We start from the raw sequence: 46988 nt of genomic DNA, 5'->3' as shown, positions 1-46988 counted from the left end.
CCCCCGCCATCAGCCGCCCCCCACAAAGCGGACGACCTCGAGCGCATCCTCGGCCGTCAGCCGGCGGGCGTCGAACTCGGCACGGGGAAGGATCTCCCCGTTGAGCTCGCACGCCACGCGGGCGCGCTCGTATCCCATCTGCTCGAGCAGCTCGGCGACGGTCCGGCCGTCGGCCTCGGGCGCGGTCCTGCCGTTTATCTGTGCCATGGCAGTCCCCTATTCCAGGTCGAGGTCGATCGTGGTGCCCTCGAAGACCTTGTTCACCGTGCGGACGGCGCACATCTTGCCGCACATGGTGCAGGTCCCCTCCGTCGAGGCCGGCGAGGCCTCGTAGCGCGCGCGGGCCGTGTCCGGGTCGAGCGCGTAGGCCCACATCTCGTCCCAGGCCAGGCGGCGACGGGCGTCTGCCATGCGGTCGTCCGCCTCGCGCGCGCCGGGCACGCCCTTGGCGATGTCGGCCGCATGCGCCGCGATCCTGGTGGCGATGAGGCCGTCGCGCACGTCCTTGGCGTCCGGCAGGCACAGGTGCTCGGCCGGCGTCACGTAGCAGAGGAAGTCCGCCCCGGCGCTCGCCGAGATGGCCCCGCCGATGGCCGCCGTGATGTGGTCGTAGCCCACGCCCACGTCCGTCACGAGCGGCCCCAGCACGTAGTAGGGCGCGCCGTGGCAGAGGCGCTTCTCCATCACCACGTTGGCCGCGATCTCGCCCATGGCCATGTGGCCCGGGCCCTCGATCATCACCTGCACGCCCGCGTCCCAGGCGCGGCGGGCAAGCTTGCCGAGCTCGATCATCTCTGCCGTCTCCGCCGCGTCGTTGGCGTCGAAGAGGCAGCCCGAGCGGCACGAGTCGCCCAGAGAGATGGTCACGTCGTACTCGTGGCAGATCTTGAGCACCTCGTCGTAGTGCTCAAAGAAGGGGTTCTCGTTGCCCGTGACCTCCATCCAGCCAAAGAGGAGGCTCCCGCCGCGGGAGACGATGTTCATGAGGCGGCCGGTCTCCTTGAAGGTCTCGATCACGCGGCGGTTGATGCCGCAGTGGATGGTGAGGAAGTCCACGCCGTCCTCCGCGTGGGCGCACACCGTGGCGAGAAGGTCCTCGGCGGTGAGCTCCACGAGCGGCTTCTCCATGTAGCCGATGGCGTCGTACATGGGGACGGTGCCCACCATGAGCGGCGTGCGCGCGACGAGCTCCTGGCGGAAGAAGCGCGTCTTGCCGGAGTTGGAGAGGTCCATGATGGCGTCCGCGCCGTACTTCTCGGCCGTGCGGACCTTCTCCCACTCCATGCCGGCGTCCGCCACGTCCCCGGAGATGCCCAGGTTGACGTTGACCTTGGTGGAGAGGCCCTCGCCCACGCCACGCGGCACGAGGCCGCGCTCGAGGTGGCGGACGTTGGCCGGGATGGCGATGCGCCCCGCCGCCACGCCCGCGCGGATGAGATCCGGGTCGCGCCGCTCGGCCTCGGCCACGGCGCGCATCTCGGGCGTAACCTGCCCGGCGCGGGCGTAGTCGATCTGCGTGACGAGGTCCTTCTCGCCGCGCGGTGCCTGCCCGCTCGATTTCTCTACAGCTGTGCTCATGCGCAAGACTCCCTCCGTTGGCATTACCCATGTCAGGTTCCTCGGGTCGGGGCGGGCGCGCCCCCTCTCAGCCTGCCGTCCTGCAAGCTCCCCGCGCTATGCGATTGTCCGGCGGCAAATCGTCCGCCTGCGGGCAGTATAGCGCGCCGGGCGTGGGCGCGCGGCGACAATTCTCGGCGGCCGGGCGCGGGCGGGCGGCGCGGCGGCGCTCCTCTCGTGGCCCCCTATGCTCCTTTCGTCGTCTCCGCAGCTCCTGATGGTCAAATCCGCTTGTGGCGCCGCCCCGTGCGGGAGAGGATGGGGCCGTCAGCCAGGCACCCGGCGTCCGGCCGCGCACGCCGGGAGAGACGAAAGGACGCGCCATGACCGAACAGCAGATCGCCGAGCTCGTCACCAAGGCCCTGGGGCCCAACGCCCCGCTCACGCTGGAGCAGCTCTCCGTGCTCCTCATGGTCCTCGCCATCGCCACGGTGCTTCTCGCCATGGGCATGGGCTACCAGATCGCCCGCGTCGAGCGGCGCATCAGCGCCCTCGAGGCCGCGCTCGGCCGCGACGGCGCCGCAAAGGGGGCGATGTAGGTGGAGCCCGCGCTCTTCGGCGCGATCGTCATCGCGTGCTGCTTTGTCGCCGGCGTCTTTGAGACCGGCAGGCGCAAGAGGGGGAAGGGCGAGAAGGACGGGAGCGCGAAGGCTCCCCGGAAGGAGGGCGACGATGGCCGCGACGCATAGCCCCGTGCTCACGATGGAGGGCGTCTGCCTCTCCTTCGGCGCCAGGCGCGTGCTCGACGGGCTCACCTTCGCCGTGGCCCGCGGCGAGTGCTTCGGCTTTCTCGGCCCCTCGGGCGCCGGCAAGACCACCACGATCAAGCTCCTCACGCGCCAGCTCGCCGCGGACACCGGGCGCATCACGCTGTTTGGCAGGCCCATCGAGAACGCATCGGGCGCGGACTACGACCGCATCGGCATCCTCTCGGACACGAGCGCGCTCTACGAGCGGCTCTCCATAGAGGAGAACCTCAGGCTCTACGCGCGCCTGCGCGGCCGGGGCGAGCGCGGCATCCCGGCGCTCCTCGAGCGCGTGGGGCTCGCGCGGGACCGCGCGACGCTCGTGAAGAACTGCTCCAAGGGCATGCGCCAGCGGGCGGCCCTTCTCGCCGCGCTCGTCCACAGCCCGGAGCTCGTCTTCCTGGACGAGCCGACGAGCGGCCTGGACCCGGCGGCCCGCGCCGAGGTGCACCGAATGCTCGCGGAGCTTCGCCGCGCCGGGACCACGGTCTTTCTCACCACGCACGACATGGCGGAGGCCGAGGCCTGCTGCGACCGCCTGGCAATCCTCAACGAGGGGCGCATCGTGGCAACGGGCGCCCCAGCATCGCTTACCATGGAGCACGCGCGCAACCGCGTCGTGGTGGTCACGCGCACGCGCGGCACCGTCGAGCTCACGAAGGACGCCGCCGCGACCGACGCCGTGCGCGACCTCTTCGCCGCCGGCGAGGTGGCCTCCATCCACTCCGACGAGCCCGACCTCGAGGAGGTCTTCCTCGAGCTGACCGGAAGGGAGCTCTAGATGAACGCGACGCTTCGCAAGGTGGGCGCCCTTGCCGGCAAGGACCTCGCCGACCTCTTCAAGAACCCCACGATGCTCGTGGTGCTGCTCATGCCCATCGGCTTCATGCTGCTGTTCCGCCTCGTCATCGGGGACACCGCCGCCGACGCGGGGCTCACGGGCGCCGAGCTCGCCCTCGCCGAGGGACAGATCGGGACGTTCCTGCTGGGCTCCGGGCTCTGCATGAGCGTGGGCATGGTCGCCTCGATGACGCTCATCTACGGCATCGCCGAGGAGAAGGAGCGGCACACCCTGCGCACCCTCATGCTCGCCAACGTGAGCGCGGGCGAGGTCGCGGCCTCCAAGGGCGGCGTGGCGCTGGCGGCGGTGGTGGCCGTGGGCGCGGCATGCTTCGCCGTGGCGGGAGGCGAGCCGGGGCTCCTGCCGGCGTACCTCGCGCTCACCGCGCTGGGAGCCGTGCCCGTGGTGCTGGTCTCGCTCGTGCTGGGGCTGGCCTCGCGCGACCAGATGACGGCCGGCTTCTACAGCGTGCCCGTGCTGCTTCTGGCCCTCGTGCCCACCTTCGGGATGGTGAGCGAGGCCGTCGAGGCCGCGGCCGCGCTGAGCCCGCTCGGGGGCGTCTGGGACCTGCTCGGCCTCGCCGCGGGCGGGCGCCTCCTCACGGCGGACGCGCTCGCGCCGCTGGCCGTGACGCTCGCGTGGGTCGTCGCCGGGGCGGCGGTCTTCGCCGCGCTCTACCGCAGGCTCGCGCGGGACAACTAGGGGCGCCCGGCGCCGGGGCGCGCTGGTGCCCACGGCCCCGCGCGGCGGCCACTTCCTCGTTCCGGCGCCCCGCGCCTCGCCGGTATCCCACCGGCACGGGCGAATATCAAATCTGGCCGCGGCCTTTTGGCAGTTTCGGGCCTCCTGGAGTACCCCAAATGGCCAAAAGGCCGCGGCCAGATTTGATGCGAGAAGTGCGGGCGAGAAGGACCTCGGCCCAGCTCACGCCTCCCAGCCGGGGGCCGGGAGCCCCCGCCGTGCGACGGCGCGGAGCAGCGCCAGGCCCGCCGCGGCCACGGCGATCGGGACCGCAAGGTTCACCGCCACGGAAGCCCACGCGCCACACGCCCCGCACGCCGTCACGGAGAGAAAGCCGCAGACCAGCGCGACGGCGATGCCGCCGAAGACGCCCGCCGTCATGGGCAGGCCGCGCTTGACGACCTCGGCCGGCGCGGTCCAGGCGAGGTTGGGGCGCGCCGCGTCGAGGGAGAGCGCGACCGCAGCGAGGCCCGTGAGCAGGCCGAGCGCGGCCACGGCGCACTGAAGCACCAGCAGCGGCGCCATGCCGCCCACAAGCAGCGCCACGGCGGAGACCGCCACGGCCGCCCCGCCCAGAACGAGGTTGGCGAGCAGCTTGGACGCCAGCACGGTCCCCGCGCCCACCGGCGCCGTGAGCATGAGCCAGGACGCGCGGCCCTCGAGCGAAACCGAGGGCCCCGCCGTGAGCGACATGGCGCCGCAGAGCCCGAAGGCCCAGGGCAGCGCCGCGTCGATCTGCCCGCGCATCGCCGCGAGCGTCTGCGCGTCGAGCCGCACCCCGTTGACCACGCCGGACGCGAGCAGCGCGTCCACCCCGAGGGCCGCCACCGCGACCGCGGCCACGACCATGAGGATCATCCCCACGCAGCAGTTCATCGCGTAGAAGGGCATGGAGCCGATGCGCCGCAGCTCCTTGGCCGTGAGGGCGGCAAGCGGGGTCGCGGCGGACCCGGCCTCGACGGCCCGGCGAGCGGGGCGGCGCGGCCCGGACGTGGCCACGGCGTTCGCGGACGGGTAGCAGGCCGCAAGCCCCGCGGTCACGACGGCCGGCAGCGCGAGCGAGAGCGCCGCGAAGGCGGCGAGCCCCGCGACCGAGCCCTCCCCCACCGCCGCCGCGACCCAGGCGGCCGGCGGGTACGTGGACGCCACGGCGGCAGAGAGCGCGGCCGCAACGTCACCCATCGCCATGAGGGCAGCCGCGTCGTCCTTCTCGCCAAACGCCCCGCCGAGCGCAAGAGAGCCCGCCACCACGCCCGCCACCAGCAGCACCGAGAGCACGAGCTGCACCACCCCCGCATGCCGGAACCGCACGGACAGCGCCGTGAGGGCGAGCGAGGCCAGCGTGGCCACGGCCGCCGGCGCAAGAGGCGCCAGCAGCGCGCAGAGCAGCGCGGCGGCAGCGGCCGCCGGCGTCGGCGTGACCGCCGAGAAGTACGCCGCGTAGAGGGGCGCCGCCAGCAGCGCGGAGAGCGCGACGCCAAACCCGTAGAGCGGCGCCGTCCGCGCGAGCACCACCGTGCGCACGCTCACCGGCAGCGCCGCCACGAGGTCGTAGTCACGGCAGCCGAAGACCGTGCCGGGCGCCTTCACAAAGACGAGCGCCACCGAGGCGAGCGAGCCCGCGAGCGCCGCGAGCGCGGGAATGGCCCCCGCGGCGCCGGCGGCGACCATGCCAAAGCCGAGCGCCCCCAGGTAGAGCACGGCCACCCCGGCGATGAGGGCAACGAGCGTCGCCGCGAGGGCGGCGCGCGCCCAGCCCGAGCCGCGCCGGACGCCAAGGCCGTAGAGCAGGGCGCGCACCTGCAGGGAGAGCAGCGGGCCGAGCGAGCGGCCGGCGGAGGAGGAGGTCCTGGGCGTCACGGCGCTCACCTCGTCCTTCTCGTCGGCGTGGCCACGGCAGCGCTCTGGCCGTCCACGAGCTCGAGGAACACGTCTTCGAGCGAGTCCGAGCCGCGCACCTCGTCGGTGGGGCCCGAGGCCACGAGCTCGCCCGCGCGGATCACGGCCACGGTGTCGCAGAGCCGCTCCACCACCTCGAGCACGTGGGACGAGAAGAACACCGCGCCCCCGGCGTCCGCGCGCTCGCGCAGGATGGCCTTGAGCTCGTGGGAGGCCGAGGGGTCCAGGCCCACGAAGGGCTCGTCCAGCACGAGGAGCGCGGGGTCGTGCAGGAGCGCCCCTGTGAGCACGAGCTTCTGGCGCATGCCGTGGGAGTAGGCGGAGACCGGGTCGCCGAGGGCGCCCTCGAGCTCCAGGCGCCCCGCGAGCTCGCCCACGCGCCGGCGGCGCTCGGGGCCCGAGACGCCAAAGACGTCCGCGATCAGGTCCAGGTGCTGCATGCCGGTGAGGAAGTCGTAGACGTCCGGGTTGTCCGGCACGTAGGCCATCTGGCGCTTGGCGGCCACGGGATCGGCCCAGACGTCCATGCCGCAGACGCGCACGGTGCCTGACGTGGGCGGCTGCGCGCCCACGACCGAGCGGATGAGCGTGGTCTTGCCGGCTCCGTTGTGGCCGATGAAGCCGCAGATCTCGCCGGGCGCCACCGCGAGCGAGAGGTCGCGCACGGCGACCTTGCCCCGGTACTCCTTCCGGAAGTGGCTGACCTCGAGCACGCGTTCCATGTCTCCTCCTTCGCACCGTTGCCTAAAAGGGGGCAGTCCCCTTTTAGGCAATTTCTGCTATATCTGATCTATAACAGATGGCGGGTACTATACCCCTTTGGCGCGCGCTCTGCTATAGTTCGGATAGAACACAATTCCTTCACGTGAAAGGCGGGCGCCCACGGTCATCACGGTCGACAAGCTCTCCGAGACGCCGCTCTACCTGCAGCTGCGCGATGCCGTCATAGCCGGCATCGCCGCCGGTGAGCTTCGCCCCGGCGACGCCCTGCCCTCCGTGCGCTCGCTCGCCGAGGATCTGGGCATCAACCTGCACACCGTCAACAAGGCCTACGCGACGCTGCGCGACGAGGGCTACGTCATCATGCTCGGCCGCCGCGGCGCCTACGTGGCGGACGCCCCCGCCGACCCGGCCGCCGGCCTCGACGCCACCGCGCTGACGGCCGCGCTCGCCAAGCTCGCCACCGAGTTCAAGGCCTCCGGCGGCACGCGCGGCGCGTTCCTCGCCGCCGCGACCCGCGCCGCGGCAGGCCTGCCGGAGGGAGAGAGCCATGCCCGCTGACGCTGCCTTCGGCATGTCCGCCGAGCTCACCGCCCAGGTCACGGGCATCGCGATGGCGCTTCTCACCCTGCTCGCGGGGGCACTCCTGGCCGCCGTCCCCTGGCTCGGACGCCGACGCGAGGCCTTTGCCGTGACCGTGCCCGAGACCGCGCAGAAAGACCCGCGCATCGCACGCATGCGGCGCATCTACCTCGTGGTTCTTCTCGCCGTTTCGGTGGCCTCGGCGGTGGCCGCCTATCTGCTCGTCCGCTCCGCCGACCCGCTCGTCTTCTCCGCCGTGGTCTGCGCGCCCGTGCTCGCGGGCTTTCTCCTCATGCTCTTCTTCCGCTCCCGCGTGCAGGCCATCAAGCGTACCGAGGGCTGGGAGGCCCGCGGCATGCGCGCCGCCGCCGTGGCGGGCGCGGCCGAGAAGAACGCGCCCCGGCCGCTCCCCCTCACCTGGGACCTCCTCTACCTGCCCGTCATCCTGGCCACGCTGGCCATGACCGTGGCGCTCTACCCCGGCATGCCGGACCCGGTGCCCGTGCACTTTGACGCGGCGGGCGTGGCGGACGACTATATGGCCAAGGGCTGGCAGGTCATCGCCATGCCGCTGGCCGTGCAGGCGTTTCTCGCCCTCTCGCTCACCGCGGCCCACTGGCAGGTGCTCCGCAGCCGCCGGCCCGCCGCGCCGGAGAACCCGACGGCCTCCGCGCTGGCCTATGGGATGTTCGCCCGCGCGCAGAGCGTTGCGCTGCTGGTCACAGGCCTTGTGATCGTGGCGTCCATCGCCCTCATGCCGCTCTCCTTTGCGGGCGTGGTGACGTCCGCGCAGTCCCTGGTGGCGCTGCTCGTGGTCTGCGTGGCGGCGATTGTCCCCAACGTGGGCATCTCGCTCGTCTACGGGCAGGCGGGCTCCAGGCTCCTACGCCGCATGAGCGCCGCCGGCGAGCTGGACTTCGACGACGACGCGCACTGGCGCCTCGGCGTCTTCTACGTCAACCGCGAGGACCCCTCCCTCGTGGTGCCCCGGCGCTTTGGCGTGGGCTGGGCCATGAACTGGGGCAACCCGCGCACGTGGGGGCTCGTCGCGCTCTTCGTGGCGGCGGTCGCGGCGTTTGTGGTGGGGCTGGAGGCCCTTCTCGCCTAGTGCCCGCTGCCTCATAATGGCCCCGAGCAGATGCAAGCCGGCCGGAGGAGGCACCATGGCGCGCAGGTCAATCGCCGAGCTCTCGTTCTCGCAGGTCTACCCGCTGCTGGTGCAGAAGGCCGAGCGCAAGGGCCGCACGCGCGCGGAGGTGGACGCCGTCTGCTGCTGGCTCACGGGCTATGACGAGGCGGGGCTCGCCCGGCAGCTCGGGCGCGAGCTCACGTACCGGGAGTTCTTCGACGAGGCGCCGGCCATGAACCCCCGCCGCACGCTCATCACCGGCAAGGTCTGCGGCGTGGACGTGGCCACCATCGAGGACCCGGTGGAGCAGAACGCGCGCTACCTGGACAAGCTCGTGGACGAGCTCGCCCGCGGCAAGGCGCTGGAAAAGGTGCTGCGCGGCTAGGGAAGCCGGTCGCGGGCCTTCCCCCACACCGGCGTCGCAGGCTGCCCGGCTCGTCGTGACGCGCCCGCAGGGACGGCGGCGGCGTGCGGCCCTTTCCGGACCTTTTTCCAAATCCCTCTTGCACTGTGTATATGTGAGTATATACTGTATTTATCGGGTATACACGGTATATCCGGAGGGGAGAAGCGAAGACGTCCGCGGCTCCCCGGCCGCCGAGGGGGGCGCCCCGGAGCGGCAGACCCCCGAGGGGACGCCCGCGGGGCGAGAAGGAAGGACACGACTTGGACATCATCATCTCAAACTCGAGCGGCAAGCCCATCTACGAGCAGATCACGGACCAGATCAAGGCCGCGATCGTGACGGGCCAGCTCAAGGAGGGCGAGCAGCTCCCCAGCATCCGGGCCCTCGCCAACAGCCTGCGCGTGAGCGCGATCACCACCAAGCGCGCCTACGCGGACCTGGAGGCCACAGGGCTCATCGAGACCGTGCAGGGCAAGGGGAGCTTCGTCGCCGGCGGCAACGCCGAGCTCATCCGCGAGGAGCAGCTGCGGGAGGTCGAGGAGCTTCTCGCCCGCGCCGTGGAGCGGGGGCGCGCGATGGGCCTCACGAACGACGAGCTCTCCGAGATGCTCACCCTGGTACTGGAGTAGCGCGAGAAGAACCTCGCGCAGAAAGGACGTCAGCATGAGCGCAGACATCGCCGGCGGCACCCTCATCGAGGCCCGCGGGCTCACCAAGCACTACGACGGCTTCTCCCTCGAGGGCGTGGACCTCACCGTGGGCGAGGGCGAGGTCGTGGGGTTCGTCGGCCAGAACGGCGCCGGCAAGTCCACCACCATCAAGGCCCTTCTCGGCCTCTTCCCCGTGGACGGCGGCGAGGCGCAGGTGCTCGGCACCCCGAGCGCCGAGCTCTCCCGTCCCTCCGGTGCCGCCACCAAGGAGCAGGTCGGCGTGGTCTTTGACGCCATCTCGCTCCCAGAGCACCTGCGCGTGGCCGACGTGGGCCGCATCTACGCTCGTGCCTTTGCCACCTGGGACGCTCACCGCTTCTCTCGCCTGACCGCCGAGCTCGGCCTGGACGCGAAGAAGACCGTCAAGGAGCTCTCACGCGGCATGGGCATGAAGCTCAGCCTGGCCTGCGCGTTTGCCCACGACGCGCGCCTGCTCATCCTGGACGAGGCCACGGCGGGCCTCGACCCGATGGCGCGCGACGAGGTGCTCGACCGCCTGCGCGACTTCGTGGCCGAGCCGGGCCGCGCCGTCCTCATGAGCAGCCACATCACGAGCGACCTCGAGCGCATCGCGGACCGGATCGTGTGCATCGACGCCGGGCGCATCGTCTTTGACCTGCCCAAGGACGCCATAACCGACGAGATGGGCATCGCGCGCTGCCGCGTGACCGACCTCGAGCGCGTGGCGGCGAGCGGCGTCATCCCGGAGCGCGACCTGCGCTACCTGCGGCACGACTACGGCATCGACCTGCTCGTTCCCGACCGCTTTGCCTTTGCCGAGAGCTTCCCGGAGATTCCGGTGGACCGCATGACCATAGACGACTACCTCACGCTCACCCTGAAGGGCGGTGTCCGATAATGAAGCGCGCATACCTCATTGAGATGACCATCTTTCGCGACTACGCAAAGCAGCTCGTAGGACTGGGTTTTTTCGTGAGCCTGTGCATCGGGCTGGGCATGCAGACGCCGCTTGCGATGCCGGCCACCCTCACCTGCATGTTCTTCATGATGGGCTCGATGGGCCTGGCTGCCTACGACGAGCTCAACCACTGGGGGCTCTTCCGCCTGACGCTCCCGCTCTCCCGGCGCGACGTGGTGCTCGGCCGCTACGGCGCCATCGTGACGCTGGGGCTCATGGGCATGGTCGTGGGCGTCGCAGGCGCGCTGGTCTCCATGGGCGTGATGAGCGCACTGGGAATCGGTGGGGAGGTAGGCGAGGCGTTTTCGTTTGACGCGGAGCTCATGGGGCCGATGCTCTTCGTGACGAGCTTCACCCTGCTCATCGGCTCCGTGGTGGCAAGCGTCGTGACGCCGCTCTACTTCCGCCTGGGCCAGACGCGCGCCACGCAGATCCTGCCCACGGTGATCGTGCTGCTCTTCGTGGTGCCGGTGGCGGTGCTGGGCAACAGCGGCATGCTCGACGGCGGAATCCCGGGGCAGGACCTGCTCTCCGACCTGCTCACCGCGCTGGAGACGCCGGAGGGCATGGTCTGCGGCGTGGCGGCGTGCGTGGCGCTGGCCGCGGCGGCGCTGGCAATCTCTGCCGCGGCCTCCCTGAAGCTCTACGAGAAGCGCGAGCTGTAAAGAGGGGACGGGTCATTTCTCTCAGAGAATTTGGGACAGGTCTCGGGGGCGCCCCGGGGCCTGTCCCTTTTTCTCTGAGGGAAATAACCCGTCCCCACTCGCAGCCCCCAAGGTACGGGCTTTGTAAGGGCCATGCCGGCAACCCTTCAGATAATGGAGGGGGGACATAGACTGGGGGCATCTCAGGCCCGTCAGAAAGGAGTCGGACCACATGCCGCCCTCGCTTTCCCAGCTGCTCATGGCCTGGGGCGTCCCCGTGGGATACCTCGCCCTGTGCATCATCACGAAGCTCATAAGCGCACGACGGGCGCAGCACGTCCCCGACGACCTTGCACCGACGGCCAAGGTGCCCGACCTCCACCCCGTGCTACTCGGCGCGCTTCGGTATCACCGAGAGATGGACATCAGAAGCGAGCGAAGGGCCTGCCAGGTCGCGCTCGCAGGGCTCGTCAGCCTGATGGGACGCGGTAGCGTCACGTTCGAGGAGAGAGCGGCCGCGGATAACAAGGCGGACGAGGAGGACGGGCCGGTCGCCACGGGCGGTCGGTCTCGCCGGGAGCGCACGCGCCGCTCGACCGACCAGCAGTCCAGCGCCTTCGGGGCGGGTCTCTGGGTTGACGTGCGCACGCGGGAGCTGGCCCCCTACGACCGCGAGGCGGTCGAGCTCATGATGCCGGAGGGCGCCAGGAGCGCGAGCATCGCGGAGCTGTGCGGCCGCATCGACTCCGGGGACAGCTATCGCCCGCTCCAGAGGTTCCTCGGACGGTTCTCTGGCGACCTGTTTGCCGCGGGGCTTGCGCGAAGCCCCAGCATACTCAGCCAGATCGTGTTCAGCGGCCCCGTCACCGTCCTCTCGGTCCTCTGGTGCCTCTTCGGGTCGGCGGCGGCGGGCCTGCAGCCGTCGCCCGCGTTTGCCCCCACCGCCTGCGCCCTCATGCTTGCCATCATGGTCTGCCGCGCCGTCCTCGTCGACCTGGGTCCCCGGCTCACGCCGACCGGCGCCCAGTTCCTCGGCCAGGCAAACGCCAACGTGCGCTGGGCGGAGGGCGCGGCTCGCGGGGACTTCGATCCTGCCCGTGACCTCGCGCCCACCGACACGGCGGGGCTTCTCGCCGTACTTCTCGCCATGGGATGCCCCGCGGCTGCCTCCGACCTGGCCGACCAACTCGCTCGGGACGGGTACGAGAGGCGTGACGATGCACCCGGCGCGGCGTCGGCGGTGCGGTTCTGCGCCCGGCGCACCTACATCGAGACGTCGTCGATGCGCGAGGACCTCTCCCCCGCATGGCTTCTCATCAAGAAGGTGGGGGACCTCGCCAGAAGCATGTCGTGAGGCAACCAGATGGGGACGGGTTATTTGTCTCAGAGACAAATAACCCGTCCCCATCTGTCATCATGTCCTCCAGGACACTCATGGGAGGGCGGCATGCTGTTCATTCTCACCGGCGGCATCCGGACGGGCAAGACCACGTGGCTTGCGGCGCGCGTGCGCGAGCTCGAGGCGGCGGGCGTGCCCGTGCGCGGCGTGCTCGCGCCCGGCGTGTGGCGCGGCGGCGAGAAGCTCGGGATAGAGAACGTGCTTCTGCCCTCGCGCGAGCGGGTCCTTCTCGCCACGCCGACCGAGGCGGGACCGTCCTCCCTCGGCCTGGGCTGGGACTTCGACCCGGCGGCGCTCGCGCGCGTGAACGCGCACCTCGCCAGGCTGGCCGTCGCGGGAGGCGAGAAGGACGCGCGCGCCGGGCTCCTCGTCATTGACGAGGTCGGCCCGCTCGAGCTGCGCCGCGGCGCAGGGCTCACCGCGGCGCTCGAGCTGCTCGCCGCCGGCCCCGGGCCCGCCTGGCCGCATGCGCTCGTGGTCGTGCGCGCGGCGCTGGCCGACGAGGTGGCCGCGCGCCTCAGCCCCGTCTGGGGCGAGCCCGCGCTTCTCAGCCCCAACGAGGCCGACGCGCGGCGGCTGCGCGAGCCCCTCCTTGCGATGTCTCGGCAGCCGCGCCAAAATTAATCCGCCCCCTGGCGCTCTCTGCGAGCGTTTTCCCAGTTGAACTTTTCCAAAGGGACTCAGAGGGCGGATTAATTTTGTGCCGCGCCCAGACGCCCGCTACTTCCGCACGGCACCCTCCGTCAGCGTGTCGTACTCCTCGTCCGTGAGGTCGTGGCCGTAGAAGAGCCGGTAGTACTCCCCCACCACGTCGCGCAGGTCGTCGTCGAAGCGGCCCGGGTAGCACAGGCGCGCGTACCACTGGACCCCGAGGACCTGGTTCACCCCGACCGGGGAGGACACCCAGTTGTACGGCACGCTCGGCACCCGGTAGTAGTTGCCGGACTTGATCGCCGCGAGCTCCGCCCAGGCGGGGTCGTCGCCCACGGTGTCATAGATTGAGTCGGCGGAGAAGACGATGAGCTCGGGGTCCCAGAGCGCGATCTGCTCGAGGCTGACCTCGCTGCCCTTGCCGCTGGAGGACGGGTTGTCCACCACGGCCACGTTCTCGGAGCACAGGTCGATGACGCCGGACTGGAACCCGCCGTTCGGCATGGCGTTGGTGCCCGTCTCGCCGAGCAGGTACGCGGCCGTGGGGCGCTCGTCCGCGGGGACCTCCGCCAGGACGCCCTCGACCTCGGCCACGGCGCTGCGGCAGTAGTCCGCGAGCTCGGCGGCGCGCTCCGAGCCCAGGATGTCCGCGAGCTGCTCGTAGAGGGGGGCGTAGGAGTCGAGCGTGGTGGAGTCGAGGTGCACGCACGGGATGCCGATCTGCTCCTGCAGCGCGTCCAGCTCCTCGGCGAGCGCGTCCTTGGGCTCCCCGACGTCGACGATCAGCTGCGGCGCGGCGGCGGCCACGGCCTCCTTGTTGAAGTCGCCCTTGCCGCCGTAGATCTGGCCGAACACGGGCAGGTCGGCGAGGTCCTCGCCGAGATAGGCGAGCTGCTCGGGCGTGAGCTCGGTGGCAAGGCCGACCATCCTCTCGGGCGCCACGCTCAGGAGCACCTGCTGCGCCACGGGACCGGACGCCGCGATGCGCTCGACCTCGGCCGGGATCTCCACCTCGCGCCCGAGCGAGTCCGTGACCGTGCGCGTGGCGGCCTGCTCCGCCGCAGGCTGCTGACCGTCGGGCTGCTGACCGGAATCCTCCGCAGGCGCACCGGCGCATGCCCCAAGCGACACCGCCACCGCAAGCGCCGCAACTGCCGATAGGAACGTCCTTCTCTTCACTTCTTCTCCCTTCCCGATGCCTAAAAGGTGCCTAAAAGGGGACAGGCCCCTTTTGATCACTTCGTCATGTCCAGGGGCACGCAGGCGCGCGCCCGGTCTCCGTGGAGCGAGCTCACCTCCACGGGCAGGCCGTAGAGCTCGCTCAGGAGCGGCCCGGTGATGACCTCGGCCGGCGGCCCGCACGCGCGGACGCGCCCGCCGTCGAGCGCGAGCACCGTGTCCGCGTAGAGATAGGCCAGGTCGGGTGCGTGCGTGGACGCGATCACCGAGAGTCCCTCGCGCGCGAGCCTACGCACCACCGCCATCACGCGCGCCGTGTTGCCAAAGTCGAGCGCGCTCGTGGGCTCGTCCATCACAATCGAGCGCGCGTCCTGTGCGATGGCGCGGGCGATAAGGACGAGCTGTCGCTCACCCCCTGAGACCTGCATGAAGCTCCGGTGCGCGAGGTGCGCCATGCCCACGCGCTCGAGCGCCTCCTCGGCGCGGGCGCGCTCGGCCGCGCCCGGCGCGCGCAGCGGCCCCAGGCGCGATGCCGCGCTCATGAGCACCACGTCGATGACCTCGTAGTCAAAGACCTGCGCGTGGCTCTGCGGGACAAAGGCCATCTCGCGGGCGCGCTCGGCAACGGAGAGCTCGTCGAGCGGCCGGCCGTTCACGAGGATGGTCCCCGCGCGCGGGCGCTCGAGGCCCAGGATGCAGCGGAAGAGCGTGGTCTTGCCCACGCCGTTGGGCCCGAGCACGCACGCGAGCTCGCCGTCCGCGACGGAGAGGTCCACGCCCTCGAGGACCGCGTGGTCGCCGTAGGAGAAGCTGAGGCCGGAGATCTCAAAGCTCATGTCAGCCGCGCCCCCTCTCGCCCGCCGCGGAGCCGGGGCGCCAGGTTCTTCTCGCCCGCATCAGCCGCGCCCCCGCTTCACGATGAGCCACAGGAAGAACGGCGCGCCCACCACGGACGTGAGGATGCCAATGGGGATCTCCGACGTGAGCGCAAGGCGCGCGATGTCATCCACCACCAGGAGAAACGTGGCGCCCGCGAGCATGCTGGCCGGCAGGAGGCGCCGGTAGTCGCTGCCCACGAGGCCGCGCGCGAGGTGCGGCACCACGAGCCCCACCCAGCCGATGAGCCCGGAGACCGCCACGCTCGCCGCGGTCACGAGCGCCGAGAAGAGCACGGCCACGGCGCGCACGCGCGGGGCGTTCACGCCCATGGAGAGCGCCTCGTCGTCGGACATCGTGAGGACGTTGAGGCGCCAGCGCATGGCCATGAGGCCGGCAAGGCCCACGGCGATGGGGCCCGCCGCCAGCGCGAGGTCGGCCGTCTTGGCGCCGGTGAACGACCCGAGCAGCCAGAACGTGATGGCCTGCAGCTGGTTGGACGGGTCGGCCACGAGCTTGGTGTAGGAGACGCCGGCCTCGAAGAGCGACTTCACCATGATGCCGGCGAGCACGGTGACAAGGATCCGGTTGCCGCGCGCACGTCCGCTCACCAGCAGCACGATCCCCACCGCGGCGAGCGAGACGACAAAGGCGGAGCCGGAGATCGCGAGCGAGCCGGCGCCCGCGAGGATGGCCAGGCACGCGCCGAAGGCCGCCCCCTGCGACGCGCCGAGGAAGTCCGGCGAGACCAGGGGGTTCTGGAAGATGCCCTGGAACGCGGTGCCGGCGGCCGAGAGGCTCGCGCCCACGAGGATCACGAGCAGGATGCGCGGCAGGCGGACGTTGAAGAAGAGCGTCTCCTGCTGCGCGGAGAAGTCGCCGAGGCCGGGCGCCACGCGGGAGAGCAGGAGCTCGAGCGCGTCCGCCGGGCCGATGGGGTAGCGGCCGAGCGCGAGCGAGGCCGTCACCGCAGCCACGAGCAGCACGCCGAGAAGGACGATGATGCGCCCGGGGTGCCTGCGGGCGAGCGTGCGGACGGGGCTGTGGGCGGGGGCGCTCATGCGCGCTCGCCCTTCCCCGGGCCCTCGCCGCGACGCTCGGCGCGGCGCCGGACGAGCTGCGCCACGATGGCGAGCGCGATCTCGGCGGGCGTGACGGCGCCGATGGCAAGGCCTATGGGCATGGCCACGGCCTCGACGCGCTCGGCCGGCAGGCCGGCGGCGGCGAGATGCTCGCGCGCGAGGGTGGCCTTGCGGGCGCTGCCGATGCAGCCCACGAAGGCGGGCTGGGGCTCGCGCGAGAGCACGGCGAGAAGAACCGCCTCGTCGTGGGCGTGCCCGTGCGTGAGCGCCACGACCGAGTCGCGCGGCCCGATGGCGGCGTCCCTGGCCAGGTCGCCGAACGCGCCGCAGGTCACGGTGGTTGCGTGCGGCAGGTTCTCGCGCGTGGCGAGCTCCGGGCGGTCATCGTAGACGTGGACCTCAAAGCCCGCCTGCGCCGCCAGCCCCACGAGCGCGGCGCCCACGTGCCCAGCGCCGAAGACGTGCAGGCGGCTCGGGGCGACGACGGGCTCGCGGTAGGTGGCGCGCTCGTCATCCCAGGTCGGGGCGGAGAGACGCGCGGCGGGGCCGGCCTCGATCGTGGGCGCGGCGGCGTCCGCCCAGCGCTCCGTCACGCAGGCGGGCTCGTCGCGCAGGAGCGCGTCACGCACGGCGAGAAGAACGGGCAGGTCATCGGCCGTGAGCGCACGCACGGCGAGCAGCGCGTCGCCGCCGCAGGCCATGGCGTCGCCGGTGTGGTACCACTCGAGGCTCGGCGCGCCGCCCGTCTGCGCCGCACGGGCGCGCCCGATGGCGAGCTGCTCGATGGCGCCGCCGCCGACGGTCCCGATGAGCGCGCCGCTTGCGAGGACGGCCAGGCGCGCGCCCTCGTGGCGCGGCATCGAGCCGCTCGTGGCGAGCAGGCTCGCCAGCCCCACGCGCCGCCCGGCCGCAAGCTCCGCCGCGAGCGCGGAGACGAAGCCCTCGTCGGAGAGCGAGCCGTTGACGGGGCGAGCGTTCTTCTCGGTCGGCACGTTCTTCTCACCCGACGCGTTCTTCTCACCCGACGCGTTCTTATCGCCCGCTGCGCCCGAGAGCGCGAGAATCGCCTCGAGCACGCCCCCGCCCACGGCCAGCGCCTTGTCCGACGCCGTGCGGATGTACTCCGGGCGGCAGCGCGGGTCCACGTCGCCGCACTTCATGCCCTCGTGCACGGGCACGCCCGCCTGCAGGAGCCCCCGCACCACGCCGTCGATCGTCGCGCGCATGGGCTCGCCGGCCACCGTCGCGCAGACGTCGCCGGCCGCCACCTCGGCACCGATCTCCACGCGGGGCTCGAAGGTGCCGTCCGCGGGAGCCCGCATCACACGCTCGCCCGCGTAGCCGCCGATGAGCCCGGGCACCGCCGTGTTGGGGATCGGCGAGCCCTCGTAGTAGACGCGCCCCAGGTAGTGGCCGCGCATGGTCTCCACCGCGGCGTCGCAATCCTCGCGCGCGGTGAAGCCGGGGCCCACGCCAATGACGACGGGCGCCAGGTCGCGCGTGGTGCCGAGGTTGCGCTTGGCGAGAATGGCGTCCACCAGCGCGTCGGGCGCGAGGTCGCGGACGCACGCGGCCTCGGGGTCCACGAGCACGGCCACGTCTCCGGCCGCCACGGCCGCGCGCGCCGCGGCAGCGTCCGCGCACAGCACGCCGCGCACGCCCTCCACGCGCGTCTCGCCCAGGCGGATGGCCTCTGAGAAGCACACGGTGCGCCGGATGGACGTGGACACCGCGAGGTCGCACATCACGACTTGCATGCCCGCGCGGAAGAGGCGCAGCGCAATGCCCGACGCGATATCCCCCGCCCCGCGAATCACGACCAACATGAATCGCCAACCTCCTCGTCAGCGTTATTTTTTTAAAAGCATAACGATGGCTACGGCCATCCGATTCCAACTAGTTAGTCTAGCTCACAAATAGTTTGGTCAGTCACGACACCCGGCCAAACGGCACCGTATCCCTGCCGGACGGCAAAATGGGAATGGGTTAAAGCGTGCTGCTCTTTTTAACCCGTCCCCATTATGCAGAGAGCTCTCGCAATGCGGAGACGGCGGCGTCCACCTCGTCCTTCGTGGTGAACCAGCCGCAGCTCAGGCGCACGATGCCCTGCCGCTCGGTCCCCAGGGCGCGATGCATGAGCGGCGCGCAGTGGGCGCCTGCGCGGCACGCTATCCCCCAGCCCGAGGCCAGCGCGTCGGCCGTCTCCGCCGAGTCCAGCCCCTCCACGTTGAGCGCCACGATCGAGCCGCAGCGCTCCGGCGCCACAGGCCAGCCGCCGTACACAACGACGCCCGGCACGCCGGCCACGCCCTCGTAGAGCCGCCGCGCCAGCCCGTGCTCGCGCGCGCCCACCGCCGCGGGCCCGCCGTTCCCCTGGATGAACGCGACGCCCGCCGCAAGGCCGGCCAGCCCGTGCGCGTTGAGCGTCCCCGCCTCCATCCGCGTGGGCCACTCGAGCGGGTGCCGTCGCTCGAAGGAGCGCACGCCGGAGCCGCCCTCGGCCCACGGCCGCACGTCCACGCCCTCCGCCACCGCCATGCCGCCCGTGCCCTGCGGACCCATGAGGCCCTTGTGCCCGGTAAAGCACACCACGTCGATGCCCATGGCGGCCATGTCCAGCGGCACCGCACCCGCCGTCTGCGACGCGTCCACCAGGCAGAGCGCCCCCACCGCGTGCGCGATCTTCGCCACGCGGGCCACGTCCACGAGGTTGCCCGTCACGTTGGACGCGTGCGTCACCGCCACGAGGCGCGTGCCCGGCGCGACCAGCCGCTCAAGGTCAGCCAGGTCGAGAAGCCCGTGCTCGTCGCAGCCGGCATACGCCACCTCGACGCCCCGCTCGTCCGCCAGCCGCGCGAGCGGGCGCAGCACGGAGTTGTGCTCCAGCACCGTCGTGACCACGCGGTCGCCCGGCCCCACCAGGCCCGAAATCGCGGCGTTCAGCGCCGCCGTCGAGTTGGCCGAGAAGCACACGTGGTCCGCGCGCGGGCAGCCCAGGAGCGCCGCCATGGCCTCGCGGCAGCGCAGCACCGCGCGACCGGCGTCGAGCGCGCCCGCGGACGCCCCGCGGCCGGCGTTGCCGAGCGAGCCCATCGCGGCCACGACGGCGTCTGCGACCTCCCGCGGCTTGCGTATCGTCGTCGCGGCGTTGTCCAGGTAGATCATCGGCCCCACGTCCTTCTCGCCCATGAGTCAAAGGGGACAGTCCCCTTTTGCACTTGCCTAAAAGGGGACAGTCCCCTTTTGCTCATCGGAACTCAAGCAGCTCGATTACCGTCATCGCCTCCACGGGCACACCGTCGGCGGCCAGCGCCGCGGCCAGCTCGTCACGGGCCTCGGGTGCGGTCTTCCACGCCAGGCCGCACCCGGCCGAGATCTGCCCCGGCACCGGAATCATCCGCCCGCCGAGGCCGCCCCGCTGGCAGCACTCCTCGCATGACAGCGCCGCCGCCGTGGTGGGAAACGTCACCACCAGGGACGGCTCGCGCACGCGCGCCACCGCCGGCCCCTACGGCCGCACCACGAGGCTCGCCTGCGTGAGCCGCTGCGCGATCACGTACATGTTGGTGACCTCACCCACGGCGAGCGTGTCCGCGATGCCGTAGTGGTCGAGGCAGGTGCCGCAGGTGAGCACCTCCACGCCGGAGGCCGCAAGGCCCCGCAGGTCCTCGAGCGCCGCCGAGCCCTCGCAGCTGAGGTGCGCGCCGCCGTTGTAGAGCAGCACGGTCGCGGGCAGCTCGTCGAGCTGCGTGAGCGAGTAGACGAAGCTCCCCATGAGCTTCTTTCCCAGCACGTCGTCCCCGGTGCCCATGCACTCGGAGGTGATCGCCACGACCACGCGGCGCGGAGAGGCCGCCGCGGACGGCGCGCCCGGCGCCGGCACCTCGCACGTCGCCGACTCGGCCTCCGCGTCGCTCACACCCAGCGCGACGGACGTGGACACGGTGACGCGCCACTCCTTCTCGCCCAGGCGCTCGCTCGCCACCGCGCAGCCCTTGCCCTCGCCCATGCGCGTGAGGTTCTGCACCGCGATCTCGTTGTCCACGAGCGTCTCCACGCTGCCCGGGCCCGCCAGCACCGCGAGCGCCTTGAGGGTCCGCACCACGGGGATGGGGCACGCCTCGCCCCGCGCGTCGATCGTGAGGGTCGTCTCTGCCATGTTCTCTCCTCTCGGCCCCTCCCGGGGCCCGTCAAGCGCGGACGAGAAGGACCTCGGCCTGCGCCTCATACAGCCTACTCCAGCTCCAGCGCCATGAGCGCCGCGCCGAGGGCGCCGGCGTAGCGCGCCTCCGGGCACGTTGTCACGGGAGCGCCGATCCGCTCTCCCAACAGCCCCACCACGTAGTCGTTGTCGCAGAGCCCGCCCGTAAGATAGTACGGCCCCGCGCCTCCCGCGGAGCCCACGAGCGCGGCCACGCGTCCCACCACGCTCTCGATCACGCCGCGCGCGATGTTCTCGCGCGGCTCGCCGCGGCCCACGAGACTGATGACCTCGCTTTCCGCGAACACGGTGCACATGCTTGAGATCTGCGTCGGCTCGCCGTCGCGCGCCAGCGCAGACAGCTCGTCGTGCCTCACGCCCAGCCGGTCCGCCATAACCTCCAAGAAGCGACCCGTGCCCGCCGCGCACTTCTCGTTCATCACGAACTTGAACACGCGGCCGCCGCGCAGACGGATGACCTTGGTGTCCTGTCCTCCCACGTCAATCACGGTGCCGTCAGGCCCAAAGAGGCGCGCGGCGCCGCGCCCGTGACACGTGATCTCGGTCACGACCTTGTCCGCATACGGCACCGCCACGCGCCCGTAGCCCGTCGCCACCACGCGCGCGCCGAGCGTGCAAAAGTGACTGTCCCCTTTCCACGCCTCGCGGGCGCGCTCGGCGGCGTCCACGCTGGAGAAGCCCGTGGGCATGAGCTCGGTGCGCACGAGTTCGCCGGCGGCATCGACCACGGCGACCTTCGTTGCCGTGGAGCCGATGTCGACGCCTATGCCCATGCGCCCGGGCGGCGCGTCCTTCTCGCACACCACCACGACCCCCTAGAGCGTCTCAATGAAGGCGGCGATGCGCGTCCCGAGCTGGCCGAGGTCGCCGGAGGAGTAGTCGGTCTCGATCTTCATGTACGGCACGCAGGCCGCCTCCACGGCGCGCTCCATCCGCGCCGCCTCCACGTTGAAGGTGTGGCAGGCCGTGAGCACGCACTCGATGACTCCGTCCACGCGGTACTTCTCGATCATCTCGCGCGTGGCGACGAAGCGGCCCTCATTGGGGGTCATGACCGAGCAGTTGATCTTGAGGTAGCGCTCGGCGATCGCGCGCAGGATGTCCGGCGCATCCTCGTCCACCATGAAGCGGTTGGTTCGCTCCCCGGAGCAGTCGTCCTCGCAGACCACCACGCCGCCGTTCTTCTCTATCGTGGCGCCCACCTTGTTGATGACGCCGCCCACGGGACAGCCGGTGATGAGGATGCGCTTGGCCCCCACGCTGATGGGGCTGCCGCCCGCCTCGGCCTCCGCCCGACGCTGCGCGCACAGGCGCTCGAGGCTCTCCACGTACGCGCGCACGTCGAAGTTGAACGTGCCCGCGAACATCGTGCTCATGAGCTCCACGCCGCTCATCGCCGGCGGCACGCTCTGCTGCAGGTCGTAGAGGGCCAGGATCGCTCGACGCAGGCGGTTGCGCAGGCGCGCGGCATCGCGCAGGGCGTCGTCGGTAATCTGGATGCCGTAGAGCCGCCCGAGCGTCTCCTTGAGGCCAACGACCTCCCGGTACCAGCCCTCGCGCTCGTGCTCGCGCGAGCGGCCCTGCGGCAGGTGCAGCACGTAGGTGGGCTTGAGCTCGTCCAGCAGCTCGTACATCTTCTTCTTGCCGTCGCAGGTGGTCTCGCCCACGATGAGGTCGCTGAAGTGCGTGAACGGGCACTTCTGCGAGTACGCGAAGCCATAGGTCGACTTGACGAGCGGGCAGAGGTTGGCCGGAAGGACCTCCTCGGCAGCGGGGATGACCTCGTCGGAGGTGCCGCAGAGCCCCACGCCCGAGGCGCCCGCGGCGTCAATCACCTCGAGCGGCGTATAGCTGCAGAGGTAGCCCACCAGGCGGCCGCCCGCCTGCTTGAAGTCCTTGACCTTGAGGAAGCTCTGGCGGCGCTGCTCGTTGAACTCCTCGAAGGTGCGCGGGAGCTCGAGGGCTGCAGTGGGGGCGGTCATGGGTCCTCCTGTCGGTCCGTGGTCCATCCAGCGAGTTTGGTCACCAAACAAAGAGTAATCTCTCGTTGTAGTTTTGGAACTCCAATGACCCCGAGCGGTAGGATTGCTTCGAGGAGGTGCGCCATGGAACTTGCCAGGCTGCTGCGCGTGGAGCGCGGCGTGACGTCGGTGATAGGCAGCGGCGGCAAGACGTCGCTGCTGGCGGCGCTGGCCCGTGAGCTGCCGGGCACGGTCGTGCTCACCACCACGACGCACGTGCGGCCGTTTGCGGGCGTGACGACGCTCGACGGGGGCGACGCGGGCGCGGTTGCGGCCACGCTCGAGCGAGAGCGCGTCGTCTGCATCGGCTCGCCGGGCGGCGAGAAGGACCGCGCCGCCGACAAGCTCGCGGCAGGAGCGCTGGGGCCCGCGGAGCTGGCGGAGCTCGCGGACTACGTGCTCGTGGAGGCCGACGGCTCGCGCGGGCTGCCTCTCAAGGCGCACGCGCCGTGGGAGCCGGTGGTGCCGGCGGGGTCCTCGCAGACGATTCTCGTCGTTGGGGCGAGCGGCTTCGGCCGGCCCGTGCGCGAGGCGGCGCACCGCCCCGAGCGGTTCTGCGAGCTCGCCGGGTGCGCACCGGGCGACGTCGCCGCGCCCGAGCTCGTGGCGTGCGTGATCGCCGCCGAGGGCCTGGCCACGCGCGTGCTGGTAAACCAGGCGGACACCGACGAACTTCTCGCCCGCGCACGCGAGCTCGCACGGCGGCTTGACGTCCCCGCGGTCGCGGGCAGCCTGCGCGCCGGGCGGCTTGTGGAGCTTTGTGGCTGAGCCCCGGGCGAGCTGGGATGAAGGGCGGTCCCTATCGTTGCCCAGGCTATTTATCCGCACGTGGTTCATCGAAGGCAGCAGAATCGCAGTCGGCAGCCATCGACATGTCGTCAAATGCGGATTATTTCTCGTTGCCACTCGGAGCACCCGCCCTTCGGCGCGCCGCAACCGAAGCGCAACCGCACGTTGCGCGATAGGTGCTGTCCGCAACCGGGCGGCAGCGCTACATTTGGCTCAACGTTACGGGGAGAGGAGCGGAAATGATTCTAGGATTTGGGCCCACCGAGATGGTCATGGTACTCGTCTTCTGCCTGTTCCAGGCACTCCCCTGGATCCTCTTCACCGTGGTGTGCGTCCTCGCCATCCGCTGGTTCGTCCGGCAGGACCGCCCGCGCAAGGACCCGGAGTCGGTGGCGGTGCGCCGCTCGCTCGCCGAGGTGCTGCGCTCCCACCGAGAGCGCTGCAAGATGACGCAGGAGTTCGTCGCCGAGAAGATCGGCGTGAGCCGCCAGGCCGTCTCGAAGTGGGAGTCCGGCGCGTCGGAGCCCAGCACCACCAACCTCGTGAAGGTCGCCCGCCTCTACGGCGTCGACCCCGCCGACCTCCTGCGCGAGGTGGAGGCCTAGGCGAGAAGGTCCGACGCGGCGCGCAGGGAGGGACGCACTTCTCGCCCGCACTTGGGAGTGCGGGCAGTCAGCGCGTCTCAACACAACAAGTGCGGTCACCCACCCGACGAATCCCATCGAGTGCCCCATCCGACCGCCTCCAAGCCCGCACTCCCAAGTGCGGGCAACAAGTGCGGGCTCCCACGTGAGGCTTTAACGACAAGTGCGAGCAACTGACACGGGCAACACCCCACACCTCTCGGCACCTGAGGACCCGAAACGGCGAGCGCCGGGCGACTTCCCAAGCGGGAGCTTCTCGAAGAGCACTTCCGCGTGGAAATCGCCCGGCGCTCCATCACCGGCGAGACCCTGCCTACAGGTAGGCCACGGCCTTGATCTCGACCTTGGCGGCCTTGGGCAGCGCGGCCACCTCGAAGGCGGCGCGGCTGGGGTAGGGCGCCTCAAAGAACTCGCCGTAGACCTCGTTCATGGCCGCGAAGTCGGCGATGTCGTCCAGGAGGACGGTGACCTCGGCGACGTCGGCCATGGAGGCGCCGGCGGCCTCGAGGATGTTCTTGACGTTGGTGAGGCTCTGGCGCGTCTGGGCCTGGATGTCGTCGCCCGCGAACTCGCCGGTGGCCGGGTCGATCGGCAGCTGGCCGGACACGTGGATGGCCTTGGTGGCCGGGGCCGCCACGGCCGCGGAGTAGGGGCCGAGCGCCGCGGGCGCCTTGTCGGTGACGATTGCCTCGAGTGCCATGTTCTTCTCCTTCTTCCGTGAGACAAGGGGGATAGGCTCCTTTGTCTCATTTCTTTTCTCATGAGACAAAGGAGCCTATCCCCCTTGTCTCACCAACGACTATCTTGCCACGTAGCGGCCGGGCGTGGCGCCGGTGGGCTCGCCGTCTTGCGCCACGAGCTCGCCGCCCACGTAGACGAGGTGCGCCCGTCCGTGCGCCTCGAAGCCCTCCCACGGCGTGTAGTCCACGGCCTGGTGCTGGGTCGCCGCGCTGATGGTCCAGCGCGCAGACGGGTCCCACACGCAGACGTCCGCCGCCGCGCCCACGGCAAGCCGTCCGCGCTCCGGCCAGAGGCCAAAGGTGCGCGCCGGGCCCTCCGCCAGCAGGCGGCAGAGCTCCATGGGGCCGAGCTCGCCCCCGAAGGTCGTGGCCATCACGGCCGGGCGGTGCTCGATGCCGGGCCCGCCGTTGGGAATCTTGGTGAAGTCGCCGCCGAGCTCCGGCCGTCCGCGGTCCTTCTGGCCGCGCAGGTTGAACGAGCAGTGGTCCGTCGCGATGGAGTCCACCTCGCCTGAGAGCACCGCCTCGCGCAGGGCGCGCACGTCCGCCGGCTTGCGCAGCGGCGGGCTCATCACGTACTTGGCGCCCGCGAAGCCGTCATCGCCGGCCTCGAGGTAGCGCATGTCGTCCAGCGTGAGATACTGCGGGCAGGTCTCCACGTAGACGCCCCTCTGTCCGCGGGCGCGGGCGGCGCGCACGGCGAGAAGGCCGAGCTCCGTGGAGAGGTGCACCACGTTCACCTTGGCACCCGCGACCTGCGCCAGGTAGAGCAGGCGGGAGACGGCGTCCGCCTCGGCCTCGGCCGGGCGGCTCAAGGGGTGCCCCTCCGGGCCCGTGATGCCCTCGGCCAGCACCTGACGCTGCAGCTCGTTCACCACGTCACCGTTCTCGCAGTGCACGCAGAGCACGGCGTCCAGGTCCCGCACCGTCTCCAGGCAGCGCAGCGTCTCGGCGTCCGTAAGGCGCAGGTGATCGTAGGCGAGGTAGGTCTTGAAGCTCGAGACGCCCGCCTCGCGCATGCGGCGCATCTGCGCCGGCGAGTCCTCGCCCCACTCGGCGATGGCCATGTGGAAGCCGTAGTTGGCCGTGCAGCCGGCACCCGACGTCGCGCGCGCCTGCCACTCGGTCAGCGCCTCGTCCATCGTGACGCTCCGGTCGGCCGTGGCGTAGTCCACGATGCAGGTGGTGCCGCCGCAGGCAGCGGCGCGCGTGCCGGTCTCAAAGCTGTCCGCCGTCCAGTCCATGCCGGTCCAGCACTGCAGGTGGGTGTGCGCGTCGATGAAGCCGGGGAAGACCCAGCAGCCGGAGACGTCCACCACCTCGTCTCCGGGCGCAGGCTCGACGCGCGCCGCCAGGGCCACGATCTTCTCGCCCTCCAGCGCGAGGTCGCCGCGCCGCAGGCCCTCCGGCGTGACCAGCGTGCCCCCGGCCAGAATCCTCCTCACCGCAATCCCTCCTCTCTCGTTACCTGACAAAGGTGACAGGGCAGTTTGTCAGGATTAGGTTTCCTGACAAACTGCCCTGTCACCTTTGTCAGGTCCTGTCGGCCAGCGCGCCCTCGAGGCGCGCGAGGTCCTCGGGCGTGTCCACGTCCGTAAGCTCCCACTCGCTCTCGGCCTCCACCAGGCGCACGCGGTCCGTGAGCTCGGCATGCCCGGCGAGAAGGACGCGCCCCCCGGCGTCGCCCTCCAGCCTCGCCAGGGCATCGAGTGTGTCCGCCGGCCAGAGCACCGGGTTCGCGGCCCGCCCATGCCAGGCCAGGCGCACGATGGCGGAGGGCTCCCGCGTGAGGGCGGCCACCATCGAGCGCACGCTCCTCTCGCCAAGAAGCGGCTGGTCGCCGGTCACGAAGAGGCAGCCGGCGCGATGCCCCAGCGCCTCCAGGCCGGCGCGCATCGTGTCGCTCTTGAGCGGGCCCGCCGCGCGCACGCAGCGCACGCCGAGCCGCGCGCACAGCACCTCGACGGCGTCCCAGCGCGTCACCACCACGACGTCCAGGAGGTCCGCGGGCAGTACGGCGAGCGTGCGCTCGAGCACGGGCACGCCGGCGAGCGGCGAGACGAGCTTCTCGCCCGGCGCGCCGCCAAAGCGCGCGCCCTCGCCCGCCGCCATGACCACGCAGCCCAGACGCGCCACGTCGGCAAAGCCCGAGAAGCACGTCTCGTAGGCGGCGGAGAGCGCCCGGCGGCTCGCGCGCTCGAAGGCGCGGTAGCGCCCGATCAGCTCGCGCGCCTCGGGCGTGAGCTGGGACCCGCCTCCCCCGGTTCCGCCCACGGTCCGCTCGGTGAGCGCAAAGCCGAAGGCGCGCTCGGCGTCGTGCACGAGGCGCGTGGCCTTGGTGTAGGCCATCCCCATGTCAATCGCGGCGGCGCGCAGGCTGCCCAGCTCGCCCACGCGCTCCAGCAGGTCGACGGGGCCGGGCCCGAAGACCCGGCGTCCGTCGTCATCCAGAAGATATGCCCTGAGGTCGGGTCTCATGCCCGCGATTCACCGTCCTTCTCGCCGAGCCGCCCTTCTCGCCGAGCCGACGAGAAGGGCCCGGGGCCTGCGGCCCTCGTGCAAAAGTGACTGTCCCTTTTGCACACTAACCACGTACGATGGTACCCGTCTTGCCGGCGATGCCGTCCGCCGCGCGCTCGAGGAGCGTGATCAGCGAAGAGCGGCCCTCGCCGGACTGCGCGAACGCGAGCGCGGCCTGGACCTTGGGCAGCATCGAGCCCGGCGCGAACTGGCCCTCCTCGATGTAGCGCGCGGCGGTCTCGGGCGTGAGCTCGTCCAGCCACTGCTGGTCGGGCTTGCCAAAGTTCACGGCAACCTTCTCCACGGCCGTGAGGATCACCAGGAAGTCGGCGTCCAGCTGCTCGGCCAGGCGCGCCGCCGCGAAGTCCTTGTCGATGACGGCCGCAGCGCCCTTGAGGTGGTTGCCCTCGGTCCTGAACACGGGGATGCCGCCGCCGCCACAGGCGATGACCACGTGATTGGTCTCGACGAGCGAGCGGATGGTGTCAAGCTCCACGATGCCCGCGGGCTTGGGCGAGGCCACCACGCGGCGATACCCGCGCCCGGCGTCCTCCACCACGTCGTAGCCGCGCTCGGCTATCATGCGCTCGGCCTCCTCGCGCGTCATGAAGGAGCCGATCGGCTTGGTGGGGTTGGCGAAGGCGGGGTCGTTGGGGTCCACCTCGACCTGCGTGAGCACGGTGGCCGCGCCCACGTCTATCCCGCGGTCGAGCATCTCCTCGCGCAGCGCGTTCTGCAGGTCGTATCCGATGTAGCCCTGGCTCATGGCCACGCAGACCGACAGCGGGCACGGGATGTACTTCTCGGGGTCGGAGCGCGTGAGCTGCGTCATGGCCTCCTGGATCATGCCCACCTGCGGCCCGTTGCCGTGGGCCACCACGACCTCGTTGCCCTGCTCGATGAGGTCCACGATCGCGCGCGCCGTGTGCTTGACGGCCTGCATCTGCTCGGGCAGGTTGTTGCCCAGGGCGTTCCCGCCGAGGGCGATGACGATTCTATTAGACATTTGATGCCCTCTCAACGTAAGGACGGGGCCGCCCATAAGTCAGTGAGCGACTTCTGCGCGGAGCGCAGCGAGCGAACGACTTATGGGCGGCCCTCACCCGGACGAGCGATTGTTCCTACGCCTGGTTCCAGCGGGGCTTGGCCGCGGCCTCGAGCGCCGCGAGCGTGGCGACGGGGTCCTTGACCTTCTGCAGGAAGATCATCGCGGCGATGGCGTACGGCTTGTAGCTGGCCTCCTTGTACATGCCCACGCGGTGCATGTCAAAGACGTCGGCCATGACCTCGCCGTGCTCGCAGGAGACGCCGGAGATGTCGGCGGGCAGCGGGTGCATGTAGATCGTCTCATCGCCGTGAGCGGTCTTGGCCATGAGCTCGCGCGTGGAGCACCAGTCCATGTGCGTGGCGTTCTGGGCGAGCAGCTCCTTCTCCAGGGCCTTGATGCCGGCGTCGTCGCCCTCGGCGTAGAGGTTGGTGCGCTTCTCCATGGCGGCATAGGGCGCCCAGCTCTTGGGGATGACGATGTCGGCGCCCTCGAAGGCCTCGGCCATGGTGTTCACCTGCTTGAAGGTGCAGCCGGACTCGGCGGCGTAGGTCTTGGCGGCCTCCACGCGGTCGCCCATGAGGTCGTAGCCCTCGGGGTGGGCCAGCGTGACGTCCATGCCGAAGCGCGGGAGCAGCGAGATGAGCGACTGCGGGCAGGAGAGCGGCTTGCCGTAGCTCGGGGAGTACGCCCAGGTCACGGCAACCTTCTTGCCACGGAGGTTCTCCAGGCCGCCAAACTCCTCGATGAGGTAGAGCATGTCGGCGGAGGACTGGGTGGGGTGGTCGGAGTCGGACTGCAGGGAGATGAGGGTCGGGCGGTGGTCGAGCACGCCGTCCTTGTAGGCCTCGTCGACGGACTCGGCGACCTCGGCCATGTAGGCGTCGCCCTTGCCGATGTACATGTCGTCGCGGATGCCGATGACGTCTGCCATGAAGGAGATCATCGTGGCCGTCTCGCGGACGGTCTCGCCGTGGGCGATCTGGGACTTGCCCTCGTCGAGGTCCTGGAGCTGGAGGCCCAGCAGGTTCGTGGCCTTGGAGAACGAGAAGCGCGTGCGGGTGGAGTTGTCACGGAAGAGCGAGACGGCGAGGCCGGAGTCGAAGATTCGCGGCGAGATGTTGCGCTCGCGGAGGTTGCGCAGGGCGGCGGCCACGGCGTAGAGCGCGCGCAGCTCATCGGTGGTCTTGTCCCAGGTGTGCAGGAAGTCGGCGTTGTACATGCCGGAGAAGTCGTAGCCCTTGAGCTCGTCGAGAAGCGCGGAGAAGTCCTTGGCCATGGTCGTTTCCTTTCTGCGTGCAAAAGGGACAGTCACTTTTGCACGGTCCTGTTCTTCGGTTCCGGGGGCGTGCAAAAGTGACTGTCCCTTTTGCACGCCCCACGCATCGCTACTTGATGTCGTTATCGGTGGCGCCGGCGCGGAAGACGGTGACGTCGCCGGTCTTCTTGGACGGGTCGTAGAGGTTGAGCGCGGCGGTGTAGAGCGCGGCGCAGGTCACGAGGTCCTGCTTGTAGGTGACCTCGTTGGGCGCGTGCGCCTGGCTCTCGGCGCCGGGGCCAAAGCCCACGCACGGGATGCCGTAGCGGCCCTGGATGGACACGCAGTTGGTCGAGAAGGTCCACTTGTCGGTCAGCGGACGGCCGGCGCGCTTGTCCATGGACGGCTCGCAGCCAATGCGCTCCTCGCCGTAGAGCGCGTGGTGCGCGTCAACGAGAGCCTGGACGTGAGCGGCGCTCTCGGCGTTAATCCACGTGGGGAAGTAGGCCTCGGTCTCGTAGACGGTGCCCTTCCAGCTCGGGCGGTCGTACATGTACATGGAGACCTTGACGTCGTCGCCGTACTTCTTGACGGCGGGCAGGTCGCGGATCTCCTGGAGGCAGGAGTCCCAGGTCTCGCCAGCGGTCATGCGGCGGTCGATGGAGATCGCGCAGGAGTCGGCCACGGCGCAGCGGCTGGGCGAGGTGTAGAAGATCTGGGAAACGGTGCAGGTGCCGCGGCCCAGAAAGCGCGCGTCCTCGAAGTGCTCGGGGTTGTACTTGGGGTCGAGCATCTTGACGAGGCCCTTGATGTCGGTGGACTCGTCGCAGCCGTTGTTGTTGAGGGCGCGGACGTCGGCGATGATGTCGGCCATCTTGTAGATGGCGTTGTCGCCGCGGTCGGGCGCGGAGCCGTGGCAGGAGACGCCGTGCACGTCAACGCGGATCTCCATGCGGCCGCGATGCCCTCGGTAGATGCCGCCGTCGGTGGGCTCGGTGGAGATCACGAACTCGATCTTCTCGCGGGCGTCCTCGGGGCCGTCGAAGTACTTGTTGACGATGTACTGCCAGCACATGCCGTCGCAGTCCTCCTCCTGGACGGAGCCCACGACCATGATCTTGTAGCCCTCGGGGATGAGGCCCAGGTCCTTCATCATCTTCGCGGCGTACGTGGCGGACGCCATGCCGCCCTCCTGGTCGGAGCCGCCGCGGCCGTAGATGAGCTCGTCGGTCTCGTAGCCCTCGTAGGGGTCGGCCTCCCAGTTGTCGCGGTTGCCGATGCCCACGGTGTCGATGTGGGAGTCGATGGCGATGATCTTGTCGCCCTCGCCCATCCAGCCGATCACGTTGCCCAGGCCGTCGACCTCGACCTTGTCAAAGCCGAGCTTCTCCATCTCGGCCTTGATGCAGGCCACGACCTCGCCCTCCTCGCAGGACTCGCTCGGGTGGGAGATCATGGCGCGCAGGAAGGCGGTCATGTCCTTGCCGTAGCCCTCCGCGGCGCGCTTGATCTCGTCGAAGTTCAGTTCCTTGGCCATTTTGCTTACGTCCTTTCTGACGCCCTCGTTACCAGTCTTCTGCCGAGAAGAACACGTTCTTCTCGCCCTTCCCTACTCGGCGGGGTACGCGCCGTCCCACACGACCTTGCGGTAGTTCACCGGGTCCGTGTCGCCCTCGGTCGAGAAGAGCAGCACGGAGCTCGTCTCGTCGAGGCCGATGGCCTCGCGAAGCTCGGCGTACTCGTCGGACTCCATGAGGGTCGTGACGAGGCCCGCGCCCACGGCGCCGGACTCGCCGGAGATGACGCGCGGGTCGCCCTTCTTGGGGGCGCCGAGCACGCGCATGCCCTTGGCGGCCACCCAGTTGGGGCAGCTCACGAACACGGACACGTGGTTGCGCAGGATGTCCCAGCCCAGCGTGTTGGGCTCGCCGCAGGCCAGGCCCGCCATGATCGTGGGCATGTCGCCGTCCACGATGCGCGGGTCGCCGTCGCCGGCAAGGGCGCCCTTGTAGAGGCAGGCCGCGGTGTCGGCCTCCATCACCACGAAGGTGGGCAGGTTGTCGGGGAAGAGGTTGGTGAAGTAGCCCACCACGCCGCCGGCCAGGCTGCCCACGCCGGCCTGCACGAAGACGTGCGTCGGTCGCTCCACGCCGGCCGCCGCGTACTGCTCGGCCGCCTCGGAGGCCATGGTGCCGTAGCCCTCCATGATCCAGGACGGGATCTCCTCGTAGCCGTCCCAGGCGGTGTCCTGCACGATGACGCCGTTCTCGCAGGCCTCGGCCTCGGCGGCCGCCATGCGGACGCACTCGTCGTAGTTGACGTCCTCGATCGTGACCTCGGCACCCTCGGCGGCGATGTTGTCGAAGCGGCTCTTCACGCTGCCCTTGGGCATGTGCACGACGGCCCTCTGGCCCAGCTTGTTGGCGGCCCAGGCGACGCCGCGGCCGTGGTTGCCGTCGGTGGCGGTGAAGAAGGTGGCCTGGCCGAAGTCGCGCGCCAGCTCGTCGCTCGTGAGGTAGTCGTAGGTCATCTCGGAGACCGGGCGGCCGATCTTGCCCGCGATGTAGTTGGCCATGGCGAAGGAGCCGCCGAGCACCTTGAAGGCGTTGAGGCCAAAGCGGTAGGACTCGTCCTTCACGGCCAGGTTCGCAAGTCCGAGCTCGCCCGCCAGCTGATCCAGCTTGGCGAGCGGGGTGACGTCGTACTGCGGGAAGCTCTTGTGGAAGCTGCGCGCCGCCTCCACGTTCTCGAGGGACATGATGCCGAGGTGGCGATCGTCGCTCTTAGGCATCTTGTTGGCGACCCACTTGATCTTCTCGCTCAACGCTTCCTCCTTGTGCTCTGGCGGCTTTCCCGCCTGCGCTCTCGCGCTTGCCGTGCTTGCCAACTTTTTGTCTGGTATCCAAACAAAATGTTTGTTAGCCCATATATTCCCACTTTTCAAGCGTGTTTCAAGAGGAAATTTTGCGGTGTCGCAGACGGTACGTTTGCGGCTGCGAACGGCATGCCAGAAAGAACCACTTCATGACCAGCACACGCGACGTTCGTTCTTCTTGGCGGGGCGGCCGACCGCTCGACGCGAGAGAGCCGCCCCCAGCCCGCCGCCGCCAGAAAGAGCGGGGGACAGGGCCGCTCGCACGCCGCGGCGGCTAGGACAGGTGGACGCGCTCGGCGACGAGGGCGTCCAGCGCCTCGACCCCCTCAAGCGACGAGGGCAGGGAGACGCGCGCGTCAGCCGTGCGGACCACGAGCCTGCGCAGCGCCCCCGACCCGTCCGGGGCGACCACGCGATCGACGCCCGTGACCTCGGAGAATGCGAACGCGCGCTCGGGGCCGAGCGTCGGCCGCACCCTCATCCCGCCCAGGTCCGCCGTCACCCCAAAGCGCCACGAGCGCAGGGCGAGCGCCGCGCAGAGCAGGGAGAGGGGCGCGAGAAGGACGTTGATGAGCACCGCGCCGTAGACCCCCTCGAGGGAGCCCATCACGAGGGAGAGGGCCAGCTCGGCGGCGGCGACCAGCGCCACCAGGAGCGTCCAGAGCGCCGCGCTCGACCGCGGAGCGCGGACCTCGACCTGGAGGTGGTGGCCCCCTTGGCACCACAGCTTCCCGTCCTCGCTGACGAAGCGGACGTCAAAGCTGTCGCAGACCCACGGCCACAGCGAGCAGACCGCCTCGGCGACGGCGAGCCGCCGGGCGCCGTCGAGCCCGGCGGCGGTGAAGGCCCCGTCCGCGCCCAGAAACCGCATCTCGTCCGCATGCGCGCAGAACCCGTCCTCTGCGGTCATGTGCCCGGGGACGAGCCATGTGCCGCCTGGCAGGCGCACGCCAAACGAGCGCTCCAGCTCCCCGAGGTCCCACTCGGAGAGCTCGACGACGAGACGGGCGTCTGTGAGCTCAGCGACCCTCATGCGTGCCGTCCCGCCGGCTGGCCTTGGTGACGTCCTGGGTGCCCTCTAGGGCTGCCAGCACGTCCGAGAAGCTCCGTGCGAGAAGGACCGGCTCCTCGTAGACGTTCTCCTGACGGGCGTCGTCAAAGTAGCCCTCAGGAGCCTGCAGGAGAACGCTGCCGTACGTGCTCGAGCGCTCGTCGCAGTCGAGCGCCACAACGCAGCCGCAGCTGTCGAAGATCGGCAGCAGATGCTCCGCTATCAGCCCCTCCGCGCAGCAGCATCGATAGATGTCGGGTATGCGCTCGGCGGAAAACCACTCGGAGACCTCGTACTCGTCGCCGTCGCCCGTGACGAGATACGCCCGCGAAGGCATGACGGGTTCGGCGTGCGCGGCCGCCGCGTACCGGAAGAGGAAGTCCCTGTACTCGATGGGCACGGGATGGCGGAACTCCCGCTCGACCCAGCCCGCGAAGTCGCTCTCCATGTGCCCTCCCCCGCCTCGTTGGCGTGCGCCCCCTGTTTTCCATCTTACGAGAAGGGCGGGTGGAGTGACGGCCGGCGCCTCGTTGCTGGTAGTGAGACACGTGCTGTGGACGATCAAGCACATGAACGTCTAGGTGCTCGGCACGCCAGCGGCGCTGACCGCGGCGGATGCCACGCTCGTAGCGCCGAACGTAGCCAAAGTCGTGCAAGTGTGGGTGTGGCGGAGCTCTCGAAGCGCAGGGCGTCGCAGTGCAGCTGGAGTGCATGGACATTCCACCGATGTCGACTGCCACGTGTTTGATGTCCAGCGTCATGGCGAGAGGGGTCTCCCCGTGGGTGAGAAGAGCGTGTGGCCGAGGCTGGTCTAGCAAGAAAGTCGGGCGGGGCCCGCTGCGTTGTTCCCCAAGAGAGTTGGGCGGAAAGCTGGAGAGAGCGTAGGCTGGCTTGCCTCCACCTCGGAACACGCTGCGCCTCGCGCGGCGTCTGAAATGGCCACCGGGAACGGATCGCAGGACTTGGCTTGAAGTGTTCTACCAGAGAAACATCAGAAGAGGCAGCGCTCGATGATGTCCCTGCCGCGCAGCACCTCCATCCATGTGGCCGGGATGGCGTCCGCCCCGTACGCGATGCCCGCGAGCGCCCCGGCCACGGCGGCCGTGGTGTCCGTGTCGTCCCCGAGGTTGACCGCGCGCAGCACGCATTCCTCGTAGGACCCCGAGACCACAAGGCACCAGAGCGCGGCGCAGTAGGTATCTCGCACAAATCCGCCCGAGCCCAGGTCCTTCTCGCTGGCGGCGAGAAGGACCTCGTAGTCCGGGACCGCCTCCGCCGGCGAGGCGCCGGCCGCGAGCGCGCGCATCACGCGCACCATCTCCACGCAGGTCTCGGCTGAGACGGGGTGCGCGTGCGTGATGGCCGAGACCGCGCGGACCTCGTCGTCGGTGGCGTCCGTGAAGGCGAGCGGCGCGATGCGCATGAGCGAGCCGTTGCCGTTGTCGCGCTCGCCCGCGCAGCCCGTGCCGGCGGCGAGCGCGCGGGCCGTGGTGTTGCCGTAGTCAAAGACCACGCCGTCGATGGCGTAGGCACCGCCGTCGATCCACGCGCGGAACCGCTCGAGCATGTCCGCCGTGTCCACGCACCCGCACGCGCGGATGCTGTCGCAGGTGGCGAGCGTCATGCTCGTGTCGTCCGACCAGGTGCCCGCCGGCTGGTCGTGCGTGCCGTAGCCGACCATCCCCGTGCAGGTGAAGCTCCCGCGCGGGCGGAACTCGTACGGCACTCCGAGCGCGTCACCCACGGCCAGGCCAAAGATCGCGTCACGAAGCGTTGGCATGTTTGCCTCCCTCCCCCGGGGCCGCCTTCAGCAGCTCGTTCAGGTATCCGACGAACTCGCCCGGGCCCTCAGGCGGGCAGTGGCCGATGACGAAGGTCTCCGGTGCCGGGTCCAGGCCCTCAATCGTGGCGAGAAGTGCGCGCAGCCGCGCGGGGTCGAGGTGGCAGACGGACGGGTCGTCGCCGGAGTCGTAGTCCTCGCAGAAGCAGTCGCCCACGAAGAGAGTGCGCTCCTCGGGAACGTAGACGAGCGTAGAGTCGTTGGTGTGGGGCGCGTCCGTGGCGATCAGGCGGGCCGTCACGCCGCCGAGGTCGATCGAGAGCTCGCCCTCAAACTCTATGTCGGCGGTCACGACGACGGGGTCCTCCCCGGGTGGGAACTCCTCGGCAAAGCCCTGGGCCGAGCGGATGTCCGCGCGGCGCGGGTCATCCGGGTCCGAGAGGATTCCGCGCGCCTCGAGCAGGTGCTCGTTCGTCTCTTTCCGGGCGACCGTGAGGCCAGCGACGGCGCTCATGCCAAAGCTGTGGTCCCAGTGCCAGTGCGTGAGCGCGGTGAGGTCGGGCAGCGGGAGGCCCGCCGAGACGAGCCCGTGGTAGAGGTCCGCGACGTGGCGCGGCGAGTAGCCCGCGTCGACGGCGAGCGCGAGGCGGTCCCCACGCACGAGCGCCAGCACGGGACGGTCAAGCTCCTCGACGTGCGGGAGATAGGATATGCGCTCCGACAGGCGAACGAGCGGCATGGCGCCTCCTTGCGTACTTGCCCGAAGTGGCAGAAACCCCGGGACGGCCCTAAAGAAGCAGGTCGTAGCTTCCCTGGTCGATGTTGAACCTCATGTTGCCGACGGTCTGCTCAAGACCGAACGAGCCGTCGGGCCGGATGACGCTTTGCATGCCACCGGGCGAGGGAAGGATCTGCGTCATCCGCCCCGTCGCGAGGTCAAAGCGCATGGTGCCGATCTGATGCTCGAGGTGCGTCGTGCCATCGGACCTGATCACGCTGCGAAAGCCGGTGTCCATGGTTCTCCTCCCGTTCTTCTCACCTTCCCAGCCGTACGCCGACCGGGTCTCAGCGAGCGTCCGTCACGAAGACGCCGACGCGCACCTGCTTCCAAGGCGCAGCCTCCGGGTCCACCTGCAGCACGCGCGCCTCGAACGCCGCGGCGTGCCCGTAGAAGCACATCACCGAGAGCACGGCGTTCTCGTCCGATGGAACGTAACCGAGCTTGGTCCCATGGTAGCGCAGCGCAACTGCCTCGGGATCGTGCGGGTTGTCCGGCTCCGGGACAAGCTTGAGTAGCGTGCCCGCCTTGAGCTCCCCGAGCACCAGCGCACCATCCCAGAACTGGAACCCCGCGACGTTGAACGACATCAGCTGACGTGACGGCTCGTACATGTTGGCTCCCCTCTCTCGACTTGAGGGGAGTGTACAAGGGCGACCGGACAATAATTCAAGGAGAGCGTCGACTATATGCGACTCTTTCCAACATGATAATAAAGACACAAAATAGGGAGCACTCCTAAAGCTGCCTCTAGAAGCCCTCCCCTAAAACGGCATGCCGTTTTTCATAGTGTAGAAAATATACCCGATTTAGGAATCGGCAACAATAGCCTCTTTCTTTTCGCCGCTCACCCCAAAATACCATCCACTAACCATGGCCCCAATAAAGGCAAAGCCAGTAGACACAAGGCTGCCCGAGGCATAATAGTCGCTGTGTCTCGCCATTCTATTCACGAGCTCCTCCAGCCGCTCCGACCTATGCCGAATAACCCCTTCTGAGGCAATGCGGCTATGCAGATAGAGTGTCGTAGCAATCTGCTGGAATCTTTCATTTCCCATCTTCGTTTTTCTTGCGTCTTTGCCAATCCCAATTTGAGCAAGAGCCCTCATCACGACACGTCGAGCCTCATGAGTTGAGCTTCCCGTCCCCATGTCGTTGATTATGCAGCTGTTATGAGCACACGCATTTCGTAGTCCCTTCACGCTTTGCAGCAGATAAAAGCGGTCCCGCATTTCCTTATCCGAAAACCTGTCAGCACAGAATTTGACAAAGTGGGCAAAACGCCCAAAGGGGATGACCTCAAAGAACTCCCATACCGGATAGCCAGCATCTGGATGCCTCTCGATAAGCCCCATCGTGTACGGGCTTGTGCGTCCGCGGTTTATCTCGTCAATTGCCGAGTTTGTTCCATCATCTCGTGTGTAGCCCCTAAGAAAGTCCCGAACGATTGCGTAGCCATCTTCGCCGTTCTGCTCAATCACCCCAAGGAGGTTCATTTTGGAAAAATGCTCAATGTCAAGCGTCAGAGGAAGAAGCTCGTTCCTCAGATACATATCGATTATGGAGAGGTCGACTAGCATGGCGAAGTCAAGACCGATGTACTGCCCGTCTTGCTCTCCCCCAACTCGTTTTGCGAAGTTGGAACGATAGGACCTGAGGCGGAAGTACGAGTTGTTCTTCCTCAGATAATCTTCCGCCTCATCTTCAGGCCACAGCTCAAACTTGACGCCTTTGGAAATCAAGTGCTCGACTTGTTCGCGTGGCGTAAGCCAAGGCTTCTCTCGTCCTGACATACACCCTTCTTCCGACCGAGAATGGATATCACCTATTGGGCAATATATTAAGGCCGTAACCCCCCCCTGATGACAAACGCACAGAGCCGCATATGCCGCGGGATATCTCCTAACCACCCTCTCATATGACGCGAACTGTCGAATTATTATCAGCGTCCACAGAACTTAGAGGTTCTCGAGCGTACGGCGATAAGCATCGGTCAAATCGGTAAATGCCGGATGGGAGAGAAAATCATGCGTCGTCGAAATCTGCCAGCCGTTGACGTGCGAAACCTCCCTCGCGTAACGCCGCGCTATAGAGCAGGGAATTTCTCCGCCAAAGGCAATATCGCCATCTGGCTCAAAGAGCACGACAGAGAGCACGTCAAAGTTCCAGGATCGAAAGGCGGAGAGTGGCGTTGTCCTTACGTCCGTTAGCATGCGAGCCTTCACCTGAATGAGCGTTCCATCCTTAAGCGCGACATCGGCAGAGGGATGTGAGACAGCAAGAGGAACCGTACCGTGATACTCGGCAACGATCCGCTCAGCAAGCTCTCCAACAACGTTATTTGACCTACCAAGAGCAGATGAGATGCGGTTCTTCACTGAGCAGAACTCGCGCCAAAGGGAGCCTATGGGCTCACTGGACTCATTTGTGGAAGCGGAGGCGGCCGCGCCCTCTGAATGGGACTGTTCATGCAGTCCCACATCTGCTTTTGCGGAAACCTCATACGAGAATTGCTCTTTGGGACAATACTCGCTCAGCTTTGGAAAGTCTCTCCTGTTGACGGCACGGTAGTACCAGCGCAACGCATTCTGAAGTCCGCCATTACGCTCCTCCGGACACGACTTGAGCGTAAGCAGCGCGGCGTAGACTCGGTCATCATTTGCCACAACCACGTCAAGGTCTTCTCTCAAAATGCGCTCTACCCTGCGGGCTCTGCTCAGACACGTCCGAATTGCCTTGTCGCTGAGAGGATCGTTCTTCTCCCTGAGAGGATCGTTCTTCTCCAAGAGCGCGTCACGAAGCTTCCACTCGTTCATTGCCCCACACCCTTTATTCGCTTTAACGTATGCATCACGACCGCATGGCGAGACCCAGGCAGAAACCTCACCTTTCAGTCACAAAATCGGTTAACAGATCTTACGGGCAGTTTCCAATCCCCTACTACGACTGGGAGTACTCGTCCGCAATCTTCGTGTAAGTGCCGTATGAGTGGCCGTGCAGTTTCAGCCACTCGTCTCTCTTTCGATAGGCACACAGCGCCCTAGCGAGAGCATCTGCTCCATAGTCTCGAGCTATCCAGTCCAGAAAGCTGCGCCGGGCGAAAGTACTTATGTCACGACCAAGCGTTCCTCTCTGTACTAGAGAAACAACGGCATCGATATAGATTCTTGCGGAGCCCGCGTCCATTCCGGTTGATCTTGATACGTAATCCGCTAGCTTGGGCTTTGGTTCCCCATTGCGCAGCACCCTCCCGGCAGCTTCGTAGCAGGCACAAATCTGAGCTTCAGGTATTGCTGACATGAATGCCTCCTCGTTTGAATTGAACAAGGCAAACGTTAGCAGGTGAGACGTAATAACTAAATAGTAAACTTTCGGATAAATTGATGGTTGCACGTCACCTTCCATTTTCACGTACTACCGCAGCCACCCCGCGATCTTGCGGATACCCAGCAGCCTGTCAGCGATTCACGGATAGAGCTCGTCCCAGTGGTCGGGCGCCAAGTCAGCCGGCAGCTTCACAAGCAGCTCTCGGGACTTCTCGTTTGCGTCGTTCCAGACAACCTCTCCCCCGTCGCGACCAAGAAGCTCGTCAATCTCGTCCTTCCGCTCCAGGAGCCGCTCGTACAGCGAGAAGTCCGCAATCCAGATGCTCGCGCCAACCCAAGCGTCCCGACGCGAGTAATACGCAAGGGCGTTGGCACCTCGAAGGCCCAGGCTGAACGAGATATTCCAGCCGGAGTTCTCATACCGATTCGACTGATCCCCGTACGCTTCCACAAAGTCCGGGCGGTCGGAGCAGTAGTTGAAGAGCCCGTCCCAGAACGCCGTACGAAAGATCTTGGGGTCAATTTCCTCAGCTCGCTCGGCATCCATCAGGTATTGCACGCGCACGCCGACGAGAAGCGGGCCCGTCTCGCCCACGAGCCGGGAGCGGAAGACCTCGGGCTCCGGCGCGCCGATGTCCTCGCGGCCGACCGCAAGGTCGATGGAGCAGCCTAGCCTGTCGGCTATCTGCCAACATGTGCGACTGATGCGCGACGCGAGCGAGACAAGATGAGACAGCGCAACTCCCGCCTGTGCAGGAGGCGCGGGCCCAGGGGGCGGCGGGAGCACGGGGCAATGTATCCTTGTAGTTCCCCGAGCCCCCTTGTTGGATATCTCTGGCGATCAGCATCCCATCGCCCTGCAACGGGTGCGAACTCTCGCATTACGTCAAAGACCGACGCGTTGCCGAAGGAGATGCCTGCCGTCTGAAGAAACAGGAGGTCAAAGGCGACGTTATAGCCAACGATAAGATCTGTGCCCTCGAAGAACTCCTCAATCTCCGGCTTCAGCAACACCAAAGACGGACAGCCTGTCACCATCGAAGGAGAGATGCCGTGGGTGCGCTGCGCCAAAGGCCAGCTTGAGTGATGCTCGGGTCGTACGTAGCGAGACAGCGAGACCTCTCCATCGCCACGAACAAGAGCAATCTGCAGTACTTCATCGGAACGCGGGTCGAGTCCTGTGCTCTCAACGTCAAGGCACACGACCCTATCGCACGAGATTTCGCGCAGAGCGGTAATGTCCCCCGTTCTGTACCACAGTCTCATTGCGCCTCCGTTCGCGATGGTTTCAAGTGTCTAGACCATAGCAACCGGACCGGACAATAATTCCTCCTAGGGCACGCGGAGGACGTTTACCCCTCAACCCCATACCGCGCCAGCAACGCCTCGCGATTCTCAATCAGGTACTCCCTCATGAACGGAATCGAGAAGCCCACGTAACCACGGGCCGTCGGCTCAATGACCTGACGAGAGACGAGCAGCTTTCGTGTGGTAGAAAGGGACGAGGCGGGAACGCCCAGACGGCTGGCAATTTCCCCCGTTGAAGATGCCAGCGCGTCCTCAGCCATCGCAACCAAATACTCCATCGCCGTCTTGGGAAGATAAGCGATCGCCGTCTCGAGCACCGTCCGCTCGAACTCCCGCCGCGCGGCGACAACGCCCTTCTCGACATCCTCAACTGAAATGGCATCGAATTCCCCGCCGCCACGAACCTGTGCGGCACGCCAGACGTTGTAGCCCACCAACTGAATGAGATAAGCGTATCCTGCGGTCGAATCAGCAGCAGAGGAAAGCGCGCCCTCGTCAATCCGGACGCCGTTCTTCTCGAATGTTGCCCTGAGCGCTGTCTTGACCTCGTCTACTGGAATGGTGTCCAGCTCTTCCGGGTACGCACGCCTCAAGAACGTGGGCCCGTCCTCCCCCAGCAGATTCATCACTCCCGCAGTCAGCCCAGCAAAGACAAAGGCAATGTTGCGACGCTCCCGGATGAGATGTTGAATCGCTACGGCAATATCGCGAACGTCCCCAACGCTAGCGTCCTGAATCTCGTCAATTGTCACGAGTAGGCCTTTGCCCTTCTCGGTCAGCTTGCCGGCGACGCGGTCCAAGGCTTCATAGATATCCTCGGGCCTGTGAGGCTCGTCCTTCTGAGCCTTCGCCTTTACGACCATGAGATCAAGCTCTACCGAGTAGTCAACGCTGTCCGTCTTCTCGAGACGTCGACAAATCAATTGGGGAAGGTGCTCCGCCGCCGTCACGTCCACAACGCGCCACCCGCGCTGACGGGCAATATCGCCCAGCTCAGTGAGAAGAACGGTCTTGCCCGAACCTCGCGGACCGGTAATGCGCATAAGCCTGCCGGGGGCGCCGACGCCCTCCTCAAGCCCAATCTCAAAGTCGTCGAGAACCGCATCGCGACCTGCCAGGACTGGGGGCTCCGCACCCGCAGTCGGCTTGAACGGGTTGACCTTCCTCATGGCGCCTCCTCGCGTCGAGGGCTCCGTTTTCGTTATTTTATCCGTTTTCGTTTTTTTATTTTTTCTCGTTTTTCTATTTGAGATGGGAGGACGTCGAGCGCAGCTGCGGACCCGTGACCACAACAAATAGGCCCGGGAGCCGCCCTCAGCTCCCGGGCCCACACGCGCCAACAGTCAGCACCTACGCCGTCATGCCGCCGTCGACGGCCAGGACCTCGCCCGTCACATAGGACGCGAGGTCGCTCGCCAGGCAGACGAAGGCGCTGAGCACGCCCTTGGTGTTGGTGTCGATGATCTTGCCAAGCTCCTCACAATAGCGTCAGACTTGATTGTCAGTCAGGCTGCCGCCGCCCCGAACCGTGGCGGTCACTCCATCACCTCGAACTCGTCGATGAACCAGCACGGTCGGTCTGAGTCGGGGTCCCCGTCGACGAACCAGCAGTCCCCGTGGCGGAACGGGTGCATAGTCGGGCACTCGGCTACGGTTTCCCACGCGTCGTCCTCCTCGAACCTGTTCTCATCAATGCATCGCTCGTATTCCCACTCGATTGATTCGACATAGGCAATCGCAGCCTCGCGCGTGGAGTAGACGCGCTCAACGTAGCTCAGGTGGTCGCTATAGCAGCCGGATTCATGTCGGACGAGATAGACCTTCACTTCTTCCTCCCCTTGCTATGACGGACTCGTTTGCCCATGAGCCAGCTTATGCTGTCCTAAAACATCGCAGAGGAGCCTACCCCACCCTCACATACCGCTGGAACTTGCTCCTCGGGACGTCCGGCATGGTGAGTGCCAACTTCCCCGCGCGCACCAGCGGGAGGATGCGCGTGCGTCGAGCGGTCTCGACCTGAAGCCCAAGCTCCTCCGCGATCTCCTCCCTGGAGCGGGGCTCGCGACAGAACTCGAGGATTCGCTCCTCGTCGGCAACGACCCCGTCGTTCTTCTCGGCACGCCCACCGTAGAGCGTGCACATGAACGTACCCCTACGTTCTGCGAACTCCGGCTCCCTGAGTCCCGCGGCGCGCATCGCGTCGCGCATCGCGGGAATCCCCGAGCGTCGGTTCTCCACGTCGTGAGTTATCTCAAGCAGGGAGATGAGCGTGGGGTTTCTCGTTGGAAGGCTCTCCCGACCCAGCGCTTCCACGGTGTTTCCGCCGAAGATGCCACCGGGATTGACGCACTCAATCCTGTTTGAGTACACAACCAGGCGGACGGGGGTGCCTATCGCATAGGGACCATAGCCCCTGTGGACGAGGGCGTTCGCGATCATCTCCCTCACAGCGACCTCCGGATACTCCGGGACGTTATCGCGCTTGAGTCCCTTCACGACAGATGAGACGCGAACGTTGCGAGCAACGAATGCCCACGCGTCCTCCAGCATCTGCGGGATGGTGCCCTCGATGGTCCGGTTATCCAGGAAGCGCTGGCCCTCCTCGCCGGTACCCATATGCTCCCCCGCCACAGCGACCGCGGTTATGCAGCAGTTCCGGTAGAGCCTCTGGGGGTAATCGCCAAGCGTCATCATTCCGGCAAGCGTCGGGGCATCATCGCGCAGAACCCCCGTGAGGCGGAGCACGTCCTCGTCGCTACGACTCTCGAGGCGGGGGCGATCCCTTCGGGCGTCGAGAATGTATCGGGCCATGGAGTCGGCATCGAGCATGCCGCGCGAGGCGTCGGGGTGCACCGAGACGTCGTCGGAGACGCCCTTCTTGAAAGCGTCGATCTCATACAGCTCGGCATCGGTCATGCGCTCGTCGGCATCGCCAACGCGCACGTAGGACCCCTTGAGCATGCCTGACGTGCGCCTATACGCAGGGCGCTCCCCCATCATGAGGCCGCGGATATGGGCAACAACGATCGTCTTACCCTCCAGCTCACCAGTCTGAATGAACGGGTGAATCTGCGGCTCCATCTCCCGACACTGCTCGACGATGCTCTTCTGCAGCGTCTGGGCGTCGTAGACGCCGCACGGCTCAAAGCCATTCGTCTCGTCGATGCCAAAGACAATGGCACCGCCCTCCTCCTGGTTCGAGAATGACGAGAGCGTGTCGTAGATGCGCGGGGCGCCCTGCGCGGCCGCCTTCACCTCAATGGTCTGAGTCTCGCAGCGCATCGAGAGGACGTTTTGGATTAGTTGGTGAAGGGACTCCGGCATAGTGACCACCGCCAAGGTTGGTTATTTCTCGGTACCGTAAATATACCGTAAAACCGTATCTCTATACCGTTATTTTACTTTCGATACCGTAATTTGGCTAATAATACCGTTATCTATACCGAAAAATCTCGCTCAATACCGAAAAATCGGCTGTCACACCTCGGCCCCTCGCCGCGAGCAACGCCTTGCGATTCCCAGCCAGAAGCTCCCCCATAACCGAAATCGTGGTTTTATCCGTTTTCGTTATTTTATTTTTTCTCGTTTTTTTATTCGAGAAATGCGGCTCACTGGACGCGACCGAAAAACGCCCGTCCTCAATACAAAACGGTCCCGAAAGCAACTCCCGGGCCCGTGAAGTCCAGCGCTACCGCGCGACTACCAATCATGAAAGTCGTCTTTCGCCGGCAACCACGTCCCGGCCAGGAAGTCGACGGGCTCGGTCGTCTCCTCTATCCGCACGCCGATCCGCTCGAGGAAGCCCCGGTACTGCTCGTCCACGCCAAAGAACGGGTCCGTGTCCGCGCCGCTCGGGATCCCCTTCTCCAGGAGGGCGAGGCACAGCTCGCGCTCGTCCTCCCATCGCTTGCCGCGCCGCCACACGTCATGGATGCGCGCGTCAGGACTCGGGAGGATCCAGACCGTCCTGTCCTTCCGGTTGTGGAACCCGACGCACTCCGCGATGTCGACGACGTTGATGCGGACGATTCCGCGGCCGTCCCCGTTCTTCTCCTTGTCCGGCATGAACGAGGTATGGAACAGGCGCCCGCCGGCAGCGAACACGTCGCTCTTGACCGGATGCAGGTAATGGTGGCGCGCGACAAGAACCGACACGACCACTAGCACGGCAAACACGACGAACACGGCGGCGCCAATCGCGACGAGCCACGCAATGTCCTGATCACCGAACTCGCCGCGCAAGACGCCATCGACGAGCGTCACGATGACGATAGCGAAGACGATGAGGAAGACCAGGGCGAAGGCGGCCACCCCGAGCGCCGTGCTGTCGTGCGCGTAGGAGCGCCCGAACGTCTGGGCGGCCTTTGCCGCGGCCTTCTCATCGTCGGTCGGCTCGATGATCTTTGCCAGACGCTGGCTCGACCGCTCTTGTCCCCTACTCATCTCCACAGCCTTTCCGAACGCGCCTACTCCCCCACCAGCGCAAGAAAGTCGTCCACCGAGAGCGCCGCCACAGGAGCGTGACGCAGGAGTGCCTCGTCGCTGGTCACGAGATAGTCGGCCTTCGCACGCTGGGCTGCCGCCAACACCATACAGTCCTCGAAGTCCGCGTGGATGCGCTGGTACTTTCGTGCAAGCCAAACGTCCGAGGAATCGGCGCCCACAGCCGTCGCGATCTCGTCCATGTTGGTGACGCAAGCCGCGGCGTAGGTGGCTATGGCGCGGGCCTGGCCCTCGGAGAGCGCCGTACCCGCTGTCCGTGCCTGACGCTTAAGCGAGGCGCCCACGAGGTAGAACACGTCCTTCGACGTGCCGACCGCGTAGAGCAGATCAATCCCCTTGCGCACGCAAACGTCGATCAGCTCGCTTGCCTCGCGAGAGCGCGGACGTGCCCCGTCGAACGCGTCGAGCCAGACGTTGGTATCGAGAAGAACGCGCGAAGGCTGTGACATCTACGCCTCCCTGTCCAGGCGCTCGTCATACCAGTCCTCGCGGAGGTCGTCCCAGGATGGGATGTCCGTCCCGTCGTTTCCGGGGATGCCGAGCTCGCGGGCCGTCTGTGCGTACAGGGAGCGCAAGCTGGTAATCGCGGATGCCTTCCGAGCCGACTCGTCAGAGAGCGCAGAAGCCACACCGGGCTCGATGACCTTGCGCACAGATGCCGCGTCATCCTGGTGGTCCACCACAAACTGCCAGAGCCCGCGCACCGCCGCCGACGGCGAGTAGCCAAGCCGCGTGAGCACGGCGTCCCCGGCTTCTTTGAGGGCCATGTCTATGCGCGTATTCATCTGCGTCTGCCGAACCTGCGGCGCCGCGGTTGTTCCTGGCATACTCATCACCTCGACTTTGTATAGCAGTATAGCAAGAATAATCTGACATGCGATGACCTTTGCTCAGAAAAGTTGACTCAAAACTTTTGACTCAACTTTTCTGAGCAAAACAACCGAGCAAACTCGAGCATGTCGAGAAATAAAGCAAGCACGCCTCAGAACAGGCAGCTCTCGATGAGGGCCTTGCCCCGCAGCTTGTTTAGCCACTCGAGCGGGATTCTCTCGATGCCGTAGACGATGCCGGCGAGCGCGCCGGCGACGGCGGCCGTGGTGTCCGTATCGTCCCCGAGGTTCACCGCGGCGAGCGCGCACTCGGCGTAGCTCGATGTGTTGACGAGACACCAGAGCGCGGCGTCGAAGGTGTGGCGCACGAAGCCGGTGGAGCCGATCTCGTCCACAGGTCGCGCGGCGACGTCACCCGCCACGTCCACCGGGCTCGCGCCGGCGATAAGGTCCCGCGCAATGTGCACCATGGCAACGCACGCCTCCGTCGAGGTCGGGTGCGCGTGCGTGATCGCGGAGACAGCGCGCACCTCGTCGTCGGTGGCGTCGGTGAACGCGAGCGGGACCGTACGCATGAGCGAACCGTTGCCGTTGTCCCACTCCCCCGCAAGGCCGTGCCCGCACTCGAGCGCCTCGCGCGTGGCGTTGCCGATGTCGAAGAGCCCGTCGACCGTGTAGGCGCCCTCGCGATACCACCGCACAAAGCGCCCCCGGATGTCATCGACGTCAATGCGCCCCAGCTCACGGTAGCTGTCGCAGATCGCGAGCGTCATGGAAGTGTCGTCGCTCCACGTGCCCGCCGGCTTGTTGTGGCTACCGTGGCCGACCATGCCCGTGCAGCGGAACGAGTCCCGCGGGCGAAACTCGTACGGCACGCCCAGCGCGTCGGCCACCGCCTGGCCGTAGACGCAATCACGAAGTGTTGGCATGGTTGCCCCTCTCAAAACGGCACCTCAAACATTACGTCAAACGAGACAACTCATCCGCGCAGCTCCGCCTCAATCTCCTCAATGGTAGGCAGAGAGCCGCGCAGCTCTTTCGGCATCAACCTGGAAAGCTCGTACTCGGATATGCCGATCGGTTGGCTGGAGCCCTCCACTGCGTACTGTGCCAGCACATTGTCTTTGCCTTTGCAGATGAGAAGCCCAACCGTAGGT

The 46988-nt window shown here is 67.7% G+C and carries 54 protein-coding genes and 1 riboswitch; of the genes, 14 read left to right on the top strand and 40 right to left on the bottom strand.

Translation table 11 applies throughout. The features are described 5' to 3' along the window. Nucleotides 1–9: 9 nt before the first annotated feature. Together thiS and thiC are read right to left on the bottom strand one after the other, a co-directional pair. A complete protein-coding gene (thiS, locus tag H6A23_RS10470; protein ID WP_204832117.1) occupies nucleotides 10–207 on the bottom strand; it encodes a sulfur carrier protein ThiS in 198 nt (65 codons plus the stop codon). A gap of 9 nt (nucleotides 208–216) precedes the next feature. Next, nucleotides 217–1578: a phosphomethylpyrimidine synthase ThiC gene (gene thiC / locus H6A23_RS10465; protein WP_286165955.1), complete on the bottom strand. Its 1362-nt coding sequence runs from the start codon at nucleotides 1576–1578 to the stop codon at nucleotides 217–219. Further along, nucleotides 1570–1682, bottom strand: a riboswitch (TPP riboswitch). Its footprint overlaps the gene before it by 9 nt. Before the next feature lie 258 nt (nucleotides 1683–1940). On the opposite strand from thiC, the gene H6A23_RS10460 reads away from it, so the two are divergent. From H6A23_RS10460 to H6A23_RS10445, 4 genes are read left to right on the top strand one after another with little or no spacing between them, the layout of a single operon-like run. Further along, nucleotides 1941–2156, top strand: a complete 216-nt coding sequence (locus tag H6A23_RS10460; RefSeq protein ID WP_204832115.1) for a hypothetical protein — start codon at nucleotides 1941–1943, stop codon at nucleotides 2154–2156. Continuing rightward, nucleotides 2157–2306 carry a hypothetical protein gene (locus H6A23_RS10455; RefSeq protein ID WP_204832114.1) on the top strand — a complete coding sequence of 50 codons (150 nt, stop codon included), beginning with the start codon at nucleotides 2157–2159 and terminating at the stop codon, nucleotides 2304–2306. Next, nucleotides 2290–3144: an ABC transporter ATP-binding protein gene (locus H6A23_RS10450; RefSeq protein WP_204832113.1), complete on the top strand. Its 855-nt coding sequence runs from the start codon at nucleotides 2290–2292 to the stop codon at nucleotides 3142–3144. Before H6A23_RS10455 ends, H6A23_RS10450 begins: the two co-directional genes overlap by 17 nt. After that, complete coding sequence (locus H6A23_RS10445; protein WP_204832112.1) at nucleotides 3145–3906, top strand: hypothetical protein; 762 nt, start codon at nucleotides 3145–3147, stop codon at nucleotides 3904–3906. It begins immediately after the preceding gene. A gap of 222 nt (nucleotides 3907–4128) precedes the next feature. On the opposite strand, the gene H6A23_RS10440 is transcribed toward H6A23_RS10445, so the two are convergent. Next, a complete protein-coding gene (locus H6A23_RS10440; protein WP_204832111.1) occupies nucleotides 4129–5805 on the bottom strand; it encodes a hypothetical protein in 1677 nt (558 codons plus the stop codon). Nucleotides 5806–5810: 5 nt separating this feature from the next. After that, complete coding sequence (locus H6A23_RS10435; protein ID WP_204832110.1) at nucleotides 5811–6566, bottom strand: ABC transporter ATP-binding protein; 756 nt, start codon at nucleotides 6564–6566, stop codon at nucleotides 5811–5813. A gap of 133 nt (nucleotides 6567–6699) precedes the next feature. On the opposite strand from H6A23_RS10435, the gene H6A23_RS10430 reads away from it, so the two are divergent. From H6A23_RS10430 to H6A23_RS10395, 8 genes are all read left to right on the top strand, one after another. Then, nucleotides 6700–7125, top strand: coding sequence for a GntR family transcriptional regulator (locus H6A23_RS10430; protein WP_204832122.1), 426 nt, complete (start codon nucleotides 6700–6702; stop codon nucleotides 7123–7125). Further along, nucleotides 7115–8254, top strand: a complete 1140-nt coding sequence (locus tag H6A23_RS10425) for a DUF1648 domain-containing protein (RefSeq protein ID WP_204832109.1) — start codon at nucleotides 7115–7117, stop codon at nucleotides 8252–8254. The genes H6A23_RS10430 and H6A23_RS10425 overlap by 11 nt, the downstream gene beginning before the upstream one ends. A gap of 55 nt (nucleotides 8255–8309) precedes the next feature. Further along, nucleotides 8310–8660, top strand: coding sequence for a DUF2200 domain-containing protein (locus H6A23_RS10420; RefSeq protein ID WP_204832108.1), 351 nt, complete (start codon nucleotides 8310–8312; stop codon nucleotides 8658–8660). Between the two features lie 281 nt (nucleotides 8661–8941). Next, nucleotides 8942–9310: a GntR family transcriptional regulator gene (locus tag H6A23_RS10415; protein WP_204832107.1), complete on the top strand. Its 369-nt coding sequence runs from the start codon at nucleotides 8942–8944 to the stop codon at nucleotides 9308–9310. A 34-nt stretch (nucleotides 9311–9344) separates the two neighbouring features. After that, the gene (locus H6A23_RS10410; RefSeq protein ID WP_204832106.1) at nucleotides 9345–10250 is read left to right on the top strand and encodes an ABC transporter ATP-binding protein; all 906 of its coding nucleotides are present in this window, start codon (nucleotides 9345–9347) and stop codon (nucleotides 10248–10250) included. After that, the gene (locus tag H6A23_RS10405) at nucleotides 10250–10975 is read left to right on the top strand and encodes an ABC-2 transporter permease (protein ID WP_204832105.1); all 726 of its coding nucleotides are present in this window, start codon (nucleotides 10250–10252) and stop codon (nucleotides 10973–10975) included. Before H6A23_RS10410 ends, H6A23_RS10405 begins: the two co-directional genes overlap by 1 nt. Before the next feature lie 211 nt (nucleotides 10976–11186). Further along, entirely contained in the window at nucleotides 11187–12308 is a 1122-nt protein-coding gene (locus H6A23_RS10400; protein WP_204832104.1) for a hypothetical protein, read from the top strand. A gap of 93 nt (nucleotides 12309–12401) precedes the next feature. Continuing rightward, entirely contained in the window at nucleotides 12402–12977 is a 576-nt protein-coding gene (locus H6A23_RS10395; protein ID WP_204832103.1) for a nucleoside-triphosphatase, read from the top strand. Nucleotides 12978–13073: 96 nt separating this feature from the next. Here H6A23_RS10395 and H6A23_RS10390 read toward each other — a convergent pair whose 3' ends face one another. The 9 genes from H6A23_RS10390 to H6A23_RS10350 all read right to left on the bottom strand — a co-directional run bounded on the left by H6A23_RS10390 (nucleotide 13074) and on the right by H6A23_RS10350 (nucleotide 22345). Further along, nucleotides 13074–14183, bottom strand: coding sequence for an ABC transporter substrate-binding protein (locus tag H6A23_RS10390; RefSeq protein WP_353653064.1), 1110 nt, complete (start codon nucleotides 14181–14183; stop codon nucleotides 13074–13076). A gap of 56 nt (nucleotides 14184–14239) precedes the next feature. Further along, nucleotides 14240–15019: an ABC transporter ATP-binding protein gene (locus H6A23_RS10385; RefSeq protein ID WP_204832102.1), complete on the bottom strand. Its 780-nt coding sequence runs from the start codon at nucleotides 15017–15019 to the stop codon at nucleotides 14240–14242. A gap of 60 nt (nucleotides 15020–15079) precedes the next feature. Further along, nucleotides 15080–16120 (bottom strand): FecCD family ABC transporter permease, encoded by a 1041-nt coding sequence (locus H6A23_RS10380; RefSeq protein ID WP_204832101.1) that lies wholly within the window; start codon nucleotides 16118–16120, stop codon nucleotides 15080–15082. Beyond that, on the bottom strand, nucleotides 16117–17967 hold the full coding sequence (gene yqeB, locus H6A23_RS10375; RefSeq protein ID WP_204832100.1) for a selenium-dependent molybdenum cofactor biosynthesis protein YqeB: 1851 nt from the start codon (nucleotides 17965–17967) through the stop codon (nucleotides 16117–16119). Before yqeB ends, H6A23_RS10380 begins: the two co-directional genes overlap by 4 nt. A gap of 193 nt (nucleotides 17968–18160) precedes the next feature. Continuing rightward, on the bottom strand, nucleotides 18161–19306 hold the full coding sequence (locus H6A23_RS10370; RefSeq protein ID WP_204832099.1) for an aminotransferase class V-fold PLP-dependent enzyme: 1146 nt from the start codon (nucleotides 19304–19306) through the stop codon (nucleotides 18161–18163). A gap of 82 nt (nucleotides 19307–19388) precedes the next feature. Then, nucleotides 19389–19640 (bottom strand): DUF3343 domain-containing protein, encoded by a 252-nt coding sequence (locus tag H6A23_RS10365; protein WP_204832098.1) that lies wholly within the window; start codon nucleotides 19638–19640, stop codon nucleotides 19389–19391. A 9-nt stretch (nucleotides 19641–19649) separates the two neighbouring features. After that, nucleotides 19650–20300, bottom strand: coding sequence for a sulfurtransferase-like selenium metabolism protein YedF (gene yedF / locus H6A23_RS10360; RefSeq protein WP_204832097.1), 651 nt, complete (start codon nucleotides 20298–20300; stop codon nucleotides 19650–19652). Between the two features lie 74 nt (nucleotides 20301–20374). Continuing rightward, the gene (locus tag H6A23_RS10355; RefSeq protein ID WP_353653063.1) at nucleotides 20375–21169 is read right to left on the bottom strand and encodes an acyl-CoA dehydratase activase; all 795 of its coding nucleotides are present in this window, start codon (nucleotides 21167–21169) and stop codon (nucleotides 20375–20377) included. A gap of 9 nt (nucleotides 21170–21178) precedes the next feature. Further along, the gene (locus tag H6A23_RS10350) at nucleotides 21179–22345 is read right to left on the bottom strand and encodes a double-cubane-cluster-containing anaerobic reductase (protein WP_204832096.1); all 1167 of its coding nucleotides are present in this window, start codon (nucleotides 22343–22345) and stop codon (nucleotides 21179–21181) included. Between the two features lie 123 nt (nucleotides 22346–22468). Between H6A23_RS10350 and yqeC the strand changes: the two genes are divergently transcribed. Together yqeC and H6A23_RS10340 are read left to right on the top strand one after the other, a co-directional pair. Beyond that, nucleotides 22469–23152 (top strand): selenium cofactor biosynthesis protein YqeC, encoded by a 684-nt coding sequence (yqeC, locus tag H6A23_RS10345; RefSeq protein WP_204832095.1) that lies wholly within the window; start codon nucleotides 22469–22471, stop codon nucleotides 23150–23152. Between the two features lie 260 nt (nucleotides 23153–23412). Further along, nucleotides 23413–23778 (top strand): helix-turn-helix domain-containing protein, encoded by a 366-nt coding sequence (locus tag H6A23_RS10340; RefSeq protein ID WP_286165954.1) that lies wholly within the window; start codon nucleotides 23413–23415, stop codon nucleotides 23776–23778. A gap of 352 nt (nucleotides 23779–24130) precedes the next feature. Here the strand turns inward: H6A23_RS10340 and H6A23_RS10335 are convergent, their stop codons facing one another. The 27 genes from H6A23_RS10335 to H6A23_RS10205 form a co-directional block, all read right to left on the bottom strand. Continuing rightward, nucleotides 24131–24517, bottom strand: a complete 387-nt coding sequence (locus H6A23_RS10335; RefSeq protein WP_204832094.1) for a Rid family detoxifying hydrolase — start codon at nucleotides 24515–24517, stop codon at nucleotides 24131–24133. 99 nt (nucleotides 24518–24616) lie between these two features. Continuing rightward, nucleotides 24617–26002, bottom strand: a complete 1386-nt coding sequence (gene hydA / locus H6A23_RS10330; RefSeq protein ID WP_204832093.1) for a dihydropyrimidinase — start codon at nucleotides 26000–26002, stop codon at nucleotides 24617–24619. 88 nt (nucleotides 26003–26090) lie between these two features. Continuing rightward, a complete protein-coding gene (locus H6A23_RS10325; protein WP_204832092.1) occupies nucleotides 26091–27035 on the bottom strand; it encodes an NTP transferase domain-containing protein in 945 nt (314 codons plus the stop codon). Between the two features lie 106 nt (nucleotides 27036–27141). Beyond that, nucleotides 27142–28083: a carbamate kinase gene (gene arcC, locus H6A23_RS10320; protein WP_204832091.1), complete on the bottom strand. Its 942-nt coding sequence runs from the start codon at nucleotides 28081–28083 to the stop codon at nucleotides 27142–27144. Between the two features lie 115 nt (nucleotides 28084–28198). Then, entirely contained in the window at nucleotides 28199–29401 is a 1203-nt protein-coding gene (gene ygeW / locus H6A23_RS10315) for a knotted carbamoyltransferase YgeW (RefSeq protein ID WP_204832090.1), read from the bottom strand. Nucleotides 29402–29510: 109 nt separating this feature from the next. Continuing rightward, complete coding sequence (locus H6A23_RS10310) at nucleotides 29511–30917, bottom strand: YgeY family selenium metabolism-linked hydrolase (protein WP_204832089.1); 1407 nt, start codon at nucleotides 30915–30917, stop codon at nucleotides 29511–29513. Between the two features lie 72 nt (nucleotides 30918–30989). Next, nucleotides 30990–32204, bottom strand: a complete 1215-nt coding sequence (gene dpaL / locus H6A23_RS10305) for a diaminopropionate ammonia-lyase (protein WP_204832088.1) — start codon at nucleotides 32202–32204, stop codon at nucleotides 30990–30992. A 325-nt stretch (nucleotides 32205–32529) separates the two neighbouring features. Further along, entirely contained in the window at nucleotides 32530–33288 is a 759-nt protein-coding gene (locus H6A23_RS10300) for a hypothetical protein (protein WP_204832087.1), read from the bottom strand. Then, the gene (locus H6A23_RS10295) at nucleotides 33275–33754 is read right to left on the bottom strand and encodes an SMI1/KNR4 family protein (protein WP_204832086.1); all 480 of its coding nucleotides are present in this window, start codon (nucleotides 33752–33754) and stop codon (nucleotides 33275–33277) included. The genes H6A23_RS10300 and H6A23_RS10295 overlap by 14 nt, the downstream gene beginning before the upstream one ends. Before the next feature lie 543 nt (nucleotides 33755–34297). After that, nucleotides 34298–35086: an ADP-ribosylglycohydrolase family protein gene (locus H6A23_RS10290; RefSeq protein ID WP_204832085.1), complete on the bottom strand. Its 789-nt coding sequence runs from the start codon at nucleotides 35084–35086 to the stop codon at nucleotides 34298–34300. Further along, nucleotides 35070–35825 carry an MBL fold metallo-hydrolase gene (locus H6A23_RS10285; RefSeq protein ID WP_204832084.1) on the bottom strand — a complete coding sequence of 252 codons (756 nt, stop codon included), beginning with the start codon at nucleotides 35823–35825 and terminating at the stop codon, nucleotides 35070–35072. Before H6A23_RS10285 ends, H6A23_RS10290 begins: the two co-directional genes overlap by 17 nt. A 49-nt stretch (nucleotides 35826–35874) precedes the next feature. Continuing rightward, nucleotides 35875–36102: a hypothetical protein gene (locus H6A23_RS10280; protein WP_204832083.1), complete on the bottom strand. Its 228-nt coding sequence runs from the start codon at nucleotides 36100–36102 to the stop codon at nucleotides 35875–35877. A gap of 49 nt (nucleotides 36103–36151) precedes the next feature. Beyond that, nucleotides 36152–36478: an HIRAN domain-containing protein gene (locus tag H6A23_RS10275; protein WP_075280724.1), complete on the bottom strand. Its 327-nt coding sequence runs from the start codon at nucleotides 36476–36478 to the stop codon at nucleotides 36152–36154. Between the two features lie 195 nt (nucleotides 36479–36673). Beyond that, nucleotides 36674–37657 (bottom strand): Abi family protein, encoded by a 984-nt coding sequence (locus H6A23_RS10270; RefSeq protein ID WP_204832082.1) that lies wholly within the window; start codon nucleotides 37655–37657, stop codon nucleotides 36674–36676. A gap of 165 nt (nucleotides 37658–37822) precedes the next feature. Further along, nucleotides 37823–38680, bottom strand: coding sequence for a hypothetical protein (locus tag H6A23_RS10265; RefSeq protein ID WP_204832081.1), 858 nt, complete (start codon nucleotides 38678–38680; stop codon nucleotides 37823–37825). A gap of 124 nt (nucleotides 38681–38804) precedes the next feature. Further along, on the bottom strand, nucleotides 38805–39164 hold the full coding sequence (locus H6A23_RS10260; RefSeq protein ID WP_204832080.1) for a hypothetical protein: 360 nt from the start codon (nucleotides 39162–39164) through the stop codon (nucleotides 38805–38807). Nucleotides 39165–39329: 165 nt separating this feature from the next. After that, on the bottom strand, nucleotides 39330–39977 hold the full coding sequence (locus tag H6A23_RS10255) for a hypothetical protein (RefSeq protein WP_204832079.1): 648 nt from the start codon (nucleotides 39975–39977) through the stop codon (nucleotides 39330–39332). Continuing rightward, nucleotides 39872–40456: a 3'-5' exonuclease gene (locus tag H6A23_RS11750; protein WP_075280726.1), complete on the bottom strand. Its 585-nt coding sequence runs from the start codon at nucleotides 40454–40456 to the stop codon at nucleotides 39872–39874. Before H6A23_RS11750 ends, H6A23_RS10255 begins: the two co-directional genes overlap by 106 nt. An 86-nt stretch (nucleotides 40457–40542) precedes the next feature. Then, a complete protein-coding gene (locus H6A23_RS10245; RefSeq protein WP_204832078.1) occupies nucleotides 40543–41667 on the bottom strand; it encodes an AAA family ATPase in 1125 nt (374 codons plus the stop codon). A 181-nt stretch (nucleotides 41668–41848) separates the two neighbouring features. Next, entirely contained in the window at nucleotides 41849–41938 is a 90-nt protein-coding gene (locus H6A23_RS10240; RefSeq protein WP_353653062.1) for an SDR family oxidoreductase, read from the bottom strand. A 95-nt stretch (nucleotides 41939–42033) separates the two neighbouring features. Beyond that, the gene (locus H6A23_RS10235; protein ID WP_204832077.1) at nucleotides 42034–42324 is read right to left on the bottom strand and encodes a DUF7336 domain-containing protein; all 291 of its coding nucleotides are present in this window, start codon (nucleotides 42322–42324) and stop codon (nucleotides 42034–42036) included. A gap of 76 nt (nucleotides 42325–42400) precedes the next feature. Beyond that, entirely contained in the window at nucleotides 42401–43822 is a 1422-nt protein-coding gene (locus tag H6A23_RS10230; protein WP_204832076.1) for an ATP-binding protein, read from the bottom strand. A 375-nt stretch (nucleotides 43823–44197) separates the two neighbouring features. Next, the gene (locus H6A23_RS10225; protein WP_204832075.1) at nucleotides 44198–44941 is read right to left on the bottom strand and encodes a hypothetical protein; all 744 of its coding nucleotides are present in this window, start codon (nucleotides 44939–44941) and stop codon (nucleotides 44198–44200) included. Nucleotides 44942–44964: 23 nt separating this feature from the next. Further along, entirely contained in the window at nucleotides 44965–45450 is a 486-nt protein-coding gene (locus H6A23_RS10220) for a type II toxin-antitoxin system VapC family toxin (RefSeq protein WP_204832074.1), read from the bottom strand. Then, complete coding sequence (locus tag H6A23_RS10215; protein ID WP_204832073.1) at nucleotides 45451–45828, bottom strand: hypothetical protein; 378 nt, start codon at nucleotides 45826–45828, stop codon at nucleotides 45451–45453. Nucleotides 45829–45983: 155 nt separating this feature from the next. Continuing rightward, complete coding sequence (locus H6A23_RS10210; protein ID WP_204832072.1) at nucleotides 45984–46760, bottom strand: ADP-ribosylglycohydrolase family protein; 777 nt, start codon at nucleotides 46758–46760, stop codon at nucleotides 45984–45986. Between the two features lie 50 nt (nucleotides 46761–46810). Next, nucleotides 46811–46988: PDDEXK nuclease domain-containing protein (locus H6A23_RS10205; protein WP_204832118.1), on the bottom strand; the 178-nt coding region annotated here is incomplete at its 5' end.

This window comes from Olsenella uli (genome assembly GCF_016900775.1).
Taxonomy (GTDB): Bacteria; Actinomycetota; Coriobacteriia; order Coriobacteriales; family Atopobiaceae; genus Thermophilibacter; species Thermophilibacter uli_A.
Note: the sequence above shows the minus strand (reverse complement) of the source record. Positions and strands in the feature narration are given on the sequence as shown.

Coding starts and splice junctions, on each gene's coding strand:
- thiS (WP_204832117.1), bottom strand. CDS start 207: ATGGCACAGATAAACGGCAGGACCGCGCCCGAGGCCGACGGCCGGACC.
- thiC (WP_286165955.1), bottom strand. CDS start 1,578: ATGAGCACAGCTGTAGAGAAATCGAGCGGGCAGGCACCGCGCGGCGAG.
- H6A23_RS10460 (WP_204832115.1), top strand. CDS start 1,941: ATGACCGAACAGCAGATCGCCGAGCTCGTCACCAAGGCCCTGGGGCCC.
- H6A23_RS10450 (WP_204832113.1), top strand. CDS start 2,290: ATGGCCGCGACGCATAGCCCCGTGCTCACGATGGAGGGCGTCTGCCTC.
- H6A23_RS10445 (WP_204832112.1), top strand. CDS start 3,145: ATGAACGCGACGCTTCGCAAGGTGGGCGCCCTTGCCGGCAAGGACCTC.
- H6A23_RS10435 (WP_204832110.1), bottom strand. CDS start 6,566: ATGGAACGCGTGCTCGAGGTCAGCCACTTCCGGAAGGAGTACCGGGGC.
- H6A23_RS10425 (WP_204832109.1), top strand. CDS start 7,115: ATGCCCGCTGACGCTGCCTTCGGCATGTCCGCCGAGCTCACCGCCCAG.
- H6A23_RS10420 (WP_204832108.1), top strand. CDS start 8,310: ATGGCGCGCAGGTCAATCGCCGAGCTCTCGTTCTCGCAGGTCTACCCG.
- H6A23_RS10410 (WP_204832106.1), top strand. CDS start 9,345: ATGAGCGCAGACATCGCCGGCGGCACCCTCATCGAGGCCCGCGGGCTC.
- H6A23_RS10405 (WP_204832105.1), top strand. CDS start 10,250: ATGAAGCGCGCATACCTCATTGAGATGACCATCTTTCGCGACTACGCA.
- H6A23_RS10400 (WP_204832104.1), top strand. CDS start 11,187: ATGCCGCCCTCGCTTTCCCAGCTGCTCATGGCCTGGGGCGTCCCCGTG.
- H6A23_RS10395 (WP_204832103.1), top strand. CDS start 12,402: ATGCTGTTCATTCTCACCGGCGGCATCCGGACGGGCAAGACCACGTGG.
- H6A23_RS10385 (WP_204832102.1), bottom strand. CDS start 15,019: ATGAGCTTTGAGATCTCCGGCCTCAGCTTCTCCTACGGCGACCACGCG.
- H6A23_RS10380 (WP_204832101.1), bottom strand. CDS start 16,120: ATGAGCGCCCCCGCCCACAGCCCCGTCCGCACGCTCGCCCGCAGGCAC.
- yqeB (WP_204832100.1), bottom strand. CDS start 17,967: ATGTTGGTCGTGATTCGCGGGGCGGGGGATATCGCGTCGGGCATTGCG.
- H6A23_RS10370 (WP_204832099.1), bottom strand. CDS start 19,306: ATGATCTACCTGGACAACGCCGCGACGACGATACGCAAGCCGCGGGAG.
- yedF (WP_204832097.1), bottom strand. CDS start 20,300: ATGGCAGAGACGACCCTCACGATCGACGCGCGGGGCGAGGCGTGCCCC.
- H6A23_RS10350 (WP_204832096.1), bottom strand. CDS start 22,345: ATGACCGCCCCCACTGCAGCCCTCGAGCTCCCGCGCACCTTCGAGGAG.
- yqeC (WP_204832095.1), top strand. CDS start 22,469: ATGGAACTTGCCAGGCTGCTGCGCGTGGAGCGCGGCGTGACGTCGGTG.
- H6A23_RS10340 (WP_286165954.1), top strand. CDS start 23,413: ATGATTCTAGGATTTGGGCCCACCGAGATGGTCATGGTACTCGTCTTC.
- H6A23_RS10335 (WP_204832094.1), bottom strand. CDS start 24,517: ATGGCACTCGAGGCAATCGTCACCGACAAGGCGCCCGCGGCGCTCGGC.
- H6A23_RS10325 (WP_204832092.1), bottom strand. CDS start 27,035: ATGAGACCCGACCTCAGGGCATATCTTCTGGATGACGACGGACGCCGG.
- arcC (WP_204832091.1), bottom strand. CDS start 28,083: ATGTCTAATAGAATCGTCATCGCCCTCGGCGGGAACGCCCTGGGCAAC.
- ygeW (WP_204832090.1), bottom strand. CDS start 29,401: ATGGCCAAGGACTTCTCCGCGCTTCTCGACGAGCTCAAGGGCTACGAC.
- H6A23_RS10310 (WP_204832089.1), bottom strand. CDS start 30,917: ATGGCCAAGGAACTGAACTTCGACGAGATCAAGCGCGCCGCGGAGGGC.
- H6A23_RS10300 (WP_204832087.1), bottom strand. CDS start 33,288: ATGAGGGTCGCTGAGCTCACAGACGCCCGTCTCGTCGTCGAGCTCTCC.
- H6A23_RS10295 (WP_204832086.1), bottom strand. CDS start 33,754: ATGGAGAGCGACTTCGCGGGCTGGGTCGAGCGGGAGTTCCGCCATCCC.
- H6A23_RS10290 (WP_204832085.1), bottom strand. CDS start 35,086: ATGCCAACGCTTCGTGACGCGATCTTTGGCCTGGCCGTGGGTGACGCG.
- H6A23_RS10285 (WP_204832084.1), bottom strand. CDS start 35,825: ATGCCGCTCGTTCGCCTGTCGGAGCGCATATCCTATCTCCCGCACGTC.
- H6A23_RS10280 (WP_204832083.1), bottom strand. CDS start 36,102: ATGGACACCGGCTTTCGCAGCGTGATCAGGTCCGATGGCACGACGCAC.
- H6A23_RS10275 (WP_075280724.1), bottom strand. CDS start 36,478: ATGTACGAGCCGTCACGTCAGCTGATGTCGTTCAACGTCGCGGGGTTC.
- H6A23_RS10270 (WP_204832082.1), bottom strand. CDS start 37,657: ATGTCAGGACGAGAGAAGCCTTGGCTTACGCCACGCGAACAAGTCGAG.
- H6A23_RS10265 (WP_204832081.1), bottom strand. CDS start 38,680: ATGAACGAGTGGAAGCTTCGTGACGCGCTCTTGGAGAAGAACGATCCT.
- H6A23_RS10260 (WP_204832080.1), bottom strand. CDS start 39,164: ATGTCAGCAATACCTGAAGCTCAGATTTGTGCCTGCTACGAAGCTGCC.
- H6A23_RS11750 (WP_075280726.1), bottom strand. CDS start 40,456: ATGAGACTGTGGTACAGAACGGGGGACATTACCGCTCTGCGCGAAATC.
- H6A23_RS10245 (WP_204832078.1), bottom strand. CDS start 41,667: ATGAGGAAGGTCAACCCGTTCAAGCCGACTGCGGGTGCGGAGCCCCCA.
- H6A23_RS10230 (WP_204832076.1), bottom strand. CDS start 43,822: ATGCCGGAGTCCCTTCACCAACTAATCCAAAACGTCCTCTCGATGCGC.
- H6A23_RS10225 (WP_204832075.1), bottom strand. CDS start 44,941: ATGAGTAGGGGACAAGAGCGGTCGAGCCAGCGTCTGGCAAAGATCATC.
- H6A23_RS10220 (WP_204832074.1), bottom strand. CDS start 45,450: ATGTCACAGCCTTCGCGCGTTCTTCTCGATACCAACGTCTGGCTCGAC.
- H6A23_RS10215 (WP_204832073.1), bottom strand. CDS start 45,828: ATGCCAGGAACAACCGCGGCGCCGCAGGTTCGGCAGACGCAGATGAAT.
- H6A23_RS10210 (WP_204832072.1), bottom strand. CDS start 46,760: ATGCCAACACTTCGTGATTGCGTCTACGGCCAGGCGGTGGCCGACGCG.